General features: G+C 72.2%; 50 protein-coding genes, 5 tRNA genes and 4 pseudogenes (2 of these 59 running past the window's edge). 37 read left to right on the top strand and 22 right to left on the bottom strand.

From position 1 onward, the window contains the following. The 3 genes from ACRAKF_RS08725 to ACRAKF_RS08715 all read left to right on the top strand — a co-directional run. Positions 1–515: the 3' end of a PP2C family protein-serine/threonine phosphatase gene (locus ACRAKF_RS08725; protein WP_447036356.1), read on the top strand. It extends 571 nt beyond the left edge of the window; 515 of the gene's 1,086 nt are visible here — the last part of the coding sequence; the start codon falls outside the window, past its left edge; it ends in the stop codon at positions 513–515. A 274-nt stretch (positions 516–789) separates the two neighbouring features. After that, the gene (locus ACRAKF_RS08720; RefSeq protein WP_447036355.1) at positions 790–2,139 is read left to right on the top strand and encodes a transcriptional regulator; all 1,350 of its coding nucleotides are present in this window, start codon (positions 790–792) and stop codon (positions 2,137–2,139) included. A gap of 130 nt (positions 2,140–2,269) precedes the next feature. Then, positions 2,270–2,812: an NUDIX hydrolase gene (locus ACRAKF_RS08715; RefSeq protein ID WP_447036354.1), complete on the top strand. Its 543-nt coding sequence runs from the start codon at positions 2,270–2,272 to the stop codon at positions 2,810–2,812. Here the strand turns inward: ACRAKF_RS08715 and ACRAKF_RS08710 are convergent, their stop codons facing one another. Together ACRAKF_RS08710 and ACRAKF_RS08705 are read right to left on the bottom strand one after the other, a co-directional pair. Continuing rightward, complete coding sequence (locus ACRAKF_RS08710; RefSeq protein WP_447036353.1) at positions 2,813–3,070, bottom strand: hypothetical protein; 258 nt, start codon at positions 3,068–3,070, stop codon at positions 2,813–2,815. A gap of 222 nt (positions 3,071–3,292) precedes the next feature. Next, entirely contained in the window at positions 3,293–4,153 is an 861-nt protein-coding gene (locus ACRAKF_RS08705) for a 3-hydroxybutyryl-CoA dehydrogenase (RefSeq protein ID WP_447036352.1), read from the bottom strand. 188 nt (positions 4,154–4,341) lie between these two features. Here ACRAKF_RS08705 and ACRAKF_RS08700 point away from each other — a divergent pair, with 188 nt between their 5' ends. Further along, complete coding sequence (locus tag ACRAKF_RS08700) at positions 4,342–5,577, top strand: glycoside hydrolase family 10 protein (protein WP_447036351.1); 1,236 nt, start codon at positions 4,342–4,344, stop codon at positions 5,575–5,577. A gap of 17 nt (positions 5,578–5,594) precedes the next feature. Here ACRAKF_RS08700 and ACRAKF_RS08695 read toward each other — a convergent pair whose 3' ends face one another. Together ACRAKF_RS08695 and ACRAKF_RS08690 are read right to left on the bottom strand one after the other, a co-directional pair. Continuing rightward, positions 5,595–5,786: a DUF1918 domain-containing protein gene (locus ACRAKF_RS08695; protein WP_447036350.1), complete on the bottom strand. Its 192-nt coding sequence runs from the start codon at positions 5,784–5,786 to the stop codon at positions 5,595–5,597. A gap of 108 nt (positions 5,787–5,894) precedes the next feature. Further along, complete coding sequence (locus tag ACRAKF_RS08690; protein WP_447036349.1) at positions 5,895–6,839, bottom strand: DMT family transporter; 945 nt, start codon at positions 6,837–6,839, stop codon at positions 5,895–5,897. Between ACRAKF_RS08690 and ACRAKF_RS08685 the strand changes: the two genes are divergently transcribed. Further along, positions 6,838–8,274, top strand: a complete 1,437-nt coding sequence (locus ACRAKF_RS08685; protein ID WP_447036348.1) for an aminotransferase-like domain-containing protein — start codon at positions 6,838–6,840, stop codon at positions 8,272–8,274. The genes ACRAKF_RS08690 and ACRAKF_RS08685 overlap by 2 nt on opposite strands. Here the strand turns inward: ACRAKF_RS08685 and ACRAKF_RS08680 are convergent. After that, positions 8,271–8,771 (bottom strand): DUF6314 family protein, encoded by a 501-nt coding sequence (locus ACRAKF_RS08680; RefSeq protein WP_447041877.1) that lies wholly within the window; start codon positions 8,769–8,771, stop codon positions 8,271–8,273. The genes ACRAKF_RS08685 and ACRAKF_RS08680 overlap by 4 nt on opposite strands. A 73-nt stretch (positions 8,772–8,844) precedes the next feature. Continuing rightward, a pseudogene (locus ACRAKF_RS08675) lies at positions 8,845–9,061 on the bottom strand (aldo/keto reductase); the annotation flags it as partial. A gap of 136 nt (positions 9,062–9,197) precedes the next feature. On the opposite strand from ACRAKF_RS08675, the gene ACRAKF_RS08670 reads away from it, so the two are divergent. After that, positions 9,198–10,709: an alpha/beta hydrolase gene (locus ACRAKF_RS08670; protein WP_447036347.1), complete on the top strand. Its 1,512-nt coding sequence runs from the start codon at positions 9,198–9,200 to the stop codon at positions 10,707–10,709. 54 nt (positions 10,710–10,763) lie between these two features. Here the strand turns inward: ACRAKF_RS08670 and ACRAKF_RS08665 are convergent. Then, a pseudogene (locus tag ACRAKF_RS08665) lies at positions 10,764–10,841 on the bottom strand (TetR/AcrR family transcriptional regulator); the annotation flags it as partial. Positions 10,842–10,954: 113 nt separating this feature from the next. On the opposite strand from ACRAKF_RS08665, the gene ACRAKF_RS08660 reads away from it, so the two are divergent. Beyond that, positions 10,955–13,174 carry an NADP-dependent isocitrate dehydrogenase gene (locus ACRAKF_RS08660; protein ID WP_447036346.1) on the top strand — a complete coding sequence of 740 codons (2,220 nt, stop codon included), beginning with the start codon at positions 10,955–10,957 and terminating at the stop codon, positions 13,172–13,174. 87 nt (positions 13,175–13,261) lie between these two features. Here the strand turns inward: ACRAKF_RS08660 and ACRAKF_RS08655 are convergent, their stop codons facing one another. Next, positions 13,262–14,035: a LysR family substrate-binding domain-containing protein gene (locus ACRAKF_RS08655; RefSeq protein ID WP_447036345.1), complete on the bottom strand. Its 774-nt coding sequence runs from the start codon at positions 14,033–14,035 to the stop codon at positions 13,262–13,264. Between the two features lie 58 nt (positions 14,036–14,093). On the opposite strand from ACRAKF_RS08655, the gene ACRAKF_RS08650 reads away from it, so the two are divergent. Beyond that, the gene (locus ACRAKF_RS08650) at positions 14,094–14,510 is read left to right on the top strand and encodes a DUF5997 family protein (protein WP_447036344.1); all 417 of its coding nucleotides are present in this window, start codon (positions 14,094–14,096) and stop codon (positions 14,508–14,510) included. A gap of 93 nt (positions 14,511–14,603) precedes the next feature. On the opposite strand, the gene ACRAKF_RS08645 is transcribed toward ACRAKF_RS08650, so the two are convergent. After that, positions 14,604–16,502: a PAS domain S-box protein gene (locus ACRAKF_RS08645; RefSeq protein WP_447036343.1), complete on the bottom strand. Its 1,899-nt coding sequence runs from the start codon at positions 16,500–16,502 to the stop codon at positions 14,604–14,606. A 345-nt stretch (positions 16,503–16,847) separates the two neighbouring features. Between ACRAKF_RS08645 and argC the strand changes: the two genes are divergently transcribed. The 5 genes from argC to ACRAKF_RS08620 are packed head-to-tail and all read left to right on the top strand — an operon-like array spanning position 16,848 to position 21,678. Continuing rightward, a complete protein-coding gene (gene argC / locus ACRAKF_RS08640; RefSeq protein ID WP_447036342.1) occupies positions 16,848–17,876 on the top strand; it encodes an N-acetyl-gamma-glutamyl-phosphate reductase in 1,029 nt (342 codons plus the stop codon). Beyond that, positions 17,873–19,024, top strand: a complete 1,152-nt coding sequence (argJ, locus tag ACRAKF_RS08635; RefSeq protein WP_447036341.1) for a bifunctional glutamate N-acetyltransferase/amino-acid acetyltransferase ArgJ — start codon at positions 17,873–17,875, stop codon at positions 19,022–19,024. Before argC ends, argJ begins: the two co-directional genes overlap by 4 nt. Next, on the top strand, positions 19,021–19,923 hold the full coding sequence (gene argB / locus ACRAKF_RS08630) for an acetylglutamate kinase (RefSeq protein ID WP_447036340.1): 903 nt from the start codon (positions 19,021–19,023) through the stop codon (positions 19,921–19,923). The genes argJ and argB overlap by 4 nt, the downstream gene beginning before the upstream one ends. Further along, positions 19,920–21,128, top strand: coding sequence for an acetylornithine transaminase (locus tag ACRAKF_RS08625; protein WP_447036339.1), 1,209 nt, complete (start codon positions 19,920–19,922; stop codon positions 21,126–21,128). Before argB ends, ACRAKF_RS08625 begins: the two co-directional genes overlap by 4 nt. 7 nt (positions 21,129–21,135) lie before the next feature. Next, positions 21,136–21,678, top strand: a complete 543-nt coding sequence (locus ACRAKF_RS08620; protein WP_447036338.1) for an arginine repressor — start codon at positions 21,136–21,138, stop codon at positions 21,676–21,678. Positions 21,679–21,729: 51 nt separating this feature from the next. On the opposite strand, the gene ACRAKF_RS08615 is transcribed toward ACRAKF_RS08620, so the two are convergent. Together ACRAKF_RS08615 and ACRAKF_RS08610 are read right to left on the bottom strand one after the other, a co-directional pair. Then, complete coding sequence (locus tag ACRAKF_RS08615) at positions 21,730–22,713, bottom strand: bile acid:sodium symporter family protein (protein WP_447036337.1); 984 nt, start codon at positions 22,711–22,713, stop codon at positions 21,730–21,732. Between the two features lie 56 nt (positions 22,714–22,769). Next, a complete protein-coding gene (locus ACRAKF_RS08610; RefSeq protein ID WP_447036336.1) occupies positions 22,770–23,420 on the bottom strand; it encodes a pyridoxamine 5'-phosphate oxidase family protein in 651 nt (216 codons plus the stop codon). A 158-nt stretch (positions 23,421–23,578) separates the two neighbouring features. On the opposite strand from ACRAKF_RS08610, the gene argH reads away from it, so the two are divergent. The 4 genes from argH (at position 23,579) to ACRAKF_RS08590 (ending at position 28,202) form a co-directional block, all read left to right on the top strand. Then, complete coding sequence (gene argH / locus ACRAKF_RS08605; RefSeq protein ID WP_447036335.1) at positions 23,579–25,006, top strand: argininosuccinate lyase; 1,428 nt, start codon at positions 23,579–23,581, stop codon at positions 25,004–25,006. Positions 25,007–25,084: 78 nt separating this feature from the next. Beyond that, the gene (locus ACRAKF_RS08600) at positions 25,085–26,059 is read left to right on the top strand and encodes an aldo/keto reductase (RefSeq protein ID WP_447036334.1); all 975 of its coding nucleotides are present in this window, start codon (positions 25,085–25,087) and stop codon (positions 26,057–26,059) included. Between the two features lie 56 nt (positions 26,060–26,115). Then, entirely contained in the window at positions 26,116–26,667 is a 552-nt protein-coding gene (locus ACRAKF_RS08595; RefSeq protein ID WP_447036333.1) for a TetR/AcrR family transcriptional regulator, read from the top strand. After that, positions 26,664–28,202 (top strand): MFS transporter, encoded by a 1,539-nt coding sequence (locus ACRAKF_RS08590; RefSeq protein ID WP_447036332.1) that lies wholly within the window; start codon positions 26,664–26,666, stop codon positions 28,200–28,202. Before ACRAKF_RS08595 ends, ACRAKF_RS08590 begins: the two co-directional genes overlap by 4 nt. Positions 28,203–28,377: 175 nt before the next feature. On the opposite strand, the gene ACRAKF_RS08585 is transcribed toward ACRAKF_RS08590, so the two are convergent. Continuing rightward, positions 28,378–28,998: a lysophospholipid acyltransferase family protein gene (locus ACRAKF_RS08585; protein WP_447036331.1), complete on the bottom strand. Its 621-nt coding sequence runs from the start codon at positions 28,996–28,998 to the stop codon at positions 28,378–28,380. 441 nt (positions 28,999–29,439) lie between these two features. Between ACRAKF_RS08585 and ACRAKF_RS08580 the strand changes: the two genes are divergently transcribed. From ACRAKF_RS08580 to ACRAKF_RS08570, 3 genes and pseudogenes are all read left to right on the top strand, one after another. Then, the gene (locus ACRAKF_RS08580; protein WP_447036330.1) at positions 29,440–30,615 is read left to right on the top strand and encodes a glycerophosphodiester phosphodiesterase; all 1,176 of its coding nucleotides are present in this window, start codon (positions 29,440–29,442) and stop codon (positions 30,613–30,615) included. Positions 30,616–30,689: 74 nt separating this feature from the next. Next, a pseudogene (locus ACRAKF_RS08575) lies at positions 30,690–31,190 on the top strand (RNA polymerase sigma factor); the annotation flags it as partial. A gap of 63 nt (positions 31,191–31,253) precedes the next feature. Beyond that, positions 31,254–31,757 (top strand): GNAT family N-acetyltransferase, encoded by a 504-nt coding sequence (locus ACRAKF_RS08570; protein ID WP_447041875.1) that lies wholly within the window; start codon positions 31,254–31,256, stop codon positions 31,755–31,757. A 33-nt stretch (positions 31,758–31,790) separates the two neighbouring features. Here ACRAKF_RS08570 and ACRAKF_RS08565 read toward each other — a convergent pair whose 3' ends face one another. After that, positions 31,791–32,231 (bottom strand): hypothetical protein, encoded by a 441-nt coding sequence (locus ACRAKF_RS08565; protein WP_447041873.1) that lies wholly within the window; start codon positions 32,229–32,231, stop codon positions 31,791–31,793. Between the two features lies 1 nt (position 32,232). Next, positions 32,233–32,592 (bottom strand): hypothetical protein, encoded by a 360-nt coding sequence (locus ACRAKF_RS08560; protein WP_447036329.1) that lies wholly within the window; start codon positions 32,590–32,592, stop codon positions 32,233–32,235. A 635-nt stretch (positions 32,593–33,227) separates the two neighbouring features. Between ACRAKF_RS08560 and ACRAKF_RS08555 the strand changes: the two genes are divergently transcribed. The 9 genes from ACRAKF_RS08555 to ACRAKF_RS08515 all read left to right on the top strand — a co-directional run bounded on the left by ACRAKF_RS08555 (position 33,228) and on the right by ACRAKF_RS08515 (position 45,741). Next, the gene (locus tag ACRAKF_RS08555; RefSeq protein WP_447036328.1) at positions 33,228–34,286 is read left to right on the top strand and encodes a methionine ABC transporter ATP-binding protein; all 1,059 of its coding nucleotides are present in this window, start codon (positions 33,228–33,230) and stop codon (positions 34,284–34,286) included. Further along, positions 34,283–35,029 carry a methionine ABC transporter permease gene (locus ACRAKF_RS08550; protein WP_447036327.1) on the top strand — a complete coding sequence of 249 codons (747 nt, stop codon included), beginning with the start codon at positions 34,283–34,285 and terminating at the stop codon, positions 35,027–35,029. Before ACRAKF_RS08555 ends, ACRAKF_RS08550 begins: the two co-directional genes overlap by 4 nt. A gap of 72 nt (positions 35,030–35,101) precedes the next feature. Then, entirely contained in the window at positions 35,102–35,941 is an 840-nt protein-coding gene (locus ACRAKF_RS08545) for a MetQ/NlpA family ABC transporter substrate-binding protein (protein WP_447036326.1), read from the top strand. A gap of 2 nt (positions 35,942–35,943) precedes the next feature. Then, on the top strand, positions 35,944–36,774 hold the full coding sequence (locus ACRAKF_RS08540; RefSeq protein WP_447036325.1) for a MetQ/NlpA family ABC transporter substrate-binding protein: 831 nt from the start codon (positions 35,944–35,946) through the stop codon (positions 36,772–36,774). A 164-nt stretch (positions 36,775–36,938) separates the two neighbouring features. Then, entirely contained in the window at positions 36,939–37,610 is a 672-nt protein-coding gene (locus ACRAKF_RS08535; RefSeq protein ID WP_447036324.1) for a GNAT family N-acetyltransferase, read from the top strand. Between the two features lie 139 nt (positions 37,611–37,749). Then, positions 37,750–38,964, top strand: coding sequence for a precorrin-6y C5,15-methyltransferase (decarboxylating) subunit CbiE (cbiE, locus tag ACRAKF_RS08530; protein ID WP_447036323.1), 1,215 nt, complete (start codon positions 37,750–37,752; stop codon positions 38,962–38,964). A 359-nt stretch (positions 38,965–39,323) separates the two neighbouring features. Beyond that, the gene (gene cobT, locus ACRAKF_RS08525) at positions 39,324–43,418 is read left to right on the top strand and encodes a nicotinate-nucleotide--dimethylbenzimidazole phosphoribosyltransferase (protein WP_447036322.1); all 4,095 of its coding nucleotides are present in this window, start codon (positions 39,324–39,326) and stop codon (positions 43,416–43,418) included. A 160-nt stretch (positions 43,419–43,578) separates the two neighbouring features. Continuing rightward, the gene (cobA, locus tag ACRAKF_RS08520) at positions 43,579–44,811 is read left to right on the top strand and encodes a uroporphyrinogen-III C-methyltransferase (protein WP_447036321.1); all 1,233 of its coding nucleotides are present in this window, start codon (positions 43,579–43,581) and stop codon (positions 44,809–44,811) included. A 111-nt stretch (positions 44,812–44,922) separates the two neighbouring features. After that, positions 44,923–45,741: a TrmH family RNA methyltransferase gene (locus ACRAKF_RS08515; RefSeq protein WP_447036320.1), complete on the top strand. Its 819-nt coding sequence runs from the start codon at positions 44,923–44,925 to the stop codon at positions 45,739–45,741. Positions 45,742–45,752: 11 nt separating this feature from the next. Here the strand turns inward: ACRAKF_RS08515 and ACRAKF_RS08510 are convergent, their stop codons facing one another. Then, complete coding sequence (locus tag ACRAKF_RS08510) at positions 45,753–47,195, bottom strand: protein kinase domain-containing protein (protein ID WP_447041872.1); 1,443 nt, start codon at positions 47,193–47,195, stop codon at positions 45,753–45,755. A gap of 600 nt (positions 47,196–47,795) precedes the next feature. Between ACRAKF_RS08510 and ACRAKF_RS08505 the strand changes: the two genes are divergently transcribed. Beyond that, positions 47,796–47,999, top strand: coding sequence for a hypothetical protein (locus ACRAKF_RS08505; protein ID WP_447036319.1), 204 nt, complete (start codon positions 47,796–47,798; stop codon positions 47,997–47,999). Between the two features lie 287 nt (positions 48,000–48,286). Here the strand turns inward: ACRAKF_RS08505 and ACRAKF_RS08500 are convergent. Beyond that, positions 48,287–48,538: pseudogene (locus ACRAKF_RS08500) on the bottom strand (LysR family transcriptional regulator); the annotation flags it as partial. Positions 48,539–48,643: 105 nt separating this feature from the next. Between ACRAKF_RS08500 and ACRAKF_RS08495 the strand changes: the two are divergent. Then, on the top strand, positions 48,644–49,609 hold the full coding sequence (locus ACRAKF_RS08495; RefSeq protein ID WP_447036318.1) for a phosphotransferase: 966 nt from the start codon (positions 48,644–48,646) through the stop codon (positions 49,607–49,609). 69 nt (positions 49,610–49,678) lie between these two features. Beyond that, entirely contained in the window at positions 49,679–50,002 is a 324-nt protein-coding gene (locus ACRAKF_RS08490; RefSeq protein WP_447036317.1) for a TFIIB-type zinc ribbon-containing protein, read from the top strand. Between the two features lie 80 nt (positions 50,003–50,082). Here ACRAKF_RS08490 and ACRAKF_RS08485 read toward each other — a convergent pair. From ACRAKF_RS08485 to ACRAKF_RS08465, 5 genes are all read right to left on the bottom strand, one after another. Beyond that, positions 50,083–50,157 (bottom strand) — tRNA-Val (locus ACRAKF_RS08485). Between the two features lie 60 nt (positions 50,158–50,217). Further along, positions 50,218–50,289 (bottom strand) — tRNA-Val (locus tag ACRAKF_RS08480). A 57-nt stretch (positions 50,290–50,346) separates the two neighbouring features. Next, positions 50,347–50,418: transfer RNA gene (locus ACRAKF_RS08475), tRNA-Val, on the bottom strand. A 1-nt stretch (position 50,419) separates the two neighbouring features. Next, positions 50,420–50,493, bottom strand: a tRNA-Cys gene (locus ACRAKF_RS08470). A 39-nt stretch (positions 50,494–50,532) separates the two neighbouring features. Beyond that, positions 50,533–50,605 (bottom strand) — tRNA-Gly (locus ACRAKF_RS08465). 188 nt (positions 50,606–50,793) lie between these two features. Here ACRAKF_RS08465 and ACRAKF_RS08460 point away from each other — a divergent pair. The 3 genes from ACRAKF_RS08460 to ACRAKF_RS08450 all read left to right on the top strand — a co-directional run bounded on the left by ACRAKF_RS08460 (position 50,794) and on the right by ACRAKF_RS08450 (position 53,582). Beyond that, complete coding sequence (locus tag ACRAKF_RS08460) at positions 50,794–51,819, top strand: chorismate-binding protein (RefSeq protein ID WP_447036316.1); 1,026 nt, start codon at positions 50,794–50,796, stop codon at positions 51,817–51,819. Further along, entirely contained in the window at positions 51,816–52,637 is an 822-nt protein-coding gene (locus tag ACRAKF_RS08455; protein ID WP_447036315.1) for an aminotransferase class IV, read from the top strand. The genes ACRAKF_RS08460 and ACRAKF_RS08455 overlap by 4 nt, the downstream gene beginning before the upstream one ends. A gap of 120 nt (positions 52,638–52,757) precedes the next feature. After that, on the top strand, positions 52,758–53,582 hold the full coding sequence (locus tag ACRAKF_RS08450; protein ID WP_447036314.1) for a GNAT family N-acetyltransferase: 825 nt from the start codon (positions 52,758–52,760) through the stop codon (positions 53,580–53,582). A 76-nt stretch (positions 53,583–53,658) separates the two neighbouring features. Here ACRAKF_RS08450 and ACRAKF_RS08445 read toward each other — a convergent pair whose 3' ends face one another. Beyond that, the gene (locus ACRAKF_RS08445; protein ID WP_447036313.1) at positions 53,659–54,174 is read right to left on the bottom strand and encodes a DsbA family protein; all 516 of its coding nucleotides are present in this window, start codon (positions 54,172–54,174) and stop codon (positions 53,659–53,661) included. A 198-nt stretch (positions 54,175–54,372) separates the two neighbouring features. Here ACRAKF_RS08445 and ACRAKF_RS08440 point away from each other — a divergent pair, with 198 nt between their 5' ends. Both ACRAKF_RS08440 and ACRAKF_RS08435 read left to right on the top strand, forming a co-directional pair. Further along, complete coding sequence (locus ACRAKF_RS08440; protein WP_447036312.1) at positions 54,373–54,819, top strand: hypothetical protein; 447 nt, start codon at positions 54,373–54,375, stop codon at positions 54,817–54,819. Between the two features lie 217 nt (positions 54,820–55,036). Further along, positions 55,037–55,136 carry the 5' portion of a hypothetical protein gene (locus ACRAKF_RS08435; protein ID WP_447036311.1) on the top strand. Its footprint extends 74 nt past the window's final position, so 100 of the gene's 174 nt are visible here — the first part of the coding sequence; its start codon is at positions 55,037–55,039; its stop codon lies off the right edge, out of view.

Here is a 55,136-nt window from a genome sequence, read left to right as displayed (position 1 = left end):
CGCGCGCCGAGCACCCGGCGCGAGGCGGCCCCGGGCCACAGACCCCGTCGGCCGAGGAGTTCGTCACCGTACTGCTCATGGAGATCGGCGAGGACGGCGAGATCTCCGCGCTCAACTGCGGGCACCCCTGGCCGCATCTGCTCAGCGGGCAGGCGAGACCCCTCACGGAGACCGAGCCGCTGCCGCCGCTCGGTTCCTTCCCGCTCCCCGCCGAGCTGCCCGTCTTCCACGGCGGCCGGCTGCTGCCGGGCGAGACGCTGGTCCTGCACACCGACGGCATGGAGGACGCGCGCGACGCGGCGGGAGCCTTCTTCCCGCTGCGGGCGAAGCTCACCGAGGCCGCCGGCAGGCCGGTCTCGCCGCAGGGTCTCGTCCACGAGGTCTACGCCGAACTGCGGCGGCACACCGGCCGGTCGCCGTCCGACGACGTGGCGCTGCTCGCCCTGCGCAACGACCGCACGAGGCTGCCCGTGCAACACCCGGAGCAGGGACGGCGCGCCGGCACCCTGACGTGAGGCGCCCGGCCGTGGGAACGGCATGCGCCGCCCGCCCCGCCATGGAGTTGTCGGGCAGACGGCGGGACGGACGGCGCCCATGAGGACCGCCGCACTGTACGAGGGGGGAGCCGGCGGCCCGGCCGGCCTCCTTAATTGATGAGGCACCTCAGTCAAGCGAGCCCACACGGCACGCGGCAGAGCGCACACCCCCCGGACGCGGGCACTCCGTTCACACCCCGTGTGAAGGCACCTCGACTAATCTGACAAGGGACCGAGCCACCGGAGGGCATCCATGCAGCCCAACACCCTGCTCGACGCGATCCTCGACGAAGCCGGCGTCTCCCACGCGGGACTCGCCGCGCATGTGAACCAGGCCGGCAAGTCCCGGGGTCTCGCGCTGCGTTACGAACACACGGCCGTGTCCCGCTGGCTGAAGGGGCAGCGCCCGCGAGGCCAGGTCCCCGACCTGATCTGCGAGGTGCTCGCGGCCCGGCTCCAGCGGCCCGTCACGCTGGACGACATCGGCCTCGGGCTGCCCGGCGTCCCCTCCGCCCGCGTGGGCTCGGCGGCCACGACGCTCTCCGGGTTCGTGGAGCGGGCCACCGCGCTGTGGCGCTCGGACGAACAGCAGCGCCCGCATCTGCTCGGCGCCCCCGCGGTGACCGGCACGCCCGCGGTGATGCCCGTCTGGGAGTGGGAGAACCCGCCGGACGACGTCGACGTCTCCCGCGGCGGGCGGCACCCCGTCAGCACGGCGGACATCGAGATGATGCGGGCCGCCCGCGCGCACTACGAGCAGATGTACAGGAAGACCGGCGGCGTCGCGACCCGCACCCGCATCGTCGGCTTCCTCAACGCCGAGGCGGCGCCCCTGCTGCGCGGCAGCTACACGGACGAGATGGGCCGCCAACTGCACCGCTCCACGGGCGGGTTGGTGGCGATAGCGGGGATCTGTGCCTATGACTCCGACGCGCACGGCCTCGCCCAGCGCTACTTCCACCAGGCCCTGCGCCTCGCGAAGGCCAGCGGGGACATGGGGCTCGGGGCGTACGTGATCGCGCTGCTCGTCAACCAGTCGCTGTTCATGCGGGAGTACCGCCAGGCGGTGGCGTTCGCCGAGGCGGCGCTGCGGGCCGCGGGCCGTGACCTCACCCCGGCGCTCGCATCGGATCTGTACGCCATGCAGGCCAAGGCGTACGCGCACCTGGGCGACGGCAGGAGCGCGCTGTCCTGCATCAGGCGTGCCGAGGCCGCGGCCGACCGGATCCTGCGCGGCCGGGAGCCGGACGAGACGGGCTATGTGCAGCCGGGCCTCGTCAACGTACAGGTGGCGGAGGCGCTGCTCAGCCTCGGGGACCTGACCAGCGCCCGGGAGCACGCCGCGGCGGCCGTGGACACACCGGCGCACGACCGGGGCCGGGTCCACCGCCTCGCGATGCTCAGTCAGATCGAACTGCGCCAGGGAAACACCGACCGAGCGGTGGCCACGGCCGTCGAAATGGCGGAACAGGCGCGGGGCATGGAGTCGCAGCGGCTGCGTGACCGGCTGCGTGCGGTCCGCGAGCACCTCGTGCGCAGCGACTGCGCGGGCACCGCCGAGGCGGCCGAACTCATCGCAGGGGCGCTGCGCGTTCCACTGTGACGTGCCGGTGGCGCGCCGGTGGCGCCGACTTCCGGGCGCGCCGTGCACACCTCTCCGCGCCCCACACACTCTGCTCTGACCTTCCACCTGCTGCGATATTGCCAGCAACTCGGCGGAAGGTGGCAGAACAGTGCAATGGACGAAACAGAACGAACAAACTGTGTATGGAAACCGGTGGTTCACGGTCAATCTCGCGGATGTCGAACTACCCGACGGCCGGCATCTGGACCACTTCCTCATACGGCTGCGGCCCGTCGCCGTGGCCACCGTCGTCAACGAGGCCAACGAGGTCCTGCTCCTGTGGCGGCACCGCTTCATCACCGACAGCTGGGGATGGGAGCTCGCGGCGGGCGTCGTCGAGGACGGCGAGGACATCGCGTACGCGGCGGCCCGCGAGATGGAGGAGGAGACCGGCTGGCGGCCGGGCCCGCTGCGGCACCTGATGAGCGTCGAGCCCTCCAACGGGCTCACCGACGCCCGGCACCACATCTACTGGTCCGACGAAGGGACGTACATGGGCCATCCGGAGGACGACTTCGAGTCGGACCGCCGTGAGTGGGTCCCGCTCAAACTCGTCCCTGACATGGTGGCCCGCGGGGAGGTCCCGGCCGCCAACATGGCCGCGGCGCTGCTCCTCCTGCACCATCTGCGCCTCGGCCAGGACGCGCGCTAGCTAATGGCCGATGGCCTGCCAGACCGCCACGGCCAGTGCCGCGACCGCCGCGAGGGCGACGATGGTGGGCAGCGGCCAGCGCGTGTGTTCCAAGGCGGCGACCCGGGTCTCCAGGGTCTGCACGGTCTTGGCGTTCTGGTCGTCGTGCTGTGTGAGCAACGCCAGCCGTCCGTCGACGCGGGCCAGACCCACGTCCAGGCTACGGCGTAACTCGGCGAGTTCTTCCGGGACCACGGCACTCTCGCCGTCGGTGGTCACGAGCGCACTCCTCTCTGTAATGGCGCGTCCCCCCTTCATCCGCACAGAAAGTGAACTCTCCTGGTGGACAGGGCGGGAGAGTGTGCGATGGGCATATGCGAGCCCTTTGCGCACACGGTGTGTGAACGCCGCGGGCCCGGCACTCGAAGGAGTGCCGGGCCCGTCGGGTACGGAGTGTGTGCGTACGGGGAGTGAATCGCTCCGGACGCGTGACCGCGCGGCTCAGACGTAGGTGTAGAAGCCCGAGCCGGACTTCCGGCCGAGGCGGCCCGCGTCGACCATCCGCTGGAGCAGCGGGGGAGCGGCGTACAGCGGCTCCTTGTACTCGGCGTACATCGAGTCGGCGACCGAGGCGACCGTGTCCAGGCCGATCAGGTCGGAGAGCTTGAGCGGCCCCATCGGGTGGGCGCAGCCCATCTCCATGCCGTTGTCGATGTCCTCGCGGCTGGCGATGCCCGACTCGAACATCCGGATGGCGGAGAGCAGGTACGGGATGAGCAGCGCGTTGACGACGAAGCCCGAGCGGTCCTGGGCGCGGATCGCGTGCTTGCCGAGGACCTTCTCGACCATGCCCTGGGCCCGGCTGATGGTGCCCTCGGACGTGGTCAGCGCGGGGATCAGCTCGACGAGCTGCTGCACCGGCGCCGGGTTGAAGAAGTGGATGCCGATGACCTGGTCGGGACGCGAGGTCGCGACGGCCAGCCGCACGAGCGGGATGGAGGAGGTGTTGGAGGCGAGGATCGCGTCCTGCCGGGTCACCACCTGGTCGAGCACCTGGAAGATCTCGGTCTTGACCTGCTCGTTCTCCACGACGGCCTCGATGACCAGGTCACGGTCGGAGAACTCGCCGAGGTCGGTGGTGAAGCTCAGGCGCGCCAGTGTCGCGTCCCGCTCCTCCTCGGAGATCTTGCCGCGCTCAGCCGCCTTGGAGAGCGAGTTGTACAGGCGCGTACGGCCGATCTCCAGGGCCTCGCCGGTGGTCTCCGCGACCTTCACGTCAAGACCGGAGCGGGCGCAGACCTCCGCGATTCCCGCGCCCATCTGGCCACAGCCCACCACTCCGACGCGTGCGATATCGGTCATGGAGTCGGTCACCTCGTGCCTTTCGCTGATTACGGGGGCCGGCAGGCCCCCACCCCCCGTTCGGACGCGGTGCCTGCCTCGGCCGTGAACGTTACTCCGCAACACGGGGTCCATGGCGGGCCGGGTCGGGCATGCTGTGCGCACAACCGGCGCTGGGGCCGGACGGATGCGAGCTCAGGGGCGTAACGATGAGGCATATGTCACGTCGGGGATTCTCGGTGCTGGCCGCGGCGACGGTCGCCGGCCTGACGTCCACGGGGAGCGCGGCGGCGTCCCCCGGACGACGTCCGCACAAGGGCCGCGAACTGCGCGGCATGTGGCTGGCGACGGTGGTCAACCGCGACTGGCCCTCCAAGCCGGGGCTCACCGCGCAGGCGCAGCGGAGCGAGTTGCTGGCGTTCCTCGACTCCGCGGTGAACCGCAGGCTCAACGCCGTGGTCTTCCAGGTGAGACCCACCGCGGACGCGCTGTGGCCGTCGCCGCACGAGCCGTGGACGGAGTACCTCACCGGGGTCCAGGGCAAGGACCCGGGCTGGGACCCGCTGGGCACCGCGGTGAAGGAGGCGCACCGCAGGGGCCTGGAGCTGCACGCGTGGTTCAACCCGTTCCGCATCGCGAACCACACCGACCCCTCACGCCTGGTGGCCACCCACCCCGCACGCGTCCACCCCGACTGGGTCGTGCCGTACGGCGGGAAGCTCTACTACAACCCGGGCCTGCCCGAGGTGCGGCGCTTCGTGCAGGACGCGATGCTCGACGCGGTGCGGCGCTACGCGGTCGACGCCGTGCACTGGGACGACTACTTCTACCCGTACCCGGTGGCGGGGCAGGTCTTCGACGACGACGACGCCTTCGCGCGCTACGGCAAGGGCTTCCCCGACCGCGCGTCCTGGCGGCGCGACAACATCGACAAACTGGTGCGCGAGATGTCCGTCCGCGTGAAGAAGACGCGCCCCGGCACCCAGTTCGGGGTCAGCCCCTTCGCCGTCTGGCGCAACATCGCGACCGACCCGACGGGATCGGACACCAGGGCGGGGGTGCAGACGTACGACGATCTGTACGCGGACACCCGCGGCTGGGTGGAGAAGGGGTGGCTGGACTACATCGTCCCGCAGGTCTACTGGAACATCGGCTTCGCCGTCGCGGACTACGCGAAGCTGGTCCCGTGGTGGAACGACGTCGTGCGCGGCACGGGCGTGAACCTGTACATCGGCGAGGCCCTGTACAAGGCCGGCGACCCGGCGCAGCCCGCGCCCTGGCAGGACCCGGCGGAGCTGTCCCTGCACCTCACGCTGGCCGAGCGGTACCGCGAGGTGCGCGGGCACATCTACTTCTCCGCGAAGGAGGTCGGCGTCGACAAGAACGGCGCGATGGCGCGCGTCGTCGCCGACCACTACCGCAAGCCGGCCAAGCCGCCGCGCTGACCGGTCGCCGCCGCGTCCTACGCCGTGCCCTGGTGCCGTACGACGGTGTCGGGGCCCGGCGACATCAGCGTCTCGTGGCCGTCCTCGAACCGCACCCGGTACGGCGGACCGCCGTCCGGTCCGAGCACCTCGATGACCTGCGCGATCCGGTCGTGCTGCCCGACGGTCCTGCCGTGCACCAACAGCTCGTCGCCCACGGTTGCACGCATGTGGTGTGTCCCCTCGTCCCGCTCTGTGGTCGCCATCAGTGGTCGCTATCCGTGGCCGCCAGTGTACGACCAGTGGCCGGGTTTGGGGCGGTTCGAACGGACGCTGCCTCAGCCGCGGGAGCGCTGCGTGACCGCGATGCAGACGAGCACGGCGGCCGCGGTGAGCGGGGCGGCGACGGTGAGGTGCTCGCCGAGCAGGAAGACCGACCAGACCAGGGTGAGCAGCGGCTGCGCGAGCTGGAGCTGGCTGGCCTTGGGGACGCCGATGGCCGCCATGCCGCGGTACCAGACGACCAGGCCGAGGAACTGCGAGCCGATCGCGGAGTAGAGCAGGCCCGCCGTGCTGTGCCCGGTGAGCCGGAAGGACTCGTGCCCGAGGGCGACGAACGCGCCCACGGCGTTGAGCGGCAGGCAGAGCATCAGACCCCAGCCGATGACCTGCCAGCCCGGCATCTCGCGGGCCAGGCGGCCGCCCTCGGTGTAGCCGGCCGCGCAGATCAGGAGCGCGCCGAAGAGGTAGAGGTCGGCGCCGGTCAGGGCGCCGCCGCTCTGCTGCACGGTGAAGGCGATGACCGCGGCGGCTCCGGCGAGCGCCGCCACCCAGAACATCCGGGAGGGGCGCGCCCCGGTGCGCAGCGCCGAGAAGACCGCGGTCGTCAGGGGGAGCAGCCCCACGACCACGGCGGCGTGCGCGGTGGTGGAGGTCTGGAGCGCGAGCGTGGTGAGCAGCGGGAACCCCACGACGACGCCGGCGCCGACCACCGCGAGCCCCGGCCAGTGGCGGCGGTGCGGGACCGGGACGCGCAGGGCCAGCAGGCAGCCGCCCGCGATGAGCGCGCTCAGCGCGCCGCGCAGGGTCACGAGGCTCCAGGGGCCGATGCCCTCAAGGCCCCAGGCGGTGGCGGGGAAGGTGAGCGAGAAGGCGACGACGCCGAGGGCGGCCATGGCGGTGCCGCTCCTGCGTCTGCCGGTGGCCGCGGAGCCGGTCGTGTCGGTGGCCGCTTCGCTGACCGCTATCCGCTCCGGGCGGGTAGCGCTATCCTGTGCTGTCATGCATGACGGTAGCAGTGTCGAAGAGCTGATAAAAAACCTGAAGAACGAGCTGGACCGCTACTCTCCAGGTGGAAAGCTGCCGTCGAGCCGGGCGCTCATCGAGCGGTTCAGGGTGAGCCCGGTGACCGTCTCCCGGGCCCTGGCCCAGCTCGCCGCCGAAGGGCTGGTCGTCACCCGGCCCGGCGCGGGCGTCTTCCGCGCCGAGCCACGGGCCGCCGTCGCGCCCGCCGGCGACACCTCGTGGCAGGAGGTGTCCCTGAGCGCCGACGCCACGGCGGAGCTGGTGCCGCGCGCCGTCGACGCCTCCGGGGTGCTCGCCACGCTCGCCGCGCCCGCGCCCGGCGTCATCGAGTTCAACGGCGGCTACCTCGCCCCCGCGCTCCAGCCCGAACGGGCGATGGCGGCGGCGCTCGCACGGGCGGGACGGCGGCCCGGGGCCTGGGGGAGGCCGCCGATCGACGGGCTCCCCGAGCTGCGGGAGTGGTTCGCGCGGGGGATCGGCGGGGCGATCACGGCCGCGGAGGTGCTGATCACGGCGGGCGGCCAGAGCGCGCTGACCACCGCGCTGCGGGCGCTCGCGCCGCCGGGGGCGCCGGTGCTCGTGGAGTCGCCCACCTATCCGGGGATGCTGGCCATCGCCCGCGCGGCCGGGCTGCGCCCCGTGCCGGTGCCTCTCGACACGGACGGGGTGCGCCCGCAGCTCCTCGAAGCCGCCTTCCGCGCCACGGGCGCGAAGGTTTTCGTCTGCCAGCCGCTCTTCCAGAACCCGACGGGGGCCGTGCTCTCCGCCGCCCGCCGCCCCGAGGTCCTGCGGATCGCCCGTGCGGCGGGGGCGTTCGTCATCGAGGACGACTTCGTGCGCCGCCTGGTCCACGAGGACGCCGGGCCACTGCCGCGGCCCCTCAGCGCCGACGACCGGGACGGCGTGGTCGTCCACGTCTGCTCGCTCACCAAGGCCACCTCGCCGAGCTTCCGGGTGAGCGCGCTCGCGGCCCGCGGCCCGGTCCTGGAGCGGCTGCGCGCCATCCAGGTCGTCGACCACTTCTTCGTACCGAGGCCGCTCCAGGAGGCGGCCCTCGAACTGGTCGGCTCCCCGGCCTGGCCGCGCCACCTGCGCGCGGTCTCGGCCGAGCTGCGGCTCCGCAGGGACACCATGGCCGCGGCCCTGCGGCTGCGCATCCCCGACCTGGCGGTGCCGCACATCCCGGCGGGCGGCTACAACCTCTGGGTACGGCTGCCCGACGGCACCGACGAGACGGCCCTCGCCTCGGCGTCGCTGCGCGCGGGCGTGGCCGTGGCCCCCGGCCGCCCCTACTTCGCGGCGGAGCCCCCGGCGGCCCACGTCCGCCTGAGTTTCGCGGCGGTCGCGGGCCTCGGGGAGATCAACGAGGGGGTACGGAGACTGCGGGCCGCCTGCGACGAGGTGGGCGGTTAGGGGGTTCCTCGGGCGCGGACGTACTCCGTGACGAGCAGGAGGTCCTTGGCCGGGCCGCCCACCCGCCAGCGGGAGACCCAGCGGTCCGGGGCGTGCACCTCGAACTCGCCGCGGTAGAGGTCCCGCGCGCAGGGGTGGTCCACGGTGTGCCGGCCCCGGCGGAGGTCGAGGTCGTGGAAGAAGCGCCCGTCGGCGAACTCCACGCGGGCCGTGCCCGGCTCGTCGCCCGGCAGGAACCGGAGGGTCCGCTCGGCGGGGCGCTTGACGCCGCACCAGGTGAACGTCCCCGACTCCTGGTGCAGGAGCCCGCCCTCGTCGGGAGCGGGCAGCGGCGAGAACACCGTCGTACCGGCGAAGCGGCCTTCGGAACCGCCCCCGAGATCGACCACGGTCCGCGTGACGAGCCACTCGCCCGAGAGGTGGGCCAGGGCGTCAGGGACGGGATGGAAGGCGGAGCGCGATCCCACGCCGCCCCGCCTGTCCCGGGCGGCGGCCATGGCCTCGGCGCTCTCGTCGTCGGAAAGGGGCATGCCCGCAGGCTACGCGTCGGGCTGACCAAACGAGCAGGGCCTAGCGGTCCACCACCGACATGCTGCGCTCGTCGTACCGTCCGCCCGCGATGCGGCCCGCGGGCGCCGCCGCGTCGATCTCCGCGAGCTCGTCGGCGCTCAGCTCGATCGTGGCGGCCGCCACGTTCTCCGCCAGGTACTTCTCACGGCGCGTGCCCGGGATCGGTACGACGTCGTCCCCGCGGGTGCTGCACCCAGGCCAGCGCGAGCTGCCCGGCGGGAGCGAGCGTACTGGTGCTGGCCCCAGGGGAGTTGGGGCGCTGCCCCGATGTCGGGGCGCCCTCCGTGTTCGTAGCGTGGTGATCGTCTCCGGTCTGACGGGCGGAGACGAACGCCGCCGAACGAGGGAGCACGATGCGCGTCACCTCAGCAGTCACCGCCGGTCTCAGCATCGCCGGTCTCCTGACGGGGGGAGTGGCCGTCGCGGCGCCCCCACCGACCCGAACCCAGGACGCGGCACGCCACGACCCGGACTCACGCCACGACCTGGACTGGGGAAGGTGCTCCGCGGACCAGAAGGAGTTGAACGAAGCGGGGGCGCGGTGCGCGAAGGTGACCGTGCCGCTCGACCACGCCGACCCCGGCGGCCCCACGATCCGGCTGGCGATCTCCCGTATCGAGGCGAAGTCACCCGCCGAGCGGCGCGGCATCCTGCTGTCCAACCCGGGCGGCCCCGGCGGCACCGGCCTCGCCCACACCCTCGCCCTGCGCCCCTCGCTCAAGGACGCGGCGGACCGCTACGACCTGATCGGCTTCGACCCCCGCTTCCTCGGCGAGAGCACCCCGCTCACCTGCGGTGCCTCCTCCCGTCCCGCCCCGTCGGCGCGGGAGACCACACCGCGCGCGGACTTCGAGGCGTCGGTGCGCGCCGCACGCGACACCGCCCGCCGCTGCCAGGACCACCGGGACAACGCCCGGCTGCTCCCGCACGCCTCGACCCGCAACGTCGCCCGTGACATGGACGCGATCCGCGCCGCGCTCGGCGAGCGCAAGCTGTCGTACTACGGCGTCTCGTACGGCGCCGACCTGGGGGCGGTCTACACCCAGTTGTTCCCGCGCCGCGCCGACCGCGTCGTCCTCGACTCCTCGACCGACCCGGAGGCCACGCAGTACGAGCTGTTCCAGCGCTCGGGGGAGCCGGCCGAGAAGGCGCTGCGAGGCCGCGTACGGAGGGACGTCCTCGCCCTGCTGCGGCGGGCCGAACGGCATCCGATCCCCGTCGCGGGGCAGCGGCTCGACGCGCCGCTGCTGCGCCTGCTCGTCAAGCAGCTCGTCCAGCACGAGGAGTACGACCCGCAGCTCACCGAAGTCGTCGCCGACCTGAAGAGAGCCGCCGCGGGCGAGGAGGTCGAGCCGGGTCCCGCGCTCGCCGGGCTCCTGGCGTTGCTGAACTCGCCCGAGCTGGAGAGCAGCATGGTCGGCGGTGCGATCTTCATGTGCGGCGACGGCGGATGGCCCGCGGGCGGCTGGCCGAAGAACCCGGAGACGTACTGGAGGAACATGCAGCGCAGCCGTGCCACGCAGCCGGTCTTCGGGCCCTACGTCAACGGAATGATCGCCCCGTGCGCGTTCTGGAAGGGCGAGCCCCGCGAACCCGCCACGCGGATCACCAATGACGTGCCCGTCCTGATGCTCCAGGCCCGTGACGACAACAACGTGCCCTACGAGGGTGCCCTCGCCCTGCACCGCAAGCTCACAGGATCACGCCTGCTCACGGCGGACATTCGCGCGCACGGCGTCTACGGGCGAGGCGACAGCGGTCTCACCGCCGTCCCGTGCGCCGACCGCGCGGTCAACACGTATCTGCGTGCCGGAACGCTGCCCGACACCGACCTGACCTGCGCGAAGCCGGAGGAGAGCCGATGAGGGGGATCACCGGACGAACCGGCCTCGCGGCCACCGCGGCCGCCCTGCCGGCCCCCGGGGCGCCCCGTGCGACACCCCCGCCCTGCGGGCGATCTCCCGCAGGATCAGCGCGCGCGCCCCCTCGGCCGCCACGAGTCGTAGGCAGTGTCCACGAGGATTCGGACCCCAGGGGCACTGTCCGTAAGGGGGGAGGTACGAGATATCTTGATGTCGAGCAATGTTGCAGACGCGGAGCGGAGCACCTGGTGACTGACTCGACCATCATCTACACCCACACTGACGAGGCCCCGGCCCTGGCGACCCATTCGTTCTTGCCGGTGGTCCAGGCCTACGCCTCGACAGCGGGGGTCAGCGTGGAGACGCGCGACATCTCACTCGCGGGCCGCATCATCTCCAGCTTCCCCGAGCGTCTCGAGGAGGGCCAGCGCATCAACGACGCCCTCGCCGAGCTCGGTGAACTCGCCAAGACCCCGCAGGCGAACATCATCAAGCTGCCGAACATCTCGGCCTCGATCCCGCAGCTCAAGGCCGCCATCGCCGAGCTTCAGGGCCAGGGCTACGCGCTCCCCGACTACCCGGACGACCCGAAGACCGACGAGGAGCGCGACATCCGCGCCCGCTACGACAAGGTCAAGGGCAGCGCCGTCAACCCGGTCCTGCGCGAGGGCAACTCCGACCGCCGTGCCCCCGCCTCGGTCAAGAACTACGCCAAGGCCCACCCGCACCGCATGGGCGCCTGGACGGCCGACTCCAAGACGAACGTCGCCACCATGGGCGAGAACGACTTCCGCTCGACCGAGAAGTCCGCGGTCATCGCGGACGCCGGTTCGCTGCGCATCGAGCTCGTCGGCGACGACGGCTCCACCACCGTCCTGCGCGAGTCCGTACCCGTCCTCGCGGGCGAGATCGTCGACGCCTCCGTGATGCGCGTCGCCGCGCTCCGCGAGTTCCTCACGGAGCAGGTCGCCCGCGCCAAGGCCGAGGGTGTCCTCTTCTCCGTGCACCTCAAGGCCACGATGATGAAGGTCTCCGACCCGATCGTCTTCGGCCACGTGGTCCGCGCCTTCTTCCCGAAGACCTTCGCCGCGTACGGCGACGTCCTCGCCGCCGCGGGGCTCACCCCGAACGACGGTCTCGGCGGCATCTTCAAGGGCCTGGACTCGCTGTCCGACGGCGCGAAGATCAAGGCGTCCTTCGAGGCCGAGCTGGCCGAGGGCCCCGAGCTCGCCATGGTCGACTCCGACAAGGGCATCTCCAACCTGCACGTCCCCAGCGACGTCATCGTGGACGCCTCCATGCCGGCCATGATCCGCACCTCCGGCCACATGTGGGGCCCGGACGGCGCGGAGCACGACACCCTCGCGGTCCTCCCGGACAGCAGCTACTCCGGCGTCTACCAGGTCGTCCTCGACGACTGCCGCGCCAATGGCGCCTTCGACCCGTCGACGATGGGCTCGGTCCCGAACGTCGGCCTCATGGCGCAGAAGGCCGAGGAGTACGGCAGCCACGACAAGACCTTCGAGGTCCCGACCACGGGCACCGTGCGGGTCGTCGACGGCGCCGGCGAGGTCGTCCTGGAGCAGGCCGTCGCCGCCGGTGACATCTTCCGCATGTGCCAGACCAAGGACGCGCCGGTCCAGGACTGGGTCAAGCTCGCCGTCACCCGTGCCCGCGCCAGCGGCAGCCCGGCCGTCTTCTGGCTGGACGAGACCCGCGCCCACGACGCCGTGCTCATCGGCAAGGTCGAGCGGTACCTCGCCGACCACGAGACCGAGGGCCTGGACATCCGGGTCATGTCGCCGGTCGACGCCACCGCGTTCTCCCTGGAGCGCATCCGCCGCGGCGAGGACACCATCTCCGTCACCGGCAACGTCCTGCGCGACTACCTCACGGACCTCTTCCCGATCCTGGAGCTCGGCACCAGCGCCAAGATGCTCTCGGTGGTCCCGCTGATGAACGGCGGCGGCCTCTTCGAGACGGGCGCGGGCGGCTCGGCCCCGAAGCACGTCCAGCAGCTCGTCAAGGAGAACTACCTGCGCTGGGACAGCCTGGGCGAGTTCCTGGCCCTCGCGGTCAGCTTCGAGCACCTGGCCACCACCACGGGCAACGCGCGCGCCCAGATCCTCGCCGACACCCTGGACCGCGCCACGGCCACGTTCCTGGAGAACGACAAGTCGCCGAGCCGTCGCCTCGGTGGCATCGACAACCGCGGCAGCCACTTCTACCTCGCCCTGTACTGGGCGCAGGAGCTGGCCAAGCAGACCGAGGACGCGGAGCTCGCAGAGGCGTTCGCGGCCCTGGCCAAGACGCTCTCCGAGCAGGAGCGGACCATCGTCGACGAGCTGATCGCGGTGCAGGGCAGCCCGGCCGACATCGGCGGCTACTACCAGCCCGACGTGGCGAAGGCCTCCGCGGTCATGCGCCCGTCCGCGACGCTCAACCAGGCGCTGTCGATCCTGGGCTGACGTCCGCACGCACGTGAAAGGGGCCTCCCGCCGTTCTGGCGGGAGGCCCCTTCCGCGTGTTCCGCGTGGCCGGACGAGACCCCGGATCTACGAGTGCCGGCGGGGCTTGCCTCGCTTGGCCGCCTTCGGACGGGCGGCGGCGCCCCGGCCGCCCTTGCCCCCCGCGGGCTTCTTCTTCGGCTGGGCCGAGGCCTTGGCCTTGGCCTTGGTCCGGCCCTTGTCCCCGGCCGCGTCTTTCGCGGGGGTCTTGTCGCGGCCCCGCGAGCTGTTGACCGTACGGCCCCGGACGATGCCGATGAGGTCCTCGACCTGGTCCGTGGTCGCCGCCTCCGGCCACGACAGGGCCACACCGGACTCGGGGGCGTCCGTGACGGGACGGTAGGTGAGGTCCTTGCGGTGGTGCAGCCGGGCGAGGGACTGGGGGACGACGAGTACGCCGATGCCCGCGGCGACCAGATCGACGGCGTCCGCGGTGGTGGCGGGGCGCTCGTGCGCGGGCAGGCCGGGGCGCTGTTCCCATGTGAGCGTCTCGTCGAGGGGGTGGAGCACGATCTCGTCGGCGAGGTCCTCCGCGGTCACCTCGTCGACCGCCGCGACGGCGTGGTCCTTGGGAATCAGGACGACCGTCGTCTCGGTGTAGAGGGGGATCGCGCTGAGATCCGTACGGTCGATCGGCAGGCGTACGAGACCGGCGTCCGCGCCGCCCGCCCGCAGCACGTCGGCCGCCTCGTCGGCGGGGACCTGCACGAGGGTCAGTGGGATGTCGGGCAGCCGCTCGTTCCAGATACGCACCCACTTGGTGGGCGTCACCCCCGGGACGTAGGCGAGCCGGAACGAAGGGGTCATTTCCGAGCCTGTCACCTCGCCAGGCTACCCGCCGTGGTCAGCGGTGGCGCACACGCTCGATACCCTTGACCTCATGACGTCGCACCAGACCACCCAGACCATGAAGCCCGCGACCGCGGCGAAGAAGCTGGGTGTGTACCTTCCGGCCACCCCCGCAGAGTTCCAGGAGGGCGTGGTCTCGCGCGGCGAGCTGAACGCGCTCCAGACCGACCCGCCCGAGTGGCTCCAGGAGCTGCGCCGCACCGGTCCGCACCCCCGCCCCGTCGTCGCCGCCAAGTTGGGCGTCTCCATCGCGGGCCTCGCCCGCGGCGGGATCACGGAGGCGCTCACCACCGAGCAGATCGAGGCGCTGAAGCAGGAGCAGCCCGGCTGGCTCCGCCAGGAGCGCGCCACCCAGGCCGATGTCCGCAAGGAAGCGGTGCGGATCAAGCAGCAGCAGGCCGAACAGGCCGACAAGGCGGCCCGCGCCGACGAGGGCCCCGGCCGCTGAGACACCGGCGAGGCCCCGGCCGCTGAGGCACCGGCGAGGCCCCGGCCGCCGAGACAGTGACCCACTGCCGGTCAGCGGCCGCTCAGCCGTCGCTCAGCCCTCGCGCGGCTCCGGCTCGTCCGGGCGGATCAGCAGGGTGAACCAGACCGTCTTGCCGACGGGGTCGGGCCGCGTGCCCCAGGCGTCGGCGAGGGCGTCGACCAGGACCAGACCCCGGCCGTCCTCCTCGGTGCTCTCGGCGAGCCGGGCCCGGGGGCGGGGCGCGCTGTGGTCGGTGATCTCCACGCCGAGCTCACGCACGCTGTGCCACACGCGCAGGTGCAGCGGCCCCTGCGCGTGCCGGACCCCGTTGGTCAGCAGCTCGGAGGCGAGGAGCAGCGCGGAGTCGGCCAGTTCCGTCAGGTCCCACTCCTTGAGCTTCTCCTCCAGGAAGTGCCGCCCGGCCGGAACCGACACGGCCTCGCAGGGCAGCCCCCTCGCCGCGATGTCGAGCGGCGCGGTGGGGAAGCTGACGAGCAGCAGCGTCACGTCGTCGGAGTGCGTCCCGCTGTCGGGGAGCATGGTGCGCAGGACGCGGTCCGCGGCCGTCTCCAGATCCTCGGGGGTCTCGCAGACGCCTTCGAGGGCGCTGGTCAGCAGGTCGAGCTGGACATCGATGTCGGTGTCCGAGGTCTCCACGAGGCCGTCGGTGTAGAGGGCGAGGGTCGTTTCCGCCCGCAGCGGCAGCCGCACCTGCTCATGCGGCACCCCGCCCACACCGAGCGGCAGCCCTGTCGGCACCGGCAGCTCGCGGACCTTGGAGTCCGGCTCGACGAGGAGCACCGGCAGATGACCGGCCGAGCACACGGTGATCTCGCCCTGCGTCGGGTCTGCCTCCAGATAGAGACAGGTGACGAACGGCTCGGGCAAGTCGCGGGTGAACGCGTCGAGGGTCTGCATCAGCTCGCACGCCGGGAGACCGGCCAGGGCCAGGGCGCGGCCCGCGGAGCGGAGCTGTCCCATCACCACGGCCGCGTCCATGCCGCGCCCCATGACGTCGCCGATGAAGACCCCGACGCGGCCGGCCCCCAGGTCGATCAGGTCGAGCCAGTCGCCGCCGACGCCCTGGCCCTGGGTCGACGGCAGATAGCGGCTCGCGGTGCGGGCGCCCGGGATCCGCTTGGCCGATCCCATGAGATTGAGGGCCAGCGCGATCTGCCGCTGCTGCGCGTGCAACTTGGCGAGCTCCGCCTCGCCCCTCTTGCGCTCCGTGATGTCGCGCATCACGGAGCAGACAGTGGTGACGGTCCCTTCGCGGGCCCGGATGGGCCAGAGGGTGACGTCGATGTCCAGGACGCGTCCGTCGCTGGTGACGCGGCGGGTTTCGTAGTGCTCGACGCGGATGCCGTCGGCGATCTGGGCGAGGAAATGGGCTTCCTCGTCCTTGAGGTCGGGGGGTACGAGCATGCCGACGTGGCGGCCGATGGCTTGTGCGGGGGTGTATCCGTACAGGCGTTGCGCGGCCGCGTTCCAGAAGGTGATCTCGCCGTCGAGGGTCTTCATGAGGATGGGGTCCTGTGAGGACTCGACGAGAACGGCCAGTTCGTCGACCCGGGCCTCGGCTCTCTTGCGCTCCGTGATGTCGCGCATCACGGAGCAGACGGCGGTGATGGTCCCTTCGCGGTTGCGGATGGGCCAGAGGGTGACGTCGACGTCCAGGACGCGTCCGTCGCTGGTGGTGCGCCGGGTTTCGTAGTGCTCGGTGCGGGTGCCGCGGGCGGTCTGCGCGAGGAGGCGTGCCTCCTGGTCCTTGAGGTCCGGGGGAACGAGTATGCCGATGTGGTTGCCGACGGCTTGTGCGGCGGTGTATCCGAACAGGCGTTGCGCGGCCGCGTTCCAGAAGATGATCTCGCCGTCGAGAGTCTTCATCAGGGTCGCGTCCTGTGAGAACTCGACGAGCTCCCTGAACAGCTCCTGCCGGTTGTCGGTGCCCCGCACAGTTTCCACAGACATCATCGCTGCCTCGCTTCGCGTGCCTCCTGCCCACCTGGGCGGCATGTCGGATACTCCAGCACATCGGCCGTCGACATCGCCGATCTGCGGGTAATTCGCCGTTACGGGTGCGCGGTTGTCGCTTTGTGCAAGATATGGACGTCGCACTCCTTCTGATGCCCGGCGATTGCTGAGCGCGAGTGTCCGATCTGTGGCGAAGCCCGACAGGGGGCCGACGCCGTCCCTCGGACCGGAAGCGCGGCGCGCCGGGTCGTAGGCTGGCGCCACTGGCGCCCACCCCGCCCCACAGTGATTGCATAAAACTGCGGCTATGCGTATAGTCATGCCATCCAAGAGGAGGGTTCCATGGCGGTACGCGCAGCAGTGGCAGGGGCGAGTGGGTATGCGGGCGGCGAGCTGCTGCGGCTGCTCCTCGTCCACCCCGAGGTGGAGATCGGCGCCCTCACCGGCAACTCGAACGCGGGGCAGCGCCTGGGCGCGCTCCAGCCGCATCTGTTCCCGCTCGCCGAGCGCGTCCTGGAGCCGACCACCCCCGAGGTCCTCGCGGGGCACGACGTCGTCTTCCTCGCCCTGCCCCACGGGCAGTCCGCCGCCGTCGCCGAGCAGCTCGGCCCCGACGTGCTGGTCATCGACATGGGCGCGGACTTCCGGCTGAAGGACGCCCGGGACTGGGAGAAGTTCTACGGCAGCCCGCACGCCGGGACGTGGCCCTACGGCCTGCCCGAGCTGCCCGGCTGCCGCACCGCCCTCGCAGGGGCCAAGCGCGTCGCCGTGCCCGGCTGCTACCCCACCGCCGTCTCGCTCGCGCTCTTCCCCGCGTACGCCGCGGACCTCGTCGAGAGCGACGCGGTGATCGTCGCCTCCTCCGGCACCTCGGGCGCGGGCAAGGCCGCCAAGCCGCACCTGCTCGGCTCGGAGGTGATGGGGAGCATGTCCCCGTACGGAGTGGGCGGCGGGCACCGGCACACCCCCGAGATGATCCAGAACCTGAGCGCCGCGGCGGGCGCCCCCGTCTCCGTCTCCTTCACCCCGACGCTGGCCCCGATGCCCCGCGGCATCCTCGCCACGTGCAGCGCGAAGGCCAGGGCCGGTGTCACCGCCGACAGCGTGCGGGCCGCGTACGAGAAGGCGTTCGCCGACGAGCCGTTCGTGCGCCTGCTGCCCGAGGGGCAGTGGCCCGCGACCGCCGCCGTGTACGGCTCGAACGCCGTGCAGATCCAGGTCGCGTACGACGAGAGCGCCGGCCGCGTGATCGTGATCAGCGCCATCGACAACCTCACCAAGGGCACCGCGGGCGGCGCCCTCCAGAGCATGAACATCGCCCTCGGCCTCGACGAGGCCACCGGGCTCACTACGATCGGAGTCGCGCCGTGAGTGTGACGGCAGCCAAGGGATTCACGGCGGCGGGCATCGCCGCCGGCATCAAGGAGAACGGCAACCCGGACCTGGCCCTCGTGGTCAACACCGGGCCCCGCCTGGCCGCCGCCGGCGTCTTCACCTCCAACCGCGTCAAGGCCGCCCCGGTCCTCTGGTCGGAGCAGGTGCTCAAGGGCGGCCTCGTCTCCGCCGTCGTCCTCAACTCCGGTGGCGCCAACGCCTGTACGGGCCCGCAGGGCTTCCAGGACACGCACGCCACCGCCGAGAAGGTCGCCGAGACGCTGTCGCTGAACGCGGGCGAGGTCGCCGTCGCCTCGACAGGGCTGATCGGCCTGACGCTCCCCATGGACAAGCTCCTGCCGGGCGTCGAGCAGGCCGCCGGTGAACTCTCCGTGCACGGCGGCGAGAAGGCCGCCATCGCGATCAAGACCACCGACAGCGTGCACAAGACGTCCGTCGTGACCAAGGACGGGTGGACCGTCGGCGGCATGGCCAAGGGCGCGGGCATGCTCGCCCCCGGCCTCGCCACGATGCTGGTCGTGCTCACCACCGACGCCGACCTGGAGGCCGGCGTCCTGGACCGGGCGCTGCGCGACGCCACCCGCGTCACCTTCGACCGGGTCGACTCCGACGGCTGCATGTCCACCAACGACACCGTGCTGCTCCTGGCCTCCGGCGCGGCCGAGGTCACCCCGGAGTACGACGAGTTCGCCGAGGCCGTCCGCGAGGTCTGCGCCGACCTGGGCCGCCAGCTCATCGGGGACGCCGAGGGCGCCAGCAAGGACATCAAGGTCGAGGTCGTGAACGCCGCGAGCGAGGCCGACGCCGTCGAGGTCGGCAGGACCATCGCCCGCAACAACCTCCTCAAGTGCGCCCTGCACGGCGAGGACCCCAACTGGGGCCGGGTGCTCTCCGCGATCGGCACGACGTCCGCCGCCTTCGACCCGGACCGGCTCAACGTCGCCATCAACGGCGTCTGGGTCTGCAAGAACGGTTCCGTCGGCGAGGACCGCGAGCTCGTCGACATGCGCTACCGCGAGATCGTCATCACCGCCGACCTCGCGGCGGGTGCCGAGACCGCGACGATCTGGACCAACGACCTCACCGCCGACTACGTCCACGAGAACAGCGCGTACAGCTCATGAGCGCACGCAAGCACACCGCGCTGCCCAAGGCGCAGATCCTCGTCGAGGCGCTGCCCTGGCTGACCCGGCACCGCGGCAAGACCGTCGTCATCAAGTTCGGCGGCAACGCCATGGTCGACGACGAGCTGAAGGCCGCCTTCGCCCAGGACGTGGTCTTCCTGCACCACGCGGGCCTCAAGCCCGTGGTCGTGCACGGCGGCGGCCCGCAGATCAGCAAGGCGCTCGACCGGCACGGCATCGTCAGCGAGTTCAAGGCGGGTCTGCGCGTCACCACCGAGGACGCGATGGACGTCGTACGCATGGTGCTCGCCGGACAGGTGCAGCGCGAGCTCGTCGGCCTGCTCAACCAGCACGGTCCGCTCGCCGTCGGCCTCACCGGCGAGGACGCGCACACCATCACCGCCACCAAGCACCAGCCGCGCATCGAGGGCGAACTGGTCGACATCGGCCGGGTCGGCGAGATCACCGAGATCGACACGGGCGCCATCGAGGCGCTGCTCGCCGACGGCCGCATTCCGGTCGTCTCCTCGATCGCCCGCTCCGAGGACGACGGACATGTCTACAACGTCAATGCTGATACGGCGGCTGCGGCACTCGCTGCGGCGCTTGGTGCCGAGACCCTGATGGTCCTGACCGACGTCGAGGGGCTCTACGAGGACTGGCCCCACTCCGACGAGGTCATCAGCAGGCTCACCGCGCTGGAGCTCGAAAAGCTCCTGCCAGAGCTGGCCAGCGGCATGGTCCCCAAGATGGAGGGCTGCCTGCACGCCGTGCGCAACGGCGTGCACACCGCCCGCGTCATCGACGGGCGCGTCCAGCACTCGATCCTGCTGGAGATCTTCACCGACGAGGGCATCGGCACCATGGTCGTGCCCGATCAGGCAGAGGGGGAATCATGAGCAACCAGGAGCTGACCACGCGCTGGCAGGGCGCGCTCATGGACAACTACGGCACGCCGAAGCTGCCCCTGGTCCGCGGTGAGGGCAGCAGGCTGTGGGACGCCGACGGCAAGGAGTACGTCGACTTCGTCGGCGGCATCGCCGTCAACGCGCTCGGCCACGCCCATCCGGCCGTCGTCGAGGCCGTGAGCGCCCAGATCGGCGCGCTCGGCCATGTGTCGAACCTCTTCGTCGCCGAGCCGCCCGTCGCGCTCGCCGAACGGCTGCTCCAGCTCTTCGGCCGCGAAGGGCGCGTGTACTTCTGCAACTCCGGCGCCGAGGCCAATGAAGGCGCCTTCAAGATCGGCCGGCTGACGGGCCGCTCCCACATGGTCGCCACCCAGGGCGGCTTCCACGGCCGGACCATGGGCGCGCTCGCCCTCACCGGCCAGCCCGGCAAGCAACAGCCGTTCGTGCCCCTGCCCGGCGACGTCACGCACGTGCCGTACGGGGACGTCGAGGCGCTGCGGGCGGCGGTCGGCGCCGACACCGCCTTCGTGATCATCGAGCCGATCCAGGGCGAGAACGGCGTCGTGGTGCCGCCCGCGGGCTATCTCAGGGCCGCCAGGGAGATCACCAGGGCCACCGGGACCCTCCTCGTCCTCGACGAGGTACAGACCGGAATCGGCCGCACCGGTCACTGGTTCGAGCACCTGGCACACGACGGCGTAGAGCCCGACATCGTCACACTCGCGAAGGGTCTGGGCGGAGGTCTGCCGCTCGGCGCGACCGTGGCGTTCGGCGCCGCGGCGGAGCTGTTCAAGCCCGGTCACCACGGCACGACGTTCGGCGGCAACCCCGTCGCGTGCGCCGCGGGGCTCGCCGTCCTCGACACCATCGCCGCCGAGGGCCTGATCGACAACGCCAAGCGGGCCGGTGAGAAGCTGAGGGACGGAATCGAGTCACCGGGGCACCCGCTCGTGAACCGTGTAAGGGGCGCGGGCCTGCTGCTGGGTATCGTGCTCACCGAGCCGCTCGCGCCACAGGTGCAGCAGGCGGCTCAGGACGCCGGCTTCCTGGTGAACGTGCCCGCCCCCGATGTCGTACGGCTGATGCCGCCGCTGAACGTGCGCGACGACGAGGTGGACGCGTTCCTCCGGGCGCTGCCCGGCGTACTGGACAAGGCCGCCGAGGCGGCCGACGGGGACGGACGATCCGGAGAATGAGACGACGATGAGCCAGGCGCAAGGCAACGAGCACGTCGACCACGCGGGTCAGGCCGTGCCGCAGACCCGCACCGCACGCCACCGCCGGATCGTGGACATCCTCAACCGGCAGCCGGTGCGCTCGCAGAGCCAGCTGGCGAAGCTGCTCGCGGACGACGGCCTGACCGTCACGCAGGCGACGCTCTCCCGGGACCTGGACGAGCTGAACGCGGTGAAGATCCGCAACGCCGAGGGCGACCTCATCTACGCGGTGCCGAGCGAGGGCGGTTTCCGCACGCCGCGCGCGCCGCTGGGGGAGTCGGCCAAGGAGGAGCGGATGCGGCGGCTCTCCGCGGAGCTGCTGATCTCGGCGGAGGCCTCGGCGAACCTGGTCGTCCTGCGTACGCCGCCGGGCGCCGCCCAGTTCCTGGCATCGGCGATCGACCAGGCCGAGCTGCACGACATCCTGGGGACGATCGCGGGCGACGACACGTTGATGCTCATCAGCAGGGAACCGGCCGGGGGCCAGGCCCTGGCCGACCATCTGCTCCGCCTGGCCTCCAACGAGTAGTGGGCCCCTGGCCTTGGGCCGGGCCCAGCGCCGGCCGCGCCTGGCTCCTCGTCAGGCTGCGGGCGGATTCTTCTGGGTGCGGTGGGCCATCCATGCCGCCACCAGCGCTCCCGACACGTTGTGCCAGACGGAGAAGACGGCCGCGGGGAGCGCGGCCAGGGGGCTGAAGTGGGCCGTGGCCAAGGACGCCGCCAGGCCGGAGTTCTGCATCCCCACCTCGAAGGCCATGGCGCGGGAGGCCGGTGGGCCCAGGCGGGCGAGTTTGCCGGCGCCGTAGCCCAGGGCCAGGCCCAGGCCGTTGTGGAGGAAGACGGCGAGGAAGACCAGGCCCGCCGCCGACTTGATGGCCGTGGCGCTGCCGGCGACGACGATCGTCACGATGGCCGCGATCGTCACGGCCGACAGCCACGGCAGCGCGCCGAGCACCCGCCCGACGTACCGGCCGAAGAGGAGCCGCACGAGCAGCCCGGCGATGACGGGCAGCAGCACGGTCTTGAGGATGTCCGTGACCATCGAGCCCGCGTCCACCGGAAGGTACTCGCCCGCGAGCAGCAGCGTCAGCGGCGGGGTGATCAGGGGCGCGAGCACGGTCGAGACCGTGGCCACCGAGACGGACAGCGCCACGTCACCGCGGGCCAGGTACGTGACCACGTTCGACGCCGTGCCGCTCGGCGCGCAGCCCACCAGGATGACGCCCGCCGCCAGTTGCGGCGAGAGGCCGAGCGCGTGGGCGATGAGCCAGCCGAGCCCGGGCATGATCACGTAGTGCGCGACGAGGCCGAGCGCGACGGCCCAGGGCCGCTTGACCACGCCCTGGAAGTCGAGCGGGGTCATGGTGAGGCCCATGCAGAACATCACCACACCGAGCAGGTACGGGACGTTCGTGCCCCAGCCGTCGAAGGTGTCCGGCACGGCGAGACCGAGGCCGCCGGCGGCCAGGACGAGGACGGGGAAGACCGTGACGGCACGGCGGGCGGCCTTGTCGGCCGCGCCTGAGTCAGCGGTGGGACCTTGGAGCGTCTGTTCGGGTTGCACGGCGCGATGCAACGCCCCGGCCGGTCCGCACGCAACCCCGTCTCGCCATGTGGTCGCTACACGGATCCAGCGGGCTCATGGCCGACCGGCTCGTGGGCGGCCGGCTCGGGGGCGCCCGGCGTGGGCGGGGTCGGGGGCAGCGGGAGCGGCAGTCCGGGCAGCCCGTCGATGCTCTGGGCGATGTACTCCTTCTTGGCGAAGTACGCGCTGAGCGACGCGTCGTCCTCGCGCGCGAACCGCTTGCTGTGCAGATCGCGGTCCTCGTCGTACGACATGAACGGCACCGCGTAGCCGCAGGTGTCACGGATGAGGTCGGCCGTCACGAGGACGACGGCCCGCAGGCCGTGCTGCGCCGGGTCGCTGTCCGGGAAGTGGCCGAGGAGTTTCGGGAAGCGCGGGTCGTCGCGGAAGACGGGCTCGCCGCGGCCGTGCACCCGGACGATGTTGGGCGGTCCCTGGAAGGCGCACCACATGAGGGTGATGCGGCCGTTCTCGCGCAGGTGCGCGATCGTCTCGGCGTTGCTGCCCGCGAAGTCCAGGTAGGCGACGGTCAGTTCGTCGATGATCGCGAAGGAGCCCTTGAGGCCCTTGGGCGAGAGGTTGATCGTGCCGTCTTCGGCGAGGGGCGCGGTCGCCGTGAAGAACATCGGCTGCTCCTCGATGAAGGTGCGCAGCCGGCCGTCTATGCGTTCGTAGGTCTTTCCCATGTCTAAGGATTATTCGCTGTAACTCTTCGCCTGTCTAACGACTTGGCGGAAGTCGTGGCGGTCCGGGTGGTCGATTGACGAATCATGCATAGTTCTGCATACTCATGCATGGCGGTGCATGGGCCGCCGTGAGAGCCCGCGCTTCTAAGGAGCACGCAGTGAGCAGCAACAGCGGTGACGTCCGGCTCTGGGGCGGACGGTTCGCCGACGGTCCCGCCGAGGCCCTGGCGAAGCTGTCCGCGTCCGTCCACTTCGACTGGCGCCTCGCGCCGTACGACATCGCCGGATCGCGTGCCCACGCGCGCGTCCTGCACAAGGCGGGGCTGCTCACCGAGGACGAGCTGACCCGCATGCTGGCCGGGCTCGACCAGCTCGAAGGGGATGTGGCCGACGGCTCGTTCGTCGGCACCATCGCCGACGAGGACGTCCACACCGCCCTGGAGCGCGGCCTCCTGGAGCGGCTCGGCCCCGACCTCGGCGGCAAGCTGCGGGCCGGGCGGTCCCGCAACGACCAGGTGGCGACGCTCTTCCGGATGTACCTGCGTGACCACGCGCGGATCCTCGGCGGTCTCATCGCCGAGCTCCAGGGCGCGCTGGTCGGTCTCGCCGAGGCGCACCCGGACGTCGCCATGCCGGGGCGCACGCACCTCCAGCACGCGCAGCCGGTGCTCTTCGCCCACCACGTCCTGGCCCACGTCCAGTCCCTCTCCCGGGACGCGGAGCGGCTGCGGCAGTGGGACGCCCGTACGGCCGTGTCGCCGTACGGCTCCGGCGCGCTCGCCGGATCGTCCCTCGGGCTCGACCCGGAGGCCGTCGCCGCGGACCTCGGCTTCGAGCACGGGAGCGTGGGCAACTCCATCGACGGCACGGCGTCGCGCGACTTCGTCGCGGAGTTCGCCTTCATCACCGCGATGATCGGCGTGAACCTCTCCCGGATCGCCGAGGAGATCATCATCTGGAACACGAAGGAGTTCTCCTTCGTCACCCTCCACGACGCCTTCTCGACCGGTTCCTCGATCATGCCGCAGAAGAAGAACCCGGACATCGCCGAGCTGGCGCGAGGCAAGTCGGGCCGCCTCATCGGCAACCTCACCGGCCTGATGGCCACCCTCAAGGCCCTCCCGCTCGCCTACAACCGCGACCTCCAGGAGGACAAGGAGCCGGTCTTCGACTCCTGCGACCAGCTTGAGGTCCTGCTGCCCGCCTTCACCGGCATGATGGCCACGCTCACCGTCAACCGCGAGCGCATGGAGGAACTGGCCCCGGCCGGCTTCTCGCTCGCCACCGACATCGCCGAGTGGCTCGTCAAGCAGGGCGTGCCGTTCCGTGTCGCGCACGAGGTCGCGGGCGAGTGCGTGAAGGTCGCCGAGGCCGAGGGCAAGGAGCTCGACGCCCTCACCGACGAGCAGTTCGCGAAGATCTCCGCGCACCTCACGCCCGAGGTCCGCACCGTCCTGAACGTGCCGGGCGCGCTCGCCTCCCGCGACGGCCGCGGCGGCACGGCCCCCTCGGCCGTCGCCGTACAGCTCGCCGAGGTCAAGGCGGACCTGGCGGCGCAGCGGGAGTGGGCGACCGCCCGTAGCTGACAGGCGGTCACGGGAGTCGCGGACCCCTCGGGTTACGTTGTCGGGAGCACACCGTACGACGACCCCGAGGAGCCCGCGATGCCCTTCGCCCGGCTGGCCGCAGCCACGACCCCGACCGCGCACCTGGGCCTCGGCCTCGCCGCCGTCGGCAGGCCCGGCTACATCACGCTCGGCCGCGAGAGCGACCTGCCGGCCTCCCGCAGCGTCGAGGCCCTGCGCGAGCGCACCTTCGAACTGCTCGACGCGGCCTACGCGACGGGCGTGCGGTACGTCGACGCGGCCCGCTCGTACGGCCGCTCCGAGGAGTTCCTCGGCGACTGGCTGCGGGCCAGGCCCGATGTCCGGGACGTCGTCGTCGGCAGCAAGTGGGGTTACACGTACACGGCGGACTGGCGCACCGACGTCGAGGGCCCGCACGAGGTCAAGGACCACGGCACCGCCGCCTACGACCGCCAGCGCGCGGAGACCGCCGAGCTGCTCGGCGACCGGCTCGACCTCTACCAGGTCCACTCCGTCACGCCGGAGAGCCCGGCGCTCACCGACAAGGAGCTGCACGCCCGCCTCGCCGCGCTGGCCGCCGACGGGGTGACCGTCGGCCTCTCCGTCAGCGGCCCCGACCAGGCGTCCGCGATCCGCGCAGCCCTCGCCGTCACGGTCGACGGGGAGCCGCTCTTCCGCACCGTCCAGGCCACGTACAACCTCCTGGAGACGTCGGCGGGCCCCGCGCTCGCCGAGGCCCACGACGCCGGACTCACCGTCATCGTCAAGGAGGGCATGGCCAACGGACGGCTCGCCGCCCCGCACGCGCCCGCCGCGCTGCGCGAGGCCGCCGAACGGACGGGGTACGGCTGCGACGCCGTGGCGCTCGCGGCGGTGCTGCGCGAGCCGTGGGCGGGCATGGTCCTGTCCGGCGCGGCGACCGCGGCCCAGCTCGTCTCGAACCTCCACGCCGCCGCGGTCGACCTCGATCCCGGCCAGGCCGAGCGCCTCAGGGGCCTCGCGGAGGAGCCGGGGGCGTACTGGGCGCGACGCGCGGAGCTGCCCTGGCACTGAGGGAGCCACCGGCTCGCTTTGAGACGTGTATGTCTCAGGCGTCCTATAGTTGTCTCATGTCTGTCGATCGCGATCAGGTCCTGCGCAGCGCCGCCGCCCTGCTCACCCGCAAGGCCACCTCCACCATGGACGAGGTCGCCCGCGCCGCGGGCATCAGCAGGGCCACCCTGCACCGTCACTTCGCCGGCCGCGACGCGCTCGTACGCGCCCTGGAGGAGCTGGGCCTGCTGGAGTGCGAGGCCGCCCTCGACCGCGCCGCGCTCGACGAGGGATGCGCGCGGGACGCCCTGCGCCGCCTGGTGAAGGAGATCGAGCAGGCCGCCGGGCTCCTCGCGTTCCTGTACACGGAGAACCAGCTCTTCGAGGGCGACGCCCAGCACGACGGCTGGGCCCACATCGACGCCCGTCTGGCCGCGCTCTTCCGCCGCGGCCAGGAGAACGGGGAGTTCCGCATCGACCTGACACCCGTCTGGCTCACGGAAGCGCTCTACGGCCTCATCGGCTCCGGCGCCTGGGCCGTGCAGGACGGCCGGGTGGCCGCCAAGGACTTCTCGTACATGATCGCCGAGCTGCTGATCGGCGGCGCGCAGCGGAGAGTGGACTCATGACCAGCATCAAGGAGACCGGCAGGACGGACGCGGAGCGCGGTGCGGCCCGCTGGCTCGCGCTCGCCGTGCTCGTCCTGGCGGTGCTCCTGGTCGCCGTCGACGCGACCGTGCTCGGCCTGGCGACGCCGTACATCAGCGAGGACCTCGAACCCTCCGGCACCCAGCTCCTGTGGATCGGCGACGTCTACTCCTTCGTCATCGCGGGCCTGCTCGTCTCCATGGGCAGCCTCGGCGACCGGATCGGCCGAAAGAAGCTGCTGCTCTGCGGAGCGGTGGCCTTCGGCGCGGTGTCCGTCCTCAACTCCTACGCCACGACCCCCGAGCTGATGATCCTGGCCCGCGCGCTGCTCGGCGTCGCCGGCGCGACCCTGATGCCGTCCACGCTCGCGCTGATCCGCAACATCTTCCACGACCCGCGCGAGCGCAGCCTCGCGGTCGGCATCTGGGGCGCCATGGCGTCGGCGGGGGCGGCCGTGGGGCCCGTCGTCGGCGGCTTCCTGCTCGAACACTTCTGGTGGGGCTCGGTCTTCCTCATCAACCTGCCGGTGATGGCGGTCCTCGTCCTCGTCGGCATCAAGCTGCTGCCCGAGTCGAAGAACCCGGCGCCCGGCCCCTGGGACCTGCTGAGCGTCCTGCTCTCGCTGGTCGGCATGATCGCCGTCGTGTACGCCATCAAGGAGGCGGCGGCACACGGGCTGCGCTGGGACGCCGGGGCCGCCGCCGTGATCGGCGTGGGCGCGCTGACCTGGTTCGTCCGACGTCAGCTCACGCTGCCCGCGCCGCTCCTGGACATGCGGCTCTTCAGCCACCGCGGCTTCTCCGGAGCGGTCCTCGCCGACCTGCTGACCGTGCTCGGCCTCTCCGGCCTGGTCTTCTTCCTCTCCCAGTTCCTGCAACTCGTACAGGGCAGGCGCCCCTTCGAGGCGGGCCTCGCGGAACTGCCCGCCGCGGCGGGTGCGGTGGCCGCGGGGCTGATCGCGGGCGTGGTGGCCCGCCGGTTCTCCGTGCGCGTCGTGGTCGCGGGCGGGCTCGCCGCGGTGGGGCTCTCGCTCGCCGTGCTCACGGGGCTGAGCCAGCACACCGGCTATCCGCTGCTCGGCGCCTCGCTGCTGGTGGTCGGCATCGGCGCGGGCTTCTCGTTCACCGTGACCGCCGACGTGATCCTCTCCAGCGTGCCCAAGGAACAGGCGGGCGCGGCCTCCGCGGTCTCGGAGACGGCCTACGAACTGGGCGCGGCCCTGGGCATCGCCCTGCTCGGCTCCATCGTGACGGGCGTCTACCGCGACTTCACGGCCCCGCCGGGCACCCCGCCGGAGGTGGCGTCGGCCGCCCACGAGTCACTGGGCGGCGCGGTCGAATCGACGCAGAACCTTCCGCCCCACGAGGCGGAGGCGCTGCTGCACGCGGCCCAGACGTCCTTCGTGGACGGCCTCCGCCTCGCGTCCGGCGTGGGCGCGACGGTCCTGCTGGCCACGGCCGTGGTGGCGTGGTTCCTGCTGAAGGGCCAGAAACTGGAGGACGGCGTCGAGCACTGAACCCACCCCACGGCGCACGGGGCGGCGCCCAGGGCCATGCTTCAGGGGCGCGGGGAACTGCGCGACGAGCCACGACGGACGGGCTGCTGACGACGGACCGGCAGCCGAGAACAGAGCCACGACGGGGCGGCAGCCAAGACCCGGGGGGGGCAGAAACCGCTCAAGCCCCGCAGGGCTACGCCGCCTTGGCCTTCGTGGCGTACATGTCCACGTACTCCTGCCCGGACAGCAGCATGACCTCCGTCATCACGGAGTCCGTCACGGCCCGCAGCACATACCGGTCCCGGTCCATCCCGTCGTACCGGGAGAACTCCATCGCCTCGCCGAAGCGCACCGTCACCTTGCCGGGCCGCGGCACGCCCTTGCCGCCGGGCTGGAGCTTGTCCGTGCCGATCATCGCGAAGGGGACGACGGGCGCGCCGGTCATCAGGGTCAGCCGGGCGATGCCCGTACGGCCCCGGTAGAGCCGCCCGTCGGGGGAGCGCGTGCCCTCGGGGTAGATGCCGAAGACCTTGCCGTCGTCGAGGATGCGCCGCCCCGTCATCAGCGCGGCCACACCGCCGCGGCCACCGTCGCGGTCCACCGGGATCATGCCGACGCCCGTGAAGAACCACGCCATGAGGCGGCCCTTGAGGCCCTTGCCCGTGACGTACTCGTCCTTGCCGATGAAGTACACCGGACGGCTGGCCACGAGCGGCATGATCATGGAGTCGATGAACGTCAGGTGGTTTCCGGCCAGGATGACCGGCCCGGTCCCGGGGATGTTCTCGGCGCCCTCGACCCGTGGACGGAACATCAGGCGCAAGATCGGTCCGAGCACTGCCTTGATGAGCGCTAGACGGGACAACGAGCCCTCCGGGGTCAACGGGTCGGCGCAGTAAGCGACGGGTAAGTGCAGGTGAGTACGGTACTCGCGGGTCGGGGCCCCTTGCACATCGGGTGCACGCCCCCGCTACGCAGGGTTGACCCGGCCGCGCGCGGTGCCGCCCGGAAACGTGGCCTTGGCGACGACGGTATCCCCGTGGGACGGGTGTGGCCCGAAGCAGTGGTCCTTGTCACGCACACACTTCTCCCTGGGTAGCGGACGTTCATACCCACCGGCCCTCCATGGTGCGCCCATTCGCCATGCCGCGTCATCCTGACGTTCCGTCCAGGGTCTCCCTTTGGCCACTCCCGGCGATCTACGATCGGTCCGCTTTGTCAGGTGCAAGGCAGCAGTACATCGGGAGGAGCGCCAATGGCGACGCAGGAGTCGGGTCAGCAGCAGCCGGGGACGAACCGGGGTCGGCGCGCGGTACTGGGGGCGGCGGTTCTCGGCGCGGGCACCGCCGCCATCGGACTGCCCGGCGTGGCGAGAGCGGAGACACGGCACGGGCACGGCGGCGGCAGAGGCTACAAGAGCCTGCCGAAGCCGACCGTCGTCGCCCACCGGGGCGCCAGCGGCTACCGGCCCGAGCACACGCTCGGCGCGTACCAGCTCGCCCTGGACATGGGCGCGCACGTCATCGAGCAGGACATCGTGCCCACCAAGGACGGCCATCTCGTATGCCGTCACGAGAACGACATCACCGCGACGACCGATGTCGCGGCGCACCCGGAGTTCGCCTCCCGCAAGACCACGAAGTCCGTGGACGGCGCCTCGCTCACCGGATGGTTCACCGAGGACTTCACGCTCGCCGAGCTGAAGACCCTGCGCGCCAAGGAGCGCATCCCGGGCACGCGCCAGCGCAACACCCTCTACGACGGCCGCTGGGAGGTGCCCACCCTGGAGGAGGTCTTCCGGTGGGCCGAGAAGGAGGGCCGCAAGCGGGGCAAGGAGATCTGGCTGCACATCGAGACCAAGCACCCCACGTACTTCCGCAAGCTGGGCCTCGGCCTCGAAGAGCCGCTCGCCAAGCTCCTGCGCCGCCACGGCCGGCACAAGAAGAACTCGCCGAACTTCCTCCAGTCCTTCGAGCCCAGCAGCATGCAGCGCCTGGCCGAGCTGGTCTCGGCGCCCCGCGTCGTGCTCCTGTCGGGCGCGAGCTCGCGCCCCTGGGACTTCGTGGAGGCGGGCGACCCGCGCACCGTCGCCGACCTGGTCACGCCCAAGGGCCTGCGATGGATGGCGGGCTTCGCTCAGGGCATCGGCCCGACCCTCGACCTGGTCATCCCGCGCAAGAGCGACGGCAGCCTCGGCACCCCGACCGGGCTCGTCAAGGACGCGCACGCCGCCGGGCTGATCCTGCACCCGTACACGATGCGCAACGAGAACACCTTCCTGCCCGCGAACTTCAGGAAGGGCACCGACCCGGCCGCCTACGGCGACGCCTTCGGCGCCTTCAAGGCCTACTTCGCGACGGGCATCGACGGCATCTTCTCCGACAACTGCGACACCGCGCTCCTCGCGGCCGCGGACTTCGTCAACGACTGACCGCCCGCCCCCGGTTGGGGTGAGAGCGCGCCGCTTCCGGAAACTCCGTTCCGGGGCGGCGCGTCCCGCCGTGCATGACGTACGAGGCCCTGCCCGCGCTCATCCCCGCCCTGCGGCCGCTCCTCGCCGCCGAGGCGTCCGCGGAGACCCTCGGTACGGGCACCGACCCCGGTGACCTGGAGCAGACGGTGTGGCTGCGGCTCCTTGAGCGCCTCGCCGCCGAGGGGCCGCCCGCCGATCCCGCGCTGTGGCTGCGCGGCGCCGTCCGGGCCGAGGCGCGCCGCAGCAGGCGTACCGCCCGGCAGGAGGCCGCCTACGTGGCCGAGCCCGCCGACGACCTCGGGCGCGGCCCCGAGGACCGCGCCCTGACGGCCGACCGGCGCGCCGCCCTGTACACGGCGGTCCGCAGACTGCCCGGTCGCTGCCCCGGCCTCATGACAGCGCTCCTGTCCCCCCAGGACCTCACCTACCGGGAAATCGCAGGGGCGTTGGGAATGTCACAGGGGAGTCTGGGGCCGGAACGTTCCCGATGCCTGGGATGCCTGCGCAGAATGCTGGCGGCAGAGGTTGCGTCTCCGGCCCGTGGGGAAGGGAGCGGTAGACAACCGGTGGAACAGGTGAGCGGGAGGCATGCACACATGGGCATGAGCGTGACCATCTCGGCGGCGGGCGAAACGGACGCCGAACAGATCCTCAAACTCCAGTACCTCTGCTACCAGAGCGAGGCGGAGCTCTACGGCGACTACTCGATCGAGCCGCTGACCCAGACCCTCGACTCCATCAAGGCCGAGCTGACCTCGGGGACCGTGCTCGTGGCCCGCCTCGGGGACGAGGTGGTGGCGTCCGTGCGCGGCGTGGTCGACGCCGACGGCACGGCGCGGATCGGCAAGCTGATCGTCCACCCCCGGATGCAGCGGCACGGCCTCGGCGGGCGGCTTCTCGACGCGGTCGAGCAACGCCTGGGCGCGGCGGGCGCCGCGAAGTGCTTCCAGCTCCTGTCCGGTCACCGGAGCGAGCAGAACCTTCAGCTCTACCGGAAGCATGGGTACGCACCGGTGAGCACGCAGTACGTGAATGAGCGGCTGACCCGGATCACGCTCGCCAAGGACGTCGGGGCCGACGCCTTCGTCACCAGCGCGTAGGGGCCCGTGAGCGCGTAGGGGCCCCGTGCGCGGCTAACGGGGCGCCCGGCGGGCCCTCCGCAGCCAGAAGATCGCTGTCACCGGCAGGATCACCGGGATGAACAGGTACCCCATCCCGAAGTCCGACCAGACCGTGGCGTCGGGGAAGGCCGAGGGCTCCACGAGGGTCCAGGTGCCGACGGCCAGGACGCCGACCAGCTCGGCGGCGCAGCACACCAGCGCCGCCCTGCGGGCCATGTCCCCGCCGCGCACCAGCGAGTACGTGATGAAGCCGTAGACGAGGCCCGCGAGCGCGGACAGCGAGTACGCGAGCGGGGCCTTGTCGAAGTCCGTGGAGATCTGCACGGCGGAGCGCGACACCGCGCCGACGACCATCACGCCGTACAGCCAGAGCAGCAGGATGCCGGGCCCGGTGATCAGCTTCTGTCCCCGGCTCGCGGGCGTCCCGTTCTCCTCGGGCTCGGTCACGGTCATCTCAGCCACCCCAGATGTCGTAGAGCCGCACTTCGAGCACGGCGAGGACCACGCCGCCCGCGGCGACCGTCGTGGAGCCCCAGCGGGTCCGTTCGGCCAGGGACATGAAGCCCGCCGCGGGGACGCAGGCGAAGGAGCCGAGCAGGTACGCCACGAAGATCGTCGTGCCCTGTGCCGGGTCCTGCCCGCGGCCGAGCTGGACGATGCCGACGACCATCTGGACCAGCGCGAGGAGGGTCACCACGCCCATGCCGATGAAGTGCCAGTCCTTGGTCGGCTGGTCGCGGTAGGCGGCGAAACCGCACCAGGCGGCGAGGGCGAGCGCGGCCACGGCGGTCGCGATCGTCAGGGCAACAAGCATGCCCGTGACTTTATTACGGGCCCTTTGACCCGATGCGCGTGCCCCCGGGGTGGTCCGTGGGCCCGGCGGCCATGAGGATCCAGGCCGAGGCCTGCTGGGGGTGCGGGCCGTGGCGTTGACCACAAAGCGCAGCGCGCCGGCGCTCCCGGCCGATGCCGTCGTCCAGGACCTCTCCGCCGTATCCGCGCAGGCCACGGCGGAGGGCGTGGGGATCACACCGGCGGATCGGTCCTCCGGCGTCCGGCGGCCGCGCCCGTCCCACCGCTGTCCGTATTCCGGACAACGGTGGCGGCCGGGCGCCTCACGCGTGTTTTACTTGGCCCATGACCACGACGAGCAGCCGCACCCTTGCGACCGAGGCGACGATGACGCCCGGTGCTCGTTGTATGTGTCGAATGTGCGCCTTCTGAGGGCCCCCACACCACCTCTGAGCCTCGCGCCCCGAAGCGAAGCCGCTGTGCCGCGCCCCCGCACGACGTACGCGACGTGAATCCGTACCGACGCGGGAAGCGAGCCGGCCCCGCGCACACGTCCTCCGGTTCACATCGCCACCGCGAGAACCGTGCCGCGTTCCGAACGAATGCCCCGTGCCCGGCCACACCCGCGCCGCGCACTCGACAGTGACGGAATCCCCTGTGATCACCACTTCCGGCCTCACCAAGGTCTACCGCTCACGCGGTCGTGAAGTAACCGCTCTCGACGGAGTCGACCTGCACGTCCGCGAGGGTGAGGTGTACGGCGTCATCGGCCAGTCCGGCGCCGGCAAGTCCTCCCTGATCCGCTGCGTCAACCTCCTGGAGCGCCCCACCTCCGGCACCGTGACCGTCGCCGGCCAGGACCTCACCGCCCTCGCCGGCCGCGGCCCCCGCGCGGGCAAGGAACTGCGCCGGGCCCGCAGCCGCGTCGGCATGGTCTTCCAGCACTTCAACCTGCTGTCCTCACGGACCGTGCAGGACAACATCGAGCTGCCGCTCGAAATCCTCGGCCTCTCCGGCCAGGCGCGCTCCCGCAAGGCCCTCGACCTGCTCGACCTGGTCGGCCTCGCGGACAAGGCCCGGTCCTACCCGGCGCAGCTCTCCGGCGGCCAGAAGCAGCGCGTCGGCATCGCCCGCGCGCTCGCCGGCGACCCGAAGGTGCTCCTCTCGGACGAGGCCACCAGCGCCCTCGACCCCGAGACCACCCGCTCCATCCTGCGGCTCCTGCGCGACCTCAACCAGCAGCTCGGCCTGACCGTCCTGCTCATCACCCACGAGATGGACGTCGTCAAGAGCGTCTGCGACTCCGCCGCGCTCATGGAGAGCGGCCGGATCGTCGAGTCCGGCACGGTCGGCGAGCTGCTCGCGACGCCCGGCTCCGAGCTGGCCGCCGCGCTCTTCCCGGTCAGCGGCGACACCACGGGCGCCGACCGCACCGTCGTCGACGTGACCTTCCACGGCGAAGCCGCGACCCGGCCGGTCATCTCCCAGCTCTCCCGCACGTACAACATCGACATCTCGATCCTGGGCGCCGCGATGGACACCGTCGCGGGCAAGCAGGTCGGCCGGATGCGCATCGAGCTGCCCGGCCGCTTCGAGGACAACGTCGTCCCGATCGGCTTCCTGCGCGAGCAGGGCCTCCAGGTCGACATCGCGGGCGAGGACCCGGTGGCCGCTCCCCGGAACGAGACGCTGCTGGTCAAGGAAGGTGCCAAATGACCTGGTCGGAGATGCAGCCCCTGCTGGAGCAGGCCTGTTGGGACACCCTCTACATGGTGGGCTGGTCGACGCTCATAGCCGTCGTCGCCGGGCTGCCGCTCGGCGTCCTGCTCGTCCTCACCGAGCGCGGCGCGCTCCTCCAGAACGCCGTGCTCAACAAGGTCATCGGGCAGGTCGTGAACATCGCCCGCTCGATGCCCTTCATCATCCTGATGGTGGCCCTGATGGGCTTCACCCGCTGGATCACCGGCACCACCATCGGCCGCGAGGCCGCCCTCGTGCCGCTGGCCGTCGGCGCCATCCCGTTCTTCGCGCGCCTGGTGGAGACCTCCATCCGTGAGGTCGACGGCGGGCTCGTCGAGGCCGTGCAGTCGATGGGCGGCTCCACCTGGACCGTCGTACGCAAGGTGCTCGTCCCCGAGTCGCTGCCCTCGCTGATCTCCGGCGCCACCACCACCATCGTCGCGCTCATCGGCTACTCCGCCATGGCGGGCACGGTCGGCGGCGGTGGCCTCGGCGACCTCGCGCTGCGCTACGGCTACCAGCGCTTCGAGACCGAGCTCATGTGGATCACCGTGGCGATCCTCGCCGTGGTCATCTCGATCATCCAGTTCGTGGGCGACTACGCCGCCCGCAGGCTGCACAAGCGCGGCGGCGGCTCGGCCCCGCTGCGGCTCTTCCGGCCGCTGCGCGGCGCGCTGCCCGGCACCGCCGCCGCCGAGACGACCACCAAGACCGGCTGACCGGGTTCCCCGTCCGCAGTCTTCCCCGCCCACCCAGCGGGGCCGCACCACCCATGGAGAAAGGCACTTTTCGTGCGTAACACCACCAAGATCACCACTGCTGTCCTCGCCGCCGGAGCCCTCACCCTCGGGCTCTCCGCCTGCGGCTCCGACAAGGGATCCGCAGGCGACAAGGACGGCCCGCTCATCGTCGCCGCCACCCCGACGCCGCAGGGCGAGATCCTGTCGTACGTCCAGAAGAACCTCGCCAAAAAGGCGGGCCTCGACCTGGAGGTCAGGGAGTTCACGGACTACGTCACCCCGAACACCGCCGTCCAGCAGGGCGAGGTCTTCGCCAACTACTTCCAGCACCAGCCGTACCTCGACGACTTCAACAAGAAGAACGGCACGGACATCGTGCCCGTCAAGGGAGCCACGGTTCACCTGGAGCCGCTCGGCGTGTACTCCAAGAGCCTCAAGAAGCTCGGCGACCTGAAGAACGGCTCCACCGTCGCCGTCCCGAACGACACCACCAACGAGGCGCGCGCGCTCAAGCTCCTCGCGGACAACGGGCTCATCGAGCTCAAGAAGGGCGTCGGCTACGAGGCCACGCCCAAGGACATCGCGAAGAACCCCAAGAACCTCAAGTTCAAGGAGCTCGAAGCCCCCACGCTGCCGCGCAGCCTGGGTGACGTCGACGCCGCGGTGATCAACGGCAACTACGCCCTGGAGGCGAAGCCCGCGCTCAGCCCCGCCAAGGACGCCCTCGTCGCCGAGAAGGCCAAGGACAACCCCTACGGCAACTTCCTCGCCGTCAAGAAGGGCGACGAGAGCGACCCGCGCGTGAAGAAGCTCGCCAAGCTCCTCACCTCGCCCGAGGTCAAGAAGTTCATCGACGACAAGTACGACGGCGCCGTCGTCGCGGCGTTCTGATCATGCGTACGTCCCTCGCCGCCGCCGCGGCCGGTTCCCTGGCCCTCACGCTGGGCCTCACCGCCTGCGGCGCCGGCTCGGACAGCGGCTCGGGCGGCTCCGGCGACACGCTCGTCGTCGGGGCCACCCCGACCCCGGCCGGCGAAGTCCTCACGTACATCAAGGACAACCTCGCATCGGAGGCGGGGCTCGACCTGAAGATCACGGAGTTCACGGACTACGTCACGCCGAACACCGCGCTCCAGGAAGGCTCCCTCGACGCCAACCTGTACCAGCACGCCCCGTACCTCAAGGACTTCAACGAGTCCAAGAAGACGGACCTGGTGCCCGTGACCGAGGTGTACCTGCCCCCCATGGGCGTGTACGCGAAGAAGACCAAGGACGTGCGCGCGCTGCGCCCCGGCGCGACCGTGGCCGTCCCCAACGACACGACCAACGAGGGCCGCGCGCTCCAGCTCCTCGCCTCCCGGGGCGTCATCGGGCTCAAGAAGGGCGTCGGCGGCGCCGCCACGCCCGGGGACATCACGTCCAACCCGAAGAAGCTGGACATCAAGCCGCTCGATCCGGCGCAGCTCCCGCGCTCGCTCGACGACCTCGACGCGGCGGTCATCAACAACAACTACGCGCTCGACGCCGGGCTCAGCCCCAAGGAGGACGCCATCCTCCTGGAGTCCCCGAAGGACAATCCCTACAACAACGTCCTCGCCGCCAAGAAGGGCGAGCAGGACGACCCGCGGATCGCGAAGCTGGCGAAACTGCTCACGTCGCCCGAGGTGAAGAAGTTCATCGAGGACAAGTACAAGGGCTCCGTCCTGCCCGTCGCGGCGCGCTGAACGGGGTCCCGCGCGCGGGACGCCGACACCACGGCCAAGGGGTCCTCTCCCGGTGAAGGAGAGGACCCCGTGGTGCGTCTGGCCCTGTGCATGCTGCATGCTGGGCACTTCGGAAGGCCTGAAGGCGAAGGTCCTCGAGGTCTATGACGGTTATGGAGCGGCGCATGACAACAGCCTCCTCGGGCTCCTCCGCGATTCCGGTGTTCCCCGACATCTCCATCAGCACGGAGCGGTTGATGCTGCGTCCCCTCGAAGAGGCGGACGTCCCCGCGTACGCGGAGATGATGAACGACGAACTCGTCACGGCCTGGACCTCCGTGCCCGAGCCCTACACCGAGGACCACGCGCGCACCTGGATCACCCGCCTCGCCCCCGCCGAGCGCACCGAGGGCCGCGGCATAGTCCTCGCCGTCACCGAGTTCCTCACCCAGCGCCTTGTGGGCATCATCCAACTCCGCGGCACCGACTGGCGGGTGCGCTCGACGGAGCTGAACTACGTCGTCGCCCCCTGGGCCCGCGGCGAGGGCTACGCGTCCGAGGCCGCGCTCGCCGCCGCCCAATGGCTCTTCCACGACCGCGGTTTCGAACGCATCGAGCTGCGCACCGCCGCCGACAACACCGCTGCCCAGCAGGTCGCGCAGAAGATCGGCTGCATCAGCGAGGGCGTCCTGCGCGGCGCGTGGATAGCGCGCGTCAGAAACGGCGGCGACCCCTTCGGCGGCTGGCTCGACGTGCGCACCGACCTCATCGTGTGGAGCCTGCTCCCCGAAGACCTCGAAGGCGTCTCCGAGAGCCTCGCCCAGAGCGGCTTCTCCGCCTTCTCCGACTGGAACTGAACAGGGCACTTCCCGCGCACGCCGGCCACCCGCCGCACGCGTCGCGCAGCAGGTACGCTCGCCCTGGCCGCGTGCGCGGTCGCACCCCGCGTCCACCGCCCCGCCACACGACCCGCGAGAACCCAGGAGACAGACGACGATGGCCGACCGGGTCACGGTGATCGGCTGGGACGGTACGCCGCTGACCGGCGCGGCACGCTCCGCGCTGAGCGCCGCCACGCTCGTGGCGGGCGCCGGCCACCACCTGGCACTGGACGAGGTCCCCGCCCGCGCGGAGCGGATCCGCCTGGGCAGCGTGAGTCTCGCCGCCCGTCGCATCGCCGCCCACCGCGGCACCGCCGTGGTCCTCGCCGACGGCGACCCCGGCTTCTTCGGTGTCGTACGCACCCTGCGCGACCCCGAGTTCGGCCTGGAGGTCGAAGTGGTGCCCGCCGTCTCCTCCGTCGCCCAGGCGTTCGCCCGCGCGGGCATGCCCTGGGACGACGCGGAGGTCGTGGTCGCCCACCGCCGCACCCTGCGCCGCGCCGTGAACGTCTGCCGGGCCCACCCCAAGGTCGCCGTCCTCACCTCGCCGGGCGCGGGCCCCGCCGAACTCGGCCTGCTCCTGGAGGGCATCCACCGCACCTTCGTGATCTGCGAGGAGCTCGGCACCACCCGCGAACGGGTCTCCGTGGTCACCTCGGACAAGGCCGCCGACCACGCCTGGCGCGACCCGAACGTCGTCATCGTCATCGGCGGCGCCCCCGCCTCGCCCGACACCGGCTGGATCGCCGGACGCGAACCGGCCACCTCGCCGCGCGGCTGGGCACTGCCCGCCGCCGAGTACGGCGGTGACGTCTGGCTCGGCGAGGGGGAGAACGACCGGCTGCGGGCCGCCCAGCTCGCCCGCACAGGACCACGCGTGGGCGACCTCGTCTGGGACATCGGCTGCGGCAGCGGCGCGTTCACCGCGGAGGCGGCCCGCTTCGGCGCCGCCGTGATCGCCGTCGACCGGGACGCCGACGCCCTCGGCCGCACCACCGCGGCCGTACGCCGCTTCGGGGTCCAGGCGCAGACCGTGCACGGCGTCGCGCCGCACATCCTGGAGGACCTGCCCGAACCCGACGTCGTACGGGTGGGTGGCGGGGGAGCCGCTGTCGTCTCCGCGGTCGCCGACCGCCGCCCGGAGCGCATCGTGACGCACGCCGCGACACGCGACGCCGCCGAACTCATCGGCAGGGATCTGAGCGAACACGGGTACGGCGTGGAGTGCGCCCTGTTGCAGTCCGTGGAGCTCGACACACGGGCCTGGCGGGAGGAGAAACGGACCGTTGCGTTCCTGCTCACGGGGCGTCTCCAGGACCGTTCCCCGTGACCTTGGCGCGGGACGGCGCGGGGTAGGCTGGCCGATCGTTGTACCGCACCCGGGTGTCCGGCAGTCCGTTGGTCGAGGTCCGGAAAATCCACCCGCACCGGGGGAAGCGTGTGGTACGGCGCAGCACCGGAGGACGCGCAACGTGGCGCAGTCCACAGCGGGCCGTGGCCGATCACGCTGCCACGACGGCGGACCGACCGGGACAATACCTCTTGTCCGGCAAGCGGTTCGTGCCGCTCGGCGCACACGCTCGTTGAGGATGACGGGCGGTTGGTGCGCCGCTCCGGGCAATGGGGCCTCCCCGGCCGAAGGCGGCGGGGCGGTCGAAGAAGCACTAACCGATGGGCGAGGGGTTACGCATGACCGACACCGGCCAGGTCCCGGGCGAGGGGCTGCCGGAGGGCGCAGGCAACGGTGTACCTACCGGGCCCGTGCAGGGCATGGGGGCGCAGCAGCCGGGCGTTCCCGCACCGGGTGCGTATCCCTTCACGGCCCCGGCCGACCCCTCCGCGTCCACCGCCGATGACGACGATCTGCTGTTCATGCCGGGTGCCCAGGGCGCCTGGAGCGAGGCACAGCAGGCGGCGCACGGTTCCGCGCAGGGCCGGCCCCAGGCGGCTCACGCTCCGGGCCCGCACGAGACGTCCGGCAGGGACAGCGGCTCGGTCGACCTGAACGGCGTCCGGATGCCCGCCGCCGCGTCCAGCGCGTCCGGCGCGTCCCATCCGGGCACCGCCCGGCGCCCGCTCCACCACGGCCCGACCGGGCCCGCGGTGCCCGACGCCACGGCGGGGCCGGTGCGTTCGCTCGCCGACCGGGGCCCGGCGGGGGCGCAGCATTCCGCGCCGACGCGCCACGCGGGACCGCCGACGATCGGTCCCGAGTACCTCGACATCCCGCGTGACGACGCCGCCCTGCCCGGGCCCCAGCTCGGCGAGATTCCGCCGCAGGGAGGGGAGCCTTGGGGCTCCCCTCAGGCGCAGCCTGAGCCGCAGCCTGAGCCGCAGGGTGCCGCAGGAGAAACGGTCGTCCCGCAGGGCGCTGAGTTCGCTGAGGTCCCCGGGGCCCCGGACGTCACACAGGCCTCGTACGCCGTCCAGGGCGCGCCGCTCCAGGGCGCCGTGCAGCCCGAGGCGTCCGCGGCCGGAACCGGGCAGTTCCCGGTGGCGGGGGAGCCGGCGTTCGCCGTGGCGTCGGCACAGCCGTGGGAGAGCGCCCAGGTCCCGCACCCCGAGGAGACCGGTTTCCCCCCGGCCCCGCAGGCCGACGGGTTCGGCGTACAGCCGGGCTTCGCGCCGGACGGCGGCCACCCGGCCGGGGTTCCGCACCACGCCTTGCAGGACTCGTACGCGCCCGTGGAGGGGTCGCTCGGCGGCGCCCAGGCCGCCATGCCGATCGGCGAGTTCGTGCCGGTCGACGGCACCGTGCCGACCACGCCCCACCTCGCGCCGACGCCCCCACAGCCCGTCGCCGTGCCGCAGCCGCAGCCGGAGACGCCGGACCCGGCCCCGGCCGAGCCTGCCCTGGAGACGCCTGCCGTCCCGGAGGCCGCTGTCGCTGCTGAGGCGCCTGCTGTTCCGGAGGCCACTGCTGCTGCCGCTGCTGAGGCGCCTGCTGTTCCCGAGGCATCCGCTGCTGCTGAGGCGCCGGTTGTTCCCGAGGCATCCGTCGCTGCTGAGGCGCCTGCCGCTCCGGAGGCCCCCGCCGCTCCCGAGGCCCTTACGGCTCCCGAAGCTCCTGCCGCTCCGGAAGCCGAGGCCGTTCCAGCAGTCGAGGCCGCAGCCGCTGCCGAGGCCGTCCCGGTAGCCGCAGCCGTGCCGGAGGCCGTCGCCGCTCCCGAGGCCGTCGCCGCTCCCGAGGCCACCACCGCTCCCGAGGCCACCACCGCTCCCGAGGCCGCAGCCGGGCCGATGGCCGCCGCAGCTCCGCAGGCGGAACTCGTACCGGAGGCCGAACCCGCGGCGGACGCCCCCGCTCCCGAGGCCCCCGCTCCCGAGGCCCCCGCTCCCGAGGCCCCCGCTCCCGAGGCCCCCGCTCCCGAGGCCCCCGCCGCCCCCGAGGCCGCCGCCACGCCGGAAGCCGCAGCCGCTCCCGAGGCCCCTGCCACTCCCGAGGCCCCAGCCGCTCCCGAAGCCGCCCCCGCCGCGCCCGGCGCCCAGCAGTTCGCGGTGCAGGAGCCGTCCCTGCCCCAGGCCGACGTGCCGGGGCCGGAGTCGGGCGGTGGCCCCGCCTTCGCGCTGCCCGTGGACCCGGCTCAGGCCCCGCCGCCCGAGGCGGTCGCCGTGGGGAGCCCGGCGGCTGCCGACGAAGCCCCGGAAGCGGCCCCGCGGCCCACCGTGCCCGTGCCCGCCCCGCGCGACGGTGCCGAGCCCGCGGCCGAAGCCGAAGCCGAAGCCGAAGCGAGCGTCGAGCCCGCCCAGGAACCGGTGGCCGCCGTCGTGGCCCCGGTGGAGTTCCCGGCCGCCGCGGGGGCGGCAGGCCAGGCCGAAGAGTTGGACGAGGCCGACGAAGTCATCTCGTTCGAACCGATCAGAGCGAACGAAGTGACTGAAGTGACCGAACTGGCCGAAGTACCGCAGCCGGCCGAAGCGCCCGCAGCAGCCGTGACGACCGAGGGCCCCGAGGCCGTCGCCGCGCAGGAGTTCCCCGAGGCCGCGCAGGAGCGGGCCCCCGAGGCCCCCGTCACCGACGGGGAAGCGGCCGAGCCCGCGCCGTCACCCGGCCCGGCCGCGCCCGGCTACGACGACGCCGAGCGCGAGGCCGTCCTGCGCGTCATGCGCGAGCGCCGCGACATCCGCAACGGCTTCCGCCCCGACCCGATCCCGCACGAGGTGCTGCTGCGCGTCCTGGAGGCCGCGCACACCGCGCCCTCGGTCGGCCACTCCCAGCCCTGGGACTTCGTCGTCATCAAGTCCGCCGAGACCCGGCGCTCGATGCACGACCTGGCCACGCGTCAGCGCGACGCGTACGCCAAGTCCCTGCCCAAGGGCCGCGCCAAGCAGTTCAAGGAACTGAAGATCGAGGCGATCCTCGACACCCCGGTGAACATCGTCGTCACCGCCGACCCCACCCGCGGCGGCCGCCACACCCTCGGCCGGCACACCCAGCCGCAGATGGCCCCGTACTCTTCGGCGCTCGCCGTCGAGAACCTCTGGCTCGCCGCCCGCGCCGAGGGCCTCGGCGTCGGCTGGGTCAGCTTCTTCGACGAGCGCGAGATGGTCCGCGCCCTCGGCCTGCCCGAGCACCTCGACGTGGTCGCGTACCTCTGCGTGGGGTACGTCGACGAGTTCCCCGACGAGCCTGAACTGATGCAGGCAGGCTGGTCCAAGCGCCGCCCGCTCTCGTGGGTCGTCCACGAGGAGACGTACGGCCGCCGCGCCCTGCCCGGCGAGGAGCCGCACGACCTGCTCGCCGAGACGGTCACCAACATCCGCCCCCTGGACGCCAAGGCGCTCGGCGAGGCCTGGGAACGCCAGAAGCGGATGACGAAGCCGCCGGGCGCGCTCGGCATGCTGGAGATCATCTCCGCCCAGCTCTCGGGCCTCTCCCGGATGTGCCCGCCGCCGATCCCGGAGCCCGCGGCCGTCGCGGTCTTCGCGGGCGACCACGGCGTGCACGCCCAGGGCGTCACCGCCTGGCCCCAGGAGGTGACCGCGCAGATGGTCGCCAACTTCCTCGGCGGCGGCGCGGTCTGCAACGCCTTCGCCAACCAGGTGGGCGCCGAGGTCTGCGTCATCGACGTGGGCGTGGCCTGCGAACTCCCGGCCACGCCGGGCCTGCTGCCCCGCAAGGTGCGCGCGGGCACGGCCGACATGACGACGGGCCCCGCCCTGACCCGCGAAGAGGTCAAGGCCGCGATCGAGGTGGGCATCGAGACGGCCCGTGACCTGGTGGCGGCGGGCAACAAGGCGCTGCTCACCGGCGAGATGGGCATCGCGAACACCACCGCGTCCGCGGCCCTGATCTCCGTCTACACCGACACCGACCCGGCCGAGGTCACCGGCCGCGGCACCGGCATCAACGACGAGATGCACACCCGCAAGATCGAGGTGGTCCGCCGCGCCCTCGACATCCACCAGCCGGACCCCGCGGACCCGATCGGCGTCCTCGCGGCCGTCGGCGGCCTGGAGCACGCGGCCATGGTGGGCCTCCTCCTCGGCGGCGCGTCCCTGCGCACGCCGGTGATCCTGGACGGCGTGAGCGCCGGTGCCGCCGCCCTCGTGGCCCGCGCCATCGCCCCCGAGGTCCTCGCGGCCTGCATCGCGGGCCACCGCAGCGCGGAGCCCGGCCACGTGGCGGCCCTCAACAAGCTGGGCCTGCGTCCCCTGGTCGACCTGGACCTCCGCCTCGGCGAGGGCACGGGCGCGCTCCTGGCACTGCCGATCGTCCAGAGCGCGGCCCGCGCGATGCACGAGGTGGCCACCTTCGACTCGGCGGGCGTCACCGAGAAGTAGCCGCAGCGGGGGCGAAGCCCCCGGATCGCGGCATCGGGCGGGGCTGGGGGAGACCCCCGGCCCCGCCCCAGCCATACTGAACCCGCACGTCAAGCAGCCGCTCCAGCGCCGCAGCGGTACCGCACGTCAAGACTCCGCCCGCACGAGGAGCCCCAGAGCCATGGCCGAGAACCCCGCCTATCCCGTAGGTCTGCGCCTCGCAGGACGCCGCGTCGTCGTCCTCGGCGGCGGCCAGGTGGCCCAGCGCCGCCTGCCGGCCCTGATCAAGGCAGGCGCCGACGTCCTCCTCGTATCCCCCTCGGCGACCCCGTCCGTCGAGGCGATGGCGGACACGGGCGAGATCACCTGGGCCAGGCGCCGTTACGAGGACGGCGACCTGCGCGACGCCTGGTACGCCCTGATCGCCACCAGCGACGACGAGGCGAACACCCTCGCATCGGCCGAGGCGGAGGCGCACCGCGTCTGGTGCGTCCGCTCCGACGACGCCGAGGCGGCCACCGCCTGGACCCCGGCCACCGGCCGCTCCGAGGGCGTCACCGTCGCCGTGCTCTCCAGCGACATCCACGACCGCGACCCGCGCCGCACCGCCGCCATCCGCGACGCGGTGGTGGAGGGCCTGCGCGACGGCAGCCTGGTCGCGCCCCATCTGCGTACCCGCACCCCGGGCGTGGCGCTCGTCGGCGGCGGACCCGGCGACCCGGACCTGATCACCGTCCGCGGCCGTCGGCTGCTCGCCGCCGCGGACGTCGTCATCGCCGACCGCCTCGGCCCCCGCGACCTCCTCGACGAACTGCCGCCGCACGTCGAGGTCATCGACGCCGCCAAGATCCCGTACGGCCGTTTCATGGCGCAGGAGGCGATCAACGACGCGCTGATCGAGCACGCCAAGCAGGGCAAGGCGGTCGTCCGGCTCAAGGGCGGCGACCCCTACGTCTTCGGGCGCGGCATGGAGGAGGCCCAGGCGCTCGCCGAGGCGGGCATCGCCTGCACGGTGGTCCCCGGCATCAGCAGCTCGATCTCGGTGCCCTCGGCCGCGGGCATCCCGGTCACGCACCGGGGCGTCGCCCATGAGTTCACCGTGGTCAGCGGTCACGTGGCCCCGGACGACGAGCGCTCCCTGGTCGACTGGGCGGCCCTGGCCAAGCTCCGCGGCACCATCGTGATCCTGATGGGCGTCGACAAGATCGACAGGATCGCCGAGGCCCTGATCGCCCACGGCCGCTCGCCCGAGACCCCGCTCGCCCTCGTCCAGGAGGGCACGACGGCCGCCCAGCGCCGCGTCGACGCGACGCTCGCCACGGTCGCCGAAGCGGTCCGCGTCCACGAGGTGCGGCCCCCGGCCGTCATCGTCGTCGGCGACGTCGTACGGGTGGGCCCCGAACCCCTCGCGTGACGCCCCAGGAACTCCTGGCGAGCCGTCCTCACACCCCCTCGCGTAACCGGCGGTAACGGAACACGCTCCGCAGCCGTTGGCACCACACCCCGGACAAGGCAGTATCACCCTGTGGCTGATCTCATCACCGTCGACGACCCCGACGACCCCCGCCTGAGCGACTACACCGGCCTGACCGACGTCGAGCTGCGCCGACGGCGCGAACCGGCGGAGGGCCTGTTCATCGCGGAGGGCGAGAAGGTCATCAGACGGGCCAAGGACGCCGGGTACGAGATGCGCTCCATGCTGCTCTCGGCCAAGTGGGTCGACGTCATGCGCGACGTCATCGACGAACTCCCGGCGCCCGTGTACGCGGTGAGCCCGGAGCTCGCCGAGCGGGTCACCGGCTACCACGTGCACCGGGGCGCCCTCGCCTCGATGCAGCGCAAGCCGCTGCCCACGGCCGAGGAACTGCTCGCCACCAACCGGCGCGTGGTCGTCATGGAGGCGGTGAACGACCACACCAACATCGGCGCCATCTTCCGTTCGGCGGCGGCGCTCGGCATGGACGCCGTCCTGCTCTCCCCGGACTGCGCGGACCCGCTCTACCGCCGTTCGGTGAAGGTCTCGATGGGCGCGGTCTTCTCCGTCCCGTACGCCCGCCTCGCCTCCTGGCCGAGGGGCCTGGACGGGGTGCGCGAGGCCGGTTTCAACCTGCTCGCCCTCACCCCGGACGAGAAGGCGAAGTCCCTGAACGAGGTGGCGCCCCACCGCATGGACCGCGTCGCGCTGATGCTCGGCGCCGAGGGCGAAGGCCTCTCCAGGCAGGCCCTGGTCGCCGCCGACGAGTGGGTCCGCATCCCGATGGCGCACGGCGTGGACTCGCTCAACGTGGGCGCTGCCGCGGCGGTCGCGTTCTACGCGGTGGCGACGGGCCGACCGGAGCTGTAGCCGGCGGGGGCCTACTGGGCCCCTGCTTCACCCGGCCGGACGTCCGACGGGCCGCCCCCCAGCGGCTGGGACGAGATCCGCGCCTGGTCGCGCGTTTCCGCGCCCCCGGTCCCCATGCTCCGCGCCGGACCCTGGCACCCCTGGGCCGCCGCGATGCCGAGCGCCACGAGCAGCGTCACGACGAAGAACACGGTGAGCCGCTGCCGCAGCAGCCGCGGATTGGCGGGTCCGCGCAGCCGGGTCCTGGTGGTTCGTGGCCCCGCCCGGCCCGTACCGCCGCGGGGAGCGGGCCTCTTGCCCGGCCGCGAGCTGCCGCGGGGCGCGGGGGAGCGCGAGGCGCCGGTACGGGAAGAGCCGGTGCGCGGGGAGGCGCCCGTACGGGAGGATCCGGTCCGCGACGCACCCGTACGGGAGGCACCCGTCCCGGAGGCGCCCGTCCCGGAGGGACCTGTACGGGACGCACCCGTACGGGACGCGCCGTTGCGCGACCCGGTCGACCTCGGCGGGGGAGTGGTGCCCGGCGGGGAGCGCCGCTGGGTGTGCTGGTCCGCGTAGCTCTCGGCGAGCCGGCCCGTGGGCCGGTCGAGGTCCTGGCGCGGCGCCGGCGGGCGCGGATCGCCGAGGCCCTGCGCCTCGCGGGCGGCGATCTCCTTGAGCCGGAGCGAGAGCTGCAACGTGCTCGGCCGCTCCTCCGGGTCCTTGGCGAGGCACGCCCTGATCAGCGGCGCAAGGGAGTCCGGCACACCCCGGAGCTGCGCCTCCTCGTGCACCACCCGGTAGAGCATGACCTCGGAGCTGCCGTGGCCGAAGGGGGAGTCCGCCATGCCCGCGTAGGCGAGCGTCGCGCCGAGCGCGAAGACGTCGGTGGCGGGGGTGACGGCGGCGCCGCGGACCTGTTCGGGCGCGAGGAAGCCGGGCGAGCCGACCGCCGTGCCGACATGGGTGAGGGTGGAGGCGCCGGTGGCCCAGGCGATGCCGAAGTCGATGATCCGCGGGCCCTTGGGGGACAGCAGGATGTTCGACGGCTTGAGGTCACGGTGGACGACACCGGCCTCGTGCACGGCCACCAGGCCTTCGGCGAGCGCCGAACCGACCACGGCCACGTCGGCCGCCGCGAGCGGCCCTTCGGCGGCGACCTTGTCGTGCAGCGAGGGCCCGGGGACGTACTGCGTCGCGAACCACGGCCGGTCCGCGTCGAGATCGGCGGCGACGAGCCGTGCCGTGCACCCGCCCCTGATCCGCCGGGCGGCCGAGACCTCCCGCGCGAACCGCGAACGGAACTCCTGATCCTCCGCCAGATCGGGCCGGATCACCTTCAGGGCGACGCGCTGCCCCCTGCGGTCCGACCCCAGATAGACGACCCCCATGCCGCCGGCGCCCAGGCGCCTGTGCAGCCTGAACGAGCCGACGACACGCGGGTCCTCGCGCCGGAGCCGCATCATCGCCATGTCCATCCCCGCTACCCGGTCCGTTTGACGAGCCACAGCTTACGTTTCCACGGGCGGGCACGTGCAGAGGCCGCGCCCTCGCGGGCCGACGGATTGTCAGTGCCGGGTGGGAAACTTGAGGAGTGGTCAGGGGACGCGGCGGGCGCGGCCGTCGACGCTGCCCCGATCTCCAACCGTCCGTGACCGGAGGGGGATTGGTCGCGTGAGGGGTGACCGTGTGGAGGTGGTCGTGGACGCCGGGGACACGACGCGGACCTACGAAGTGGTGATGAGCCGGGCGAGCCGGGTGGCCCGCCGAGTGGAGACGGCGGTGTGCGGGGGAGTGGTCGAAGTGAGGGAAGTCACCCGTGGGGGCACTCGTCTCCGAGGCCGAGCCCGGTCCTCTACGGGAAGACCCTGAGTCCTGGGTCCCCGTCTCCAACTAGAGGAGTACGCGGGCGCGGGCCGCTCATCCTCGGGGAGGCCCGCCAATCGGTACGAGGGCATGACGTGCCGCGGCGCGCCTGGACCTAGATTTGAGGTCAAGCGGCGGGTGCAGCACTCGTCCCCCGAGGTCAAGCACCCGTCGCTGCCAAAACCACATCGAGATCGGTCAGGAGAGGAACCATGGCGGACATCGCACCGCGGACCTTGATCCGCACCCAGGGTCGCAGGTTCTCCGCGTTCGGCGTCCGGCCCTCCGGCACGCGTCACCCCTTGGTGGCGACGGCCATGGTCCTTCCTCTGGCAGCCCTGCTCGTGGTCGCCTTCGGCGGCTGGGAAGCAGTGGTCACACAAGCGTCGTCCGTGGGCGTGATGCTGGGGCGCTGAGCGGCGCCCCAGGCCCGGAAGAGCGGTCCGGGCGGGGACATCCGGCCAGGAAACCCCGTGGGGACGGGGGTGCGGCGGACGGCAGAATGCCCGCGCAGCTGGGGAGCTGCGCGGGCATTGCCATGCGCGGGTACTGCCGGGCGCGGGCCACCACTTCGGCTTTACGGGGCCGGGGGCTCGGACCGCCGGGAGGGCGCCTGCCTGCCGCACGCGCGGCGGTAGAACGGGCGTTCGGCGCGGCTTGGCTCAGCGCCGGTCAGCACCGATCAGCACCGGAACACGGCCGCTCAGTGGCGGTACGCGGCAGTCGCCGTCTCGACGAAGGACCGGATCAACGGGTTGGTGTCGCCCTCGTTCCCTGCCGCCACCACTCGGCTCGGCGCCATGTCGACCAGCGGCACCGCGGCCGGCCCGGCGGGCAGACCGTGGCCGAGCGGGGCCACGCCGACCGTGCCGTTCCACGGCACGGCTTGCAGGCACTCCTGGACGACGCGGACGACGGGGCCCTGGCGCGGCTCGCCGCCGTTCCAGTACGCCTGGCCGATCCACCCCACCCAGCCGGTCCACCCCCGCACCGGCCACGCCTGAAGCCGGACCCGCCCCGTCGCCGGCCCCGCGCCCCCCACCGCATACGCTCGACCCTCGTGACCACCGCCCTGTTGCCCGCGCTCGCCTTCGAGGCCCGGAGGGCGGCTCATCCGGTCGATGGGGCGTGTCCCTGCGGTGGCGGCGGAGCCGGGGACCTCGTGCTCGCCGACCGGGACGACGCCCAGGTCGTACGGCATGGAGACGTGGTCGCCAAGGCGCACGCACCCGGCACGGACCGGCGGGACCTGGCCGTGCGTCTCGGCGTCGCCGCCCACCTCCCCGAGCTGCTCCTGCCGCCCCTGCGCGAGGCGCCCGCCGTCCTGCACGGCCGGCTCGTCACGTTCTGGCCGCACGGCACCCCGGTGGACCGCGAGGACCCCGACGCCGCCCCCTGGGAGGCCGCCGCCACGCTCCTCGCAGGGCTGCACGCCACCGACCCGGCGGCGCTGCCCCGGCCGCTCCCGGAGATGCGCGGCCACGCCAAGGCCGCCCGCGCCATGGCCCGGCTCCGCGCCGCGGGCCCGCATCCCGCCGCGCCCCCGGTCCTGCGCGCCTGGGCGGCCCTGCCGTCATGGGCCCGCGGCGAGGCCCCCGCCCCGGCGGGACGCCGGCGGCTGTGCCACGGGGACCTGCACCTCGGCCAGCTCGTGCGCACCGGGAGCCGCGGCTGGCGGCTCATCGACGTCGACGACCTCGGCATGGGCGACCCGGCCTGGGACCTTGCCCGCCCGGCGGCCTGGTACGCCTGCGGGCTGCTCTCCTCCGAGGAGTGGACCCGCTTCCTGGAGACGTACCGCCGAGCGGGCGGCCACGCCCTCCCGGCGGGCGGCGCCGACCCCTGGCCGGTGCTCGACACCCCGGCCCGCGCCCTGACCGCGCAGACCGCGGCCCTGGCGATAGCCAAGGCCGTCGCCGCAGGTCGTCCGCTGGACGAGGTCGAGCAGGCCCTGGTCGACGCCTGCGACCGGATGGCCGGAGTGACGGCGGTCCCGCCGCAGTTGGCCCCGGACGTGACGAAGTAGGGTGCAACGCACCGAAGCCGGGAAGAGGTCCGGCGGAACAGTCACCACCGGCGAGGAGTTGAGCCGTCCATGCAGTGCCCCAAGTGTCACGCACCGATGCACACGTACAACCGCAATGGCGTCCAGATCGAGCAGTGCAACAACTGCCGCGGCATCTTCCTCGACTACGGCGAGCTCGAGTCCCTGACCCGTCTCGAGACCCAGTGGGGCCAGCAGGCTCCGCCGCCCCCCGCGCCCCCGCAGCAGGCCTACCCCGCGCCCCCGGTCGCCCCGCAGCAGGCCTACCCCGCGGCCCCGGCCCCCGCCTGGGGTGCCCCGCACGGCGGCCACGGCGGTCACCACGGCCACAACAAGCGGCACAAGAGCTTCGGCCACATGCTCTTCTCGTCCTGAGCTTCCTGAGCTTCCTGGGCTTCCTGAGCCACGGACACGACGAAGCCCCCGGCCATGGAGACGGCCGGGGGCTTCGTGGATGGTGCGCGATACTGGGATTGAACCAGTGACCTCTTCCGTGTCAGGGAAGCGCTCTCCCGCTGAGCTAATCGCGCGGGTGACCTGCGTGTGCTGCGCACGGCGTCCGCCGTCTCCGGCTTTCGCTGCGTACTGCGTGCGCGATACTGGGATTGAACCAGTGACCTCTTCCGTGTCAGGGAAGCGCTCTCCCGCTGAGCTAATCGCGCGGGACGATCTCCATGAAGCCGATCATCACGATCCCATCGGCCTTCACCAAGATCCAGTGGACGATACTGGGATTGAACCAGTGACCTCTTCCGTGTCAGGGAAGCGCTCTCCCGCTGAGCTAATCGTCCTTGGAGGTGGAGACGGGATTTGAACCCGTGTAGACGGCTTTGCAGGCCGTTGCCTCGCCTCTCGGCCACTCCACCAGGAGTGCGGGGGTTCGGGAAGATCCCCCTCTTCCTGCGAGCGGACGACCAGGTTCGAACTGGCGACCTCAACCTTGGCAAGGTTGCGCTCTACCAACTGAGCTACGTCCGCTTGTCTTTCCCGGCCCGCTTGCGCGTCCCGGCGACGTGTTGAACTCTAGCGGATTCCTGGGCCAGTACAAAAACGCGTTTGCGCAGCGTGCTGCGCTGTCATCGGCCCGGGGCGCGCCCCGGGGCACCGGCCATAGACTCGCAGCCGTGCACAACCCCGCTCTGACGTCGTCTTCGACGCTCCCTCCGATGGCGCGCTTCGGTGGCCGTGTGGCCACCGGTCTCCGTGACGTGACCAGCGACCCCGCCGCCCTGGACTCCACCGGCTTCTGGGCGGTGACCGCCGACTTCGAGGGCGGCCTGACCTGCGCCCGCTTCGACGACGTACGCGAAGAGCCCGTGCCCGCGCCCGCCCCGGGGAAGTGGCGCGGACCGGCCACCGGTGACTGGACGTCGTCCCTCGACCGCGCCGCGTACACCGGAGGTGTGCGGCGGATACGGGAGTACATCGCGGCCGGCGAGGTCTACCAGGCGAACCTCTGCCGTGTCCTGTCCGCGCCCGTCCCGGCCGACGCCGATGTCGACGCCCTGACCGCCCTCCTCGCGCGCGGGAACCCCGCTCCCTATGCGGGAACGATTCGCCTGCCCGCTCACGGCGTGGAGGCAGCCACCGCCTCGCCGGAGCTCTACCTGCGCCGCAAGGGCCGTGTCGTGGAGTCCGGCCCCATCAAGGGCACCGGAAGGACCGAGGCGGACCTCCTGGAGAAGGACTACGCCGAGAACGTCATGATCGTGGACCTCGTCCGCAACGACCTCGGGCGCGTCTGCGCCACCGGGTCCGTGACCGTCCCCGACCTCTGCGTGGTCGAGAAGCACCCCGGCCTCGTCCACCTCGTCTCCACCGTCCACGGCGAGCTGCGCCCGGACGCGGGCTGGCCGGAACTGTTCGACGGAACGTTCCCGCCCGGCTCCGTCACGGGCGCCCCGAAGCCCAGTGCCCTGCGGATCATCGAGGAGCTGGAGACCGCACCCCGCGGCCCCTACTGCGGCGGCATCGGCTGGGTCGACGCCGACCGGGGCACGGGCGAGCTGGCGGTCGGCATCCGCACCTTCTGGATCGACCGCTCCGAAGGCATGCTGCGCTTCGGCACGGGAGCGGGTATCACCTGGGGTTCCGACCCCGAGGGGGAGTGGCGGGAGACCGAGCTGAAGGCCGCGCGGCTGCTGGCGGTAGCGTCGGGGGCGTACGAAGCGAGTGGAGGAAACCCAACGTGAAGATCTGGCTCGACGGCGGGCTGCGGGACGCCGAGTCCGCGCGTGTCTCCGTGTTCGACCACGGCCTGACGGTCGGCGACGGCGTCTTCGAGACGGTGAAGTCGGTCCAGGGCAGGCCCTTCGCCCTGACCCGCCACCTGGCCCGGCTCGCCCGCTCGGCGCGCGGTCTCGGGCTGCCCGAGCCGGACCTCGACGAGGTGCGCCGCGCCTGCGCCGCGGTCCTCGATGCCAACCCGCTCCCGCTGGGACGGCTGCGGATCACCTTCACCGGCGGGCTGTCACCGCTCGGCTCGGACCGCGGCGACGAGGCCGCCACGCTCGTCGTGGCACTCGGCGAGGCCCAGCGGCGCCCCGACTCCACCGCGGTGATCACCGTGCCGTGGACCCGCAACGAACGCGGGGCACTGACCGGCCTGAAGACCACTTCGTACGCGGAGAACGTCGTCGCCCTGGCCCGCGCGCGCGAGCGGGGCGCTTCCGAGGCGCTGTTCCCGAACACGGTCGGGCAGCTCTGCGAGGGCACGGGGACCAACGTCTTCGTGGTGCTCGACGGCGAGATCCACACCCCGCCGGTGGCCTCCGGCTGCCTCGCGGGCATCACGCGCGAGCTCGCCGTCGAGTGGACGGGCGCCAAGGAAACCGACCTGCCGATGGACGTCCTCGGCCGCGCCGACGAGGTCTTCCTGACGTCGACGCTCCGCGATGTGCAGGGCGTCCACCGCGTGGACGGACGCCAACTGCCCGCCGCGCCGGGACCCGTGACCGCCAAGGCGATGCGGACCTTCGACGAGCGGGCGGCCGACGACCTCGACCCGTGAGGCCGGCCGGAAGATGTCGGGGAACAACCGGCCATGTCGGGGAAGAACCGGACCGTGTCGGGGTACGACCGGGAGAAACCCTGGTGACGAGGCGGCCGCGGGGTGGGTAGAACATCTGTGATGACCACGACCCTGCGGCCGACCGGGCCGCTTCACCTGAGCGCCGACGGTTCCAAGGCGCGCACGTTCGACGTCTGTGTGAACAGCCGTCCCGTGGGCTCCATAGCCCTCGCCACCCACGACGTCTTCGGGCCGGAGGTCTGCCGGGTCGCCGAACTGCGCGTCGACGGGCCCGACCGCGGACGCGGCCGCGGCACCGTGGCGGCGCTGGCCGCCGAGGAGGTGGCGCGCGGCTGGGGCTGCCGTCGCATGGAGGCCGCCGTCCCCGCCGAGTCGGCAGCGGCGCTGCGCCTCGCCACCGCGCTCGGCTACGTGGAGCGCAACCGCAGCATGGCCAAACGCCTGGAGGCCGAACCGGCCGCGCTGCCCGAGGGCGTGCGGTGGCGGCCGATGACCGAGGACGAGTACGCGGCATGGCTGGCGGAGGCCAAGCTGGCGTACGCCCGGACCTGGATCGAGCGTGGCGTGCCCGAGGCCGAGGCCCGCGCCAAGTCCGAGGCGGACCACACGAACAACCTGCCGCAGGGCCTCGCCACCCCCGACGTCCTGATGAGCGTGCTCACCGACCGGGGCGAGAGCGTCGGCACCCTCTGGCTCAAGATCAACGACGACAGGGGGTTCGTCTTCGACGTCGAGGTCGAGGAGCGGCACCGCGGGCGCGGCCACGGCCGCTCACTGATGCTCGTGGCCGAGGCGCAGACCCGGGCCGCGGGCAGGGACCGCCTCGGCCTCAACGTCTTCGCGGGGAACACCCCGGCCCTGCGCCTGTACGAGTCGCTCGGCTACGAACCGCTCTCGTACCACCTCTACAAGCCCCTGCTCTAGCGTCCGGTACGAACCTCTGCGCCGGCGTCCGGTACGAGCCCTTGCTCCGGCGTCCGGCGCTTCGACGGGGCGGGGGTCAGTCCTCGGCGGCCAGCAGGCCGTCGACGAGCTCCTCGACGCGCTCGCGCAGGCCGTCCTGGCTCTTGCCGCCGTCGAGACGCTCACCGCCGACGACGTACGTGGGCGTGCCGGTGACGCCGATCGCCTTGCCCTCGGCCTGGTCGGCGTCGACGATCAGGATGTGCCGGCCGTCGACGAGGGCGGTGTCGAACTCCTCGGCGTCCAGGTCCAGTTCCCGGGCGCTCGCCACCAGGAAGGGCTCGCCCGCGCGGTCCAGCTCCTCGACCCTGCCGAGCACGGCCTCCACGTACGGCCAGCCCTTGCCCTGCTCGAAGGCCTCCTCGGCGGCCTGCGCGGCGGCGAAGGAGTGCTTGTGCTTCTCCAGGGGGAAGTGGCGCAGACGCAGCTCGACGCGGTCGCCGTAGCGGGCGCGCAGGGCGCGCACGTCGTCCAGGGCGGTACGGCAGTCGGGGCACTGCAGCTCGCACCAGACGTCGACGACGACGGGGCGGGCGGGGATGGAGTCAGTCATGGGCCCAGTCTTTCAGCACGCGGAAGGACACCCCAACCGACACCCCAACCGGGACCTGGGGACGAGGCCGGACCCTGAGATGACCCGGAGATGTCCCTGAAGTCCGTTCCGGACGTGGCTCCGCGGTCCCCTCACGGTGCAGGATGGAGGGGACGACAGAGCCATGTACGACGTACGTCTGTATGCCTGGAGGGCCGGATGATTGCCGAGACCATCTGTTCCGCCGTGTCCGCGGCCGGCCTCGGCATCGCCGCGGTTACGGCCTACCGCAAGCGTTTCCTGAGCGCCGCTCGTCTCGCGGCGTACTCCCTGGTGCCGGTGGGGCTCGTGCTCACGGGTGTCGTGGGCTGGGCGGCCGATACCGCGTTCAGCCTCAAGGCGTGGGTCGGCTTCGGCGTGCTCGGGGCGGCCTGGCTGATCTTCTTCGGGACGCGCGCGGTCGAGCGCCGCTCCGGAGGCACCCGCAAGGAGCGCAAGGCCGCGAAGGCGGCCCAGCGCGAGGCGGTGGCCCCCGCGGCCTCGGCGCCCTCGCTGGGCCAGAGCGCCCGCCCGGCCGCCGCCAAGCCCGCCGCGAAGCCGCGCTCCGCCGCACCCACGGAGGACTTCAGCGACATCGAGGCGATATTGAAGAAGCACGGCATCTGACGCCTCCGTCAACAACCGTCTGCGTTCGCGGGGCCGTGACGCTCACTCGTTCGAGTGCGGGCGGTGCCGTCGGGCTGTGCGGCGGCAGGACCCCGTGCTCCGGGTGGATGGGGCCTGACACGGGCCTTTCGCCGGCCCGCGCAGGGTGGCGCGAAAGCCTGTCGGCCGGGCTCCTTGGTCATCCGCCGCCGTCCGGCTGCGTCATCATCACGGCGAGATGCTGGACACCACCAATGAGGGCGGCACTGCCCCGCCGGACGACGCCCCGCCGGACGACGAGGAGCGGCGAGGCTGTCTCTTCGCTCTCTCCCAACCGC

The sequence above is a fragment of the Streptomyces sp. DSM 118878 genome (genome assembly GCF_052936595.1).
Note: the sequence above shows the minus strand (reverse complement) of the source record. Positions and strands in the feature narration are given on the sequence as shown.

What these genes read in the sequence shown, in the direction of transcription:
- ACRAKF_RS08720 (WP_447036355.1), top strand. Translation starts at nt 790, where the DNA reads ATGCAGCCCAACACCCTGCTCGACGCGATCCTCGACGAAGCCGGCGTC.
- ACRAKF_RS08705 (WP_447036352.1), bottom strand. Translation starts at nt 4,153, where the DNA reads ATGACCGATATCGCACGCGTCGGAGTGGTGGGCTGTGGCCAGATGGGC.
- ACRAKF_RS08700 (WP_447036351.1), top strand. Translation starts at nt 4,342, where the DNA reads ATGAGGCATATGTCACGTCGGGGATTCTCGGTGCTGGCCGCGGCGACG.
- ACRAKF_RS08695 (WP_447036350.1), bottom strand. Translation starts at nt 5,786, where the DNA reads ATGCGTGCAACCGTGGGCGACGAGCTGTTGGTGCACGGCAGGACCGTC.
- ACRAKF_RS08685 (WP_447036348.1), top strand. Translation starts at nt 6,838, where the DNA reads ATGCATGACGGTAGCAGTGTCGAAGAGCTGATAAAAAACCTGAAGAAC.
- ACRAKF_RS08690 (WP_447036349.1), bottom strand. Translation starts at nt 6,839, where the DNA reads ATGACAGCACAGGATAGCGCTACCCGCCCGGAGCGGATAGCGGTCAGC.
- ACRAKF_RS08680 (WP_447041877.1), bottom strand. Translation starts at nt 8,771, where the DNA reads ATGGCCGCCGCCCGGGACAGGCGGGGCGGCGTGGGATCGCGCTCCGCC.
- ACRAKF_RS08670 (WP_447036347.1), top strand. Translation starts at nt 9,198, where the DNA reads ATGCGCGTCACCTCAGCAGTCACCGCCGGTCTCAGCATCGCCGGTCTC.
- ACRAKF_RS08650 (WP_447036344.1), top strand. Translation starts at nt 14,094, where the DNA reads ATGACGTCGCACCAGACCACCCAGACCATGAAGCCCGCGACCGCGGCG.
- ACRAKF_RS08645 (WP_447036343.1), bottom strand. Translation starts at nt 16,502, where the DNA reads ATGTCTGTGGAAACTGTGCGGGGCACCGACAACCGGCAGGAGCTGTTC.
- argC (WP_447036342.1), top strand. Translation starts at nt 16,848, where the DNA reads ATGGCGGTACGCGCAGCAGTGGCAGGGGCGAGTGGGTATGCGGGCGGC.
- argB (WP_447036340.1), top strand. Translation starts at nt 19,021, where the DNA reads ATGAGCGCACGCAAGCACACCGCGCTGCCCAAGGCGCAGATCCTCGTC.
- ACRAKF_RS08625 (WP_447036339.1), top strand. Translation starts at nt 19,920, where the DNA reads ATGAGCAACCAGGAGCTGACCACGCGCTGGCAGGGCGCGCTCATGGAC.
- ACRAKF_RS08620 (WP_447036338.1), top strand. Translation starts at nt 21,136, where the DNA reads ATGAGCCAGGCGCAAGGCAACGAGCACGTCGACCACGCGGGTCAGGCC.
- ACRAKF_RS08610 (WP_447036336.1), bottom strand. Translation starts at nt 23,420, where the DNA reads ATGGGAAAGACCTACGAACGCATAGACGGCCGGCTGCGCACCTTCATC.
- ACRAKF_RS08600 (WP_447036334.1), top strand. Translation starts at nt 25,085, where the DNA reads ATGCCCTTCGCCCGGCTGGCCGCAGCCACGACCCCGACCGCGCACCTG.
- ACRAKF_RS08595 (WP_447036333.1), top strand. Translation starts at nt 26,116, where the DNA reads ATGTCTGTCGATCGCGATCAGGTCCTGCGCAGCGCCGCCGCCCTGCTC.
- ACRAKF_RS08590 (WP_447036332.1), top strand. Translation starts at nt 26,664, where the DNA reads ATGACCAGCATCAAGGAGACCGGCAGGACGGACGCGGAGCGCGGTGCG.
- ACRAKF_RS08585 (WP_447036331.1), bottom strand. Translation starts at nt 28,998, where the DNA reads ATGTTCCGTCCACGGGTCGAGGGCGCCGAGAACATCCCCGGGACCGGG.
- ACRAKF_RS08580 (WP_447036330.1), top strand. Translation starts at nt 29,440, where the DNA reads ATGGCGACGCAGGAGTCGGGTCAGCAGCAGCCGGGGACGAACCGGGGT.
- ACRAKF_RS08570 (WP_447041875.1), top strand. Translation starts at nt 31,254, where the DNA reads ATGGGCATGAGCGTGACCATCTCGGCGGCGGGCGAAACGGACGCCGAA.
- ACRAKF_RS08565 (WP_447041873.1), bottom strand. Translation starts at nt 32,231, where the DNA reads ATGACCGTGACCGAGCCCGAGGAGAACGGGACGCCCGCGAGCCGGGGA.
- ACRAKF_RS08560 (WP_447036329.1), bottom strand. Translation starts at nt 32,592, where the DNA reads ATGCTTGTTGCCCTGACGATCGCGACCGCCGTGGCCGCGCTCGCCCTC.
- ACRAKF_RS08550 (WP_447036327.1), top strand. Translation starts at nt 34,283, where the DNA reads ATGACCTGGTCGGAGATGCAGCCCCTGCTGGAGCAGGCCTGTTGGGAC.
- ACRAKF_RS08540 (WP_447036325.1), top strand. Translation starts at nt 35,944, where the DNA reads ATGCGTACGTCCCTCGCCGCCGCCGCGGCCGGTTCCCTGGCCCTCACG.
- ACRAKF_RS08535 (WP_447036324.1), top strand. Translation starts at nt 36,939, where the DNA reads ATGACAACAGCCTCCTCGGGCTCCTCCGCGATTCCGGTGTTCCCCGAC.
- cbiE (WP_447036323.1), top strand. Translation starts at nt 37,750, where the DNA reads ATGGCCGACCGGGTCACGGTGATCGGCTGGGACGGTACGCCGCTGACC.
- cobT (WP_447036322.1), top strand. Translation starts at nt 39,324, where the DNA reads ATGACCGACACCGGCCAGGTCCCGGGCGAGGGGCTGCCGGAGGGCGCA.
- cobA (WP_447036321.1), top strand. Translation starts at nt 43,579, where the DNA reads ATGGCCGAGAACCCCGCCTATCCCGTAGGTCTGCGCCTCGCAGGACGC.
- ACRAKF_RS08510 (WP_447041872.1), bottom strand. Translation starts at nt 47,195, where the DNA reads ATGGACATGGCGATGATGCGGCTCCGGCGCGAGGACCCGCGTGTCGTC.
- ACRAKF_RS08505 (WP_447036319.1), top strand. Translation starts at nt 47,796, where the DNA reads ATGGCGGACATCGCACCGCGGACCTTGATCCGCACCCAGGGTCGCAGG.
- ACRAKF_RS08490 (WP_447036317.1), top strand. Translation starts at nt 49,679, where the DNA reads ATGCAGTGCCCCAAGTGTCACGCACCGATGCACACGTACAACCGCAAT.
- ACRAKF_RS08460 (WP_447036316.1), top strand. Translation starts at nt 50,794, where the DNA reads ATGGCGCGCTTCGGTGGCCGTGTGGCCACCGGTCTCCGTGACGTGACC.
- ACRAKF_RS08450 (WP_447036314.1), top strand. Translation starts at nt 52,758, where the DNA reads ATGACCACGACCCTGCGGCCGACCGGGCCGCTTCACCTGAGCGCCGAC.
- ACRAKF_RS08445 (WP_447036313.1), bottom strand. Translation starts at nt 54,174, where the DNA reads ATGACTGACTCCATCCCCGCCCGCCCCGTCGTCGTCGACGTCTGGTGC.
- ACRAKF_RS08440 (WP_447036312.1), top strand. Translation starts at nt 54,373, where the DNA reads ATGATTGCCGAGACCATCTGTTCCGCCGTGTCCGCGGCCGGCCTCGGC.